This is a genomic window from Arthrobacter sp. Sr24 (assembly GCF_054511175.1).
In genome coordinates this window covers 1-49,968 of the sequence record NZ_JBTNDB010000025.1, presented here as the reverse complement: position 1 = coordinate 49,968, position 49,968 = coordinate 1, and the positions used below count along the sequence as shown (strand labels likewise).

Sequence of the window (49,968 nt, the reverse complement as noted above, 5' to 3'; positions counted from 1 at the left end):
AAACTTGGCACACTATTGAGTTCTCAAACAACAACCACACCCAGCCAACACACCCGAACCAACAAACAATCCGTGACGATCAGTGCCGAGGCAACTTTTCAAGCTTACCCGAACTATTCCAACAACGCAAATCCACTAAACAGTGAACAACACCATCGAAACATGAGAAATAGACCGGCAAAACCGGCCACATAAACTCGGGATTTTCGTTCCCCCATCAACCGGAGCAACTCGAAAAACAATACACCCCGTTTCGCATCTACGCAAATCCGCGGCAGGCCCAGCCACCGGTGAACTATCTGCATACGTATCTACCACCGGAGATCAGGACGACTATGAGCCGGCCGGCTTCCAACCGACTGGGCTCACGAGGTTTTTGCCACTACTTGTTGGCGCTCTTCAATACATACTTGGGAACCAAGATGGCGCAGAGTCCGGTGATGGCCCAGATAAGGAGCGCCGCCATGATCCATGTGAAAAAGCCGTGGATCCTGATGCCCCCGAAGGACATGCTCGCAATGATCAACGCCAACCATGTGGAGACGAGTGATGCAAGGCCAGCAAGAGCGGGGGTGTATTTGGTGGCCAACTTGGCAACGAAACCCTCGAGAAGCGCCTGCGCGATCGTAAAGATAACGACAGCAGACAGTAACCCCCAAATGTGCAGAGAGAAACGAGGCAGAATCAGTGCGGCAAGAATAATCGCTACAGCTGAACTGCCTAATTGGACGCCTACTCGAATCATGAGGTTCTTCATGGTCCGATCCTATGCCCTGAGTCCTTTGATCCCAGGAGCCGAGCCGCGAATGCAGAGGGTTATGAAGTGGTTCAAGCCAAGGACCTAGTGGGCTCAACAACTCAAACGAGCCGGAGTCCGCGCGACACATTGCAACGCTTGGGAAAAGCTATGGATACCCCCGTTGCTTCTCCCTATATATAGGTACCGGAGACTGCGAGATCTGGATCGCAGAGGCGGCGCCAGTTAACTGCCCGCGATGTCTCCTGCAATCGATCGGATTGCTACTCCCGCTTGTGGCAGGCACCTATCCGGGTGTCATCATGAAGCTCTCCGTCGATTCACAGCACAGTTACAGAAGTAGCGATTGATCTAATCCTGACCGTGGGTCACCACAGCATCTATCCGAACCAGTGACTATCCTGAGGATCATTGTTCACCCCCATTGCTCCGCTGTGTTCCCTTATATAGGGGAGACATGCCTGGCAGTCCTGATGGGAGGCGGTTCCATCGAACGTTCCCTGATGGACTGAATGTCTTCAGAAATTTTCGGAGACTGCTCAGACCGGTCCAATGGAGACTTTCAATCGTCAGAGTTCTTGATGGGGGACGAGCTCCAAGGCGTTAGGTGGACGAGCAGCAAGTCGTGTGTATGTTCCGGACGACACGCACGCGGCGATTGGTACAAACAAATGAGTGCCCAGCTAACTCAATAGATGAATCCACGGTGGCACATCCTGCACGTCTGGATTTGGCACGGAATCCGCGGATCTAGGTCATGAAGTGTGTCCGCGAGGAGGAACGGGGGAACCAGGGCCTCTAACCCCTAACCGCTAACTCCACTGACGGGGGACGCTAACCCGGGGAAACAAAAATCCCCGGGGAACCATTGGTTCCACCGGGGATTCTCAAAAACGTGCGCGAGGGGGGATTTGAACCCCCACGCCCTTTCGGACACTGGCACCTGAAGCCAGCGCGTCTGCCGTTCCGCCACTCGCGCGTTTTTCGCTATCCACCGTGTTTGTCTTTCGACTCTCAGTGGAACAGCGAGATCAAGCATATAGGACATCGTGCCAAATCACCTAAACGAGACAAGCTAGGGATCACTTATCACTGCAGAATGGGGCGCCGACGGCGCCAATTTTCGCTGAAACACAGGGAAGTTATGGTGTGCAAAAAGGTTTTGACAACGTCATGCCTAGGTAGGAAATTTGCCACATCGGGACCAAGTAATGGGGATATTCCTAGACTCCGGCAGTAGTATCGACCTTGAACCTGGTTGTCCGCAGTGCGGATGACGTTCAAGTTGCGCTCTCCGTAGCGCAGCACTTCTGAAGAATTTTAGGCATCACCCTTGCCACAGCAACACAGTAAGAGAGGAGAGCATATGGGATTGTTTGACAACGTTGAAAAAGGCATTGAAAAGGCAGTACGTGGCGCCTTCTCCCTGGGCTCCAAATCGTTGCAGCCGGTTGAAGTGGCAAGCGCTCTTCGTCGGGAACTCGACGACAAGGCGATGACATTGGATGCCGGCCGGACGCTGGCACCCAATGTTTTTAATATTGAGCTGGGAGACGCCGACTTCGAACGGGCACGTTCATGGGGTGTAACCCTCGCTGAGGAACTGTGCGATGTGGTTATTAACCACGCGCGTAGCCAGGGCTATGTCCTCCAAGGTCCGGTTCGGGTGGCATTCAACCACCTCGAGGAACTGCGCCCGGGACAGTTTCAGATTGTTTCCTCCACAGAGAAGGAAAATAGTACGGGCGCTCAGATTCTCCAAAGTCCTACTCGCCCTCCCGTGCGGCCAAGTCAGGAGCCCGGCCAAGCACAGCCCCCTGCTAGCCAACCCGCTGTTCCGGCCGCCCCTGTGTATAAACGCCAGGCGGCACCAGCACAGGGCCAACCAGTTGTGGACATCGACGGACAGCGTTACGCCCTGAATGCCAATTCCATTATTTTGGGCCGTTCCTCTGAAGCGGACATTCTGATTGACGATACTGGCGTTTCACGAAAGCACTTAGAGATCCGCTGCGAGGACGGTTCCAACACCGCCGTGGACCTTGGTTCAACCAACGGCAGCTATGTAGATGGTCGCCGCGTGCAGGGCAGCACAGGATTGCACAACGGGTCCGCGATCAAAATGGGTCGAACTGAAATTATTTTCCGTATATTGCCTCGGCGCGGCGGTGGTCAGTGATGAACGATATGACTCTTCTCGTGACCATTTTGCGCTTCGGTTTCCTACTCCTGATGTGGGTCATGGTTTTCAGTGTGGTCGCTGCCATGCGCCGCGACTTGGTCATTGGCCGGAAGGCCAAAGTGGGCGAGCCAACAGCCCGGCAGGCCCGTAAGCACCCGGAACTTGTTGAAGCAGCACCACCTGCAAAGGTTCAGGCCCGCCAGCTTGTTGTCACCGAAGGACCTCTTACAGGTACCACGTTGGACCTCAGTGGCATCCCGATTCTTCTGGGTCGCGCCCAAGAAGCAACTTTGGTACTCGAAGACGACTATGCCTCGGGTCGCCATGCGCGCCTGTTCCCCCAGGGCACGCGGTGGTTCATTGAAGATCTAGGCTCCACCAACGGAACGTTCCTTGGCGGCACTGCGTTGACGCGTGCCCTCCCCGTAGAACTCGGGGTCCCTGTGCGGATCGGCAAAACGGTCATCGAATTGAGGCCATGACATGGCCGAATACCCGCTAATTTTGCGCTATGCAGCCAGGTCTCATGTGGGCTTGGTTCGCGCCAAAAACGACGATTCCGCCTATGCTGGCGAGCATCTGGCAGTAGTTGCCGACGGAATGGGTGGCCATGCTGGCGGTGATGTTGCCAGCGCTTCCACGGTCCTTGATCTGGTGCACCTAGATCACAACCACCACAACGATGAGGCCGGCACTCACCTCGCTGATGAGATCCAAACCGCCAATTCACTGCTGTCGGAGCTAGTTCATGTGAATCCTAAATTGGCCGGCATGGGCACCACAGTGACGGCTCTACTGCTCTCCGGCGAGCGTTTGGCATACGCTCACATTGGCGATTCTCGCGCCTATCGTCTCAAGGATGGTGTCTTTGAACAGCTGAGCACCGACCATACCTTCGTCCAGCGCATGATCGATGAAGGTCGCATGACCGAGGCCGAAGCTGACGTGCACCCCCATAAGAATGTTTTGATGCGCGTGCTCGGGGACGTCGATGCCTCCCCTGAACTTGACCTGAAGTATTTCGATGCCACTGCCGGTGAGCGCTGGTTGCTGTGCTCCGACGGCCTGAACTTTGTCCGTCCAGCCATGATCGAAGAGGTCATCCGCCACACCAAATCACTCGCGAATGCTGCGGATACTCTCATTGAGCTGACTTTAGCGGCCGGCTCACCCGACAACGTCACCGTTGTTGTCTTCGACATTGTCGAATCCAATCCAGAAGAGACACAAACCGCGGCCTTGGAAGCGGTTGAGGCCGCCACTCTGATTTCGGACAATGTCGATCGCCGGCCTTTGGAGCAGAGTACAGAAACGGACGACGCCGGAGACGAGCCGCTTGCGGTAACGGCAGCTCCCGCTGTGCACGTCGAGCATGACGAAGTAACCAGCCCTGTTGATCCTTCCGCAGACCCTGTGCCAGCGCCCGCGGCAGAACGATCAGAAGGTGTCTCCGAACCGGGTCATCGTGTTGGGCCCGAAGAGTCAGATGAAGATGGCGATACGTCCGATTCGCTAGATACACACATTCGCGCTGCCGCCATTCGCAAAGAACTTCAAACACGTAAGCACGAACTCGTTGGTGCCGCCGTGACGGCAGCAGAGGATGGGCGCATACCGCTTCTCACCAAGGCGCCGTCCTCGCATCGCGCCGCGACGGTACTGACCCACAAGCCCACACCAGAGCGCACCATCGTAGAAGATACGGAAGAGTCACTGCCTAGGCTTCGCCAACGCCCACTGGTATTGGCGATCGCAGCGTTCTTGGCAGTCTTGGCCATCGTTGTAGGCTCCTGGGCCGCCTATGCGTGGACCCAGACGCAGTATTTTGTGGGCGTCAACAACGGGAATGTTGCAATTTTTCAGGGTGTCTCGCAATCCCTTGGCCCCATCTCGCTCTCAGAATTGCACCGGGAAACAGAAGTGAAAGTTGAGTCTTTGCCCGCCTATTCACAGCAGTTGGTGGCATCAACCATGCCAGCGCGTACCCTCAGTGATGCTGAGCAGATCATTAGCGATCTTCAGCTGGGTACGGGGACAAGCTTGCCTCCCTGCGAGCTCGTGAACACCCCAACACCTAGCACACCTACCGCGACAAGAACCCCAACGGCCACTGGCAGTCCCAGTGGCACGGCAACTCCGAGCATCTCGGCTAGTGCCACAGCAGCTGCAAAAGCTACGGCCACTCCCAGCGCTAGTGCCACTGCCACTGCCACTGCCACTGGAAGCGTTAGCGCACCTGCCAGCCAGTCAGCCACCGGCGTTGCCACGCCTTCCGCACAGCCCACATGCGTTCCTGGCGGTGGACAATGAGCCAGCTACTGACAGTGTCTAAACCCCGCCGCAATACAGAACTTCTCCTGCTGGTTCTGGCCCTTGGGCTCTCGGCCATGGCAACGGCTCTGGTCAACCTGAATTTGGGCCGGACATTTGACAACGATTTCTACACACAGATCGCGATTCTTTCAGGTCTGTCTATTGCATTCCACATTGTTCTGCGCTTCAAGGCCAAATATGCCGATCCGGTAATATTACCCGTAGTGGTGGCATTGAATGGCTTGGGGCTAGCCGTCATTCACCGCTTGGACATCACCTCCGGCGACACTGCGGCCACCCGCCAATGGATGTGGACCGGCCTTGCTGTGGTGGCAGCGATCGCCGTGATCTGGGTATTACGAGATCACAGGATCCTCCGTCGATACACTTACATCTCCTTGCTGGTCTCCGTTGTACTACTCATACTGCCGCTCGTGCCAGGCATCTCGGCGGGTAGTGTCTTCGGCGCAACGGTGTGGATTTCCATTGGACCGTTCACCTTCCAGCCCGGCGAGATTGCAAAGATCACGCTGGCTATATTCTTTGCTGGGTACCTTTCTTCCAATAGAGATCTGATCCTGCTGGCAGGAAAGAAGATTGGACCATTACAGCTTCCCCGTGTGCAAGACCTTGCGCCCATGATCGTCGCTTGGCTTGCCAGTGTAGGAGTCTTGGTTTTCCAGCGCGACCTTGGTTCTTCAATCCTATTTTTTGGTTTGTTCATGGTCATGATCTATGTGGCTACCAGCCGGGTCAGCTGGATATTTATTGGCATCGCGCTAATAGCTGTTGGAGGCTTTGCTGCCTACCAAATTTTCCCGCACGTTGCTCGTCGCATTGATGTCTGGGTGAACGCCTTTGACCCCGCCTACATTGGCGCTCCCTATGGGAGCTTCCAAGTTGTCGAGGGTTTGTTTGGTCTAGCCAATGGTGGCCTCATCGGCACCGGCTTCGGACAGGGCTCACCCGATGCGTTGCCCGTGGCCAATAGCGACATGATTACTGCAGTCATCGGCGAGGAACTTGGATTGATCGGGCTCTTCGCAATCCTTTGCCTCTATGCACTCTTGATTGCACGGGGCTTCCGGGCAGCGCTGGGCACCCGTGATGCTTTTGGCAAACTGCTGGCCGTGGGACTGTCCTTCGCTGTGGCCTTGCAGTGTTTCGTCATTATCGGTGGCGTCACCCGTCTCATTCCACTGACCGGCCTTACGACACCCTTCTTGTCGGCCGGCGGGTCATCGCTGCTGGCCAACTGGATCATCGTTGCTTTGATCCTGAAGATTTCCGATGCGGCCCGGCGACCCATTGATATCTCTGTAGTGCCTGCGCCCAACGATCCGACACCGGATATCGACAAGACCCTAAAGGAGGTGCCCTCACCATGAACGCTGCGATTCGTAATTCCTGGATAGTGGCCATCGCCTTATTCGCCCTGCTTTTTGGCTCAGTTTCTTATGTGCAGATTTTCGCGGCGGATTCGCTCAACCTCAACCCCAATAACCAGCGACAACTCGTGAAGAGCTTTTGTAGCGCAAGAGGTCCTATCCTTGTTGACGGTCAGGCCATTGCCGAATCTGTCGCCACAAACACCGATTGTAAGTACCAGCGAACGTACAACGATCCCCTGTTATATGCAGGCCTGACCGGCTTCTTCAGCAAGTGGTCCGGACAATACGGTGTTGAGGTGGCCATGAGCGATGAGCTAACAGGAAACTCTGACGATGCCCTTTTCGAGCGCATCTCCCAGATCTTCACCGGCGAACAACCTCAGGGGCGCTCAGTAGAACTCACAATCGATTCAAAGATCCAGCAGATGGCCTTTGACATGATCCCCGATGACATCGGCGGATCAATCGTGGTTCAGAATCCGAAGACCGGCGCCATCATCGCCATGGTTTCCAAGCCCACGTACGACACCAACTTGATGGCCACTCATGACAAGGAAGCCTTTGATGCATCCATGGCGGAACTGGTAAAGGTTCCTCAAATTAACCTGTTTGGCTCATCGGCCTACAAACAGGTTTATGCACCAGGCTCCGTCTTCAAAATCATCGATACTGCGGCGGCCCTGGAATCTGGGAAATATAACAAAGACAGCATACTTCCCAACCCGGCTGAATTGACGTTCCCGGGAATGGACTACGCGCTGCCCAACTACGCCTACGGCCAGTGCTATACCAGGGACAAGGCGTCCTTCGCCTTCGCGTTGGAGAACTCCTGTAATACGCCATTCGCCAGCATTGCGCTGGATCTGGGCCAGGACGCCATGACGGCCCAAGCAGAAAAGTTCGGTTTCAATGACAGCTCACTTTCCTTCCCTTCTTCGGTGGAGACCAGCCGCTTCCCCGGCAGTCAGGGCGAGCTTGATGACGCGGCATTGGCCCAGAGTGCAGTTGGCCAGCTGAATGTGGTTGCAACACCGTTGCAGATCTCGATGATGACTGCAGCCATTGCCAATGACGGTCAGCAGATGGCCCCCAACCTCATCAAGACGGTGCGGACGCCAGATCTTAAAACGGTTTCTAGTCTCACACCGGAGATTCTTCGTCAGTCCACGACGCCGGAGATCGCCTCCCAAATCAAGGATTGGATGGTCAGCGTGGTTGACAACGGTATCGGCACAGCTGCGGGTGTTCCCGGAGTCAAAGTGGCCGGCAAAACAGGAACCGCAGAGCTTGGAGACGGATTGAACAACGCCTGGTTTACCGGGTTCGCACCGGCCGATGATCCCGAAGTGGTGGTCACCATCGTCATGCCCAAGGTGGATGTTCCCACCGGCTCACAACTTACAAGTCCCAATGCAAGCAAACTCTTCAAGGCGGTGTTGAACAAGTGAGGCCTATTTCTGGTATCACCTTAGGCGGCAGGTTCCAACTCACATCACGCATTGCCATTGGCGGCATGGGCGAGGTGTGGAAGGCACAGGATCAGGTCCTGGGTCGTATTGTTGCCATTAAAATCCTCAAGGATGAATACACCGGCGATCCTGGCTTCCGTGCCCGGTTCCGGGCAGAGGCCAAACACACCGCCCTGCTCAACCATGAGGGTATTGCCAACGTCTTTGACTACGGCGAAGAAGATGGCTCCGCCTACCTGGTCATGGAACTGGTTCCTGGCGAGCCTCTTTCCGCCATGATCGAGCGCGAACGTGTGCTCTCGGGCGACTGGACGTTGTCTATGATCGCCCAGACCGCACGCGCTTTGGCAGTGGCCCATGCTCAAGGTCTTGTCCACCGGGATGTGAAGCCCGGGAACTTGCTCATTACTCCTGAGGGCAAGGTGAAGATCACCGACTTCGGCATTGCCCGTCTAGCCGATCAGGTTCCCTTGACCCAGACCGGACAAGTCATGGGCACAGCCCAGTACTTGGCTCCGGAACAGGCAACTGGTCAGATCGCCACCGGGTCCAGCGACATTTATTCCCTGGGCATCATAGGTTATGAGTGCATTACCGGACACCGTCCGTTCTCGGGTGAATCCCAGATTGCTATTGCCCTAGCCCAGGTCAATGACGCGCCGCCGCCGCTGCCCGACACGTTGCCCACACCGGTGCGTGCTCTGCTGATGTCCATGCTGGCTAAGGAACCTGCCAATCGTCCAGCCAATGCCTTGAAACTCAGCGAGGCCGCCGAGGCCATTCGCACTGGCGACATCAAGGCCGCGCATGCCGCGGTGCCGGGAATGTTGCTCTTCGAAGCCACCACAGGTCCTATCACAGCTCCCGTGGACATCAACGCAACGGCCGCTACTTCTGTGGTCAGCAGTGTCCCCGAACCCAGTACGACGGCGCTTCCTACAGTTTCCGAAAATATCGAAGACGCTCCTGCAGCTCCCACCCGCGCTGAGATCCTCGGCGCTGAGCGTGCATGGCAGGCGGAGCAGGAAAACCCTGTTCTCGTGGTCTCGGATGATGAGTATGTGCCGCAAACGGAGCCCGTCAAGAAGGGCCGCAGTCCATGGACTTGGCCCATGGTTGGCTTGATTGCCCTGTTGGTCTTCGCGATCGGTGCATTGTTGCTGCAAAACAGCGACTTCTTTGGGGGGACAACAGTGCCCACGGAGACGAACACGTCCACTCCATCTGTAACCCCGAGTTCCACACCCACCACTCCCTCGCAGACACCTTCGCCAACAGAAGAGTCATTGCCTCCCACCTCGGAAGCTCCTGTAACAGTTGACGTGGTCAACAATGCCTTGGCCGGAAGGCCCTTTGCAGAGGTTGAGCAGGAACTGATAGCTCAGAAGCTTGGAGTTAGTCGCGTTGATGAGTTCAGTGACAGGGATGCTGAAGGTATCGTCATCTCGGTCAGCCCTACAGGACCGCAGCCAATTGGTACCACCATCGTAGTTACTGTTTCCAAGGGCTCCGAGCCTCCCGCGACGCCAGATACCACAGCGGTTCCTTCCTTTGCTGGGCAAACTGGTGACGCCTATGATCAAGCCCTAGTGGCCGCAAATTTGATCCCGAACCGTCTTGAAGAAGCCTCGGACACCGTTCCAGAAGGCAATGTCATCATTGTTGACCCCGCTGCTGGAACCCAGGTGGAGCTGCAATCACCGGTGACTTACTACGTCTCTAGTGGTCCGGCAGTGCAGGAAAACCCGCCGCCCTCGTCCGCCGAGCCAAAGCAAGAGCCAAAGCAAGAGCCAAAGACAGAACCAAAGCCCTGATAGCCATTTGGCTCGTCAGAAGGTCCCGAAATTTGCCGTCCTCTGAAAGGACTAACTGGAACTCATGAGTATTCCGCGCGTCCTCAATGACAGGTATGAGATTGGGGAATTGCTAGGCCGTGGTGGCATGGCTGATGTGTATAAGGCCCAAGATATCCGATTGGGCCGTACTGTGGCGATTAAATTACTGCGGGCTGATGTAGCCCGCGATTCGCAACTGCAGGCCCGCTTCCGTCGGGAGGCTCAGGCTGTGGCGGGGCTAAACCACCCCGCCATCGTCGCCGTGTACGACACAGGCGAGCACGTCTCCGGGGACTATCCAGGAGATGGTGCGCATGTGCCATACATTGTCATGGAATATGTTCACGGCAAGACCCTGCGAGATTTAATCCGCGGCAAGAACATCACCACAGAGCAAGCACTGGAATACTCCATGGGTGTTCTGGCAGCCCTAGATTACAGTCACCGCGCGGGTATAGTCCACCGTGATATCAAGCCTGCCAACGTCATGGTCACCGAAGATGATCAGGGTGTTCTGGGCCAGGTCAAGGTCATGGACTTTGGTATCGCACGGACCATCTCAGACTCTGCTGCGACCATGACGCAGACACAGACCGTCATGGGTACCGCCCAGTATTTATCGCCGGAACAAGCCCGTGGGGAGAGTGTCGATGCTCGCAGCGACCTTTATTCTGCAGGCTGCCTGCTCTACGAAATGCTGGCGGGACGGCCGCCTTTCATAGGTGACTCACCAGTCTCCGTCGCCTACCAGCATGTGCGTGAGCTGCCCCCCGCACCGAGCACCTTCAACACAGCACTGAGCCCTGCCTTGGATGCGTTGCTCATGCGCGCACTCCAAAAGGATAGGCAGCAGCGTTTTCAAGATGCCGCCTCCTTCCGGCGAGCCCTCCGTGCTGCTGGGGCCGGCGTCATGCCACCGTCGGGGCACGAGCAGGCGGGCCATACCGTCAAGGCGAACGAGGGGAACGATACTACAGTGATCGCTACGGTCGCTGACACGATTGCCTCAGCCCCCCTACAAGACACGAACGACGCCGGGCCCTCCACCCGCGCCATGGCCAAGGTCATGGCGGGGGGAGCGTTAACCACTGAGGAAGTGGTTCCCGAAGACCACGGTGAGGTGGCACCTGCCGTCAGGCGCCGCCGTCGAGCATGGATGGTGACGCTCTTTGTACTGTTGGCGATCATGCTCGGCGGTGGGGGAGTGCTGGGCTACAACATGCTTAACCAAGCACCTGCCGCAGTTGCCCAAGAAAGCATTCCGGCCTTGGCCGGGATGGCTAAGGACGACGCGATGTTCCTCTTGAAGAACTTGGGCCTAGACCCTCGCAGCACCGAGGAGTTTTCCTCCGAGGTGGATCAGGGAGATGTGATCCGCACAGATCCCAAAGCCGGTACCCTGACCGAAGTGGGCACCTCAGTGGAGGTGGTTGTCTCCAAGGGGCCCTCCGAAGTACTAATCCCCGCGGAAGTGACCGGCAGAACTGAGGGCGATGTACGTCAGGACCTGATAGATCTTGGTTTACTCATCCGTGCCACCGATCTGGTCAATGACGGCTCAATAGGGGCCAATCTGGTGGTCACCACGGATCCGGCTCCCGGCGAGAAAGTGCCCGTGGGCACCAGCGTTACCATCAAGGTTTCCACAGGCCAGGTAGCAATGCCATCCCTGTTTGACCTAACCAAGGACCCTGAGTTGGTTAGGCAAACCGTGACGGCTGCTTTGAAGAAGGTCTCGGAGCATCTAGAGGTCACGTTTGAGGAATCTGAGAACTCTGTCGTCACCCCAGGTATGGTGACGGGGCAATCTATTCCGGCCGGTTCGGACGTGGCACAACGGACAACCGTTGTGGTTACTTTGGCGAAGGCACCGGAGCCGGCGCCGGCGGAGCCTACGCCAACACCAACCCCGACGTCCACAACATCACCCGAGCAGACGAAATCACCCCCGACAAAACCGGAACCGTCGAAAAAGCCCAAGAAGCCCTAGCCTAATCCTTGCTGAGGTACGTCACTGAGGTTAGATGCTGATGCTAACCGTGACCACGCTTCTCTAGATGACTTCCATCAGGTCTAGCTGTTGATGAGTGGGCTCAGGGTGGCTGCCTTCGCGGCAGCACCTGTCAGTCCCAGTGATTCCAGCCAGTTACCCAACATGGTGTAACCGCCTTCGGTGAGCACTGATTCTGGATGGAACTGGACCCCACACAGTGGTGCGCTCTTGTGCGCCAAACCCATAATCACGCCGTCGGCCGTTTCTGCCGTGACCTCAAGGACCTCAGGAATGCTATCCGGGACAGCAGACAGGGAGTGGTATCGAGTGGCTGTGACAGGGCTGGGCAATCCGGCAAATACGCTGGCTCCGTGGTGATGAACCTCGCTAGTTTTGCCATGCATGAGCTGCTCGGCATGCGTAACCACGCCACCATAGGCTTCTGCCAATGCCTGATGACCCAGGCAGACGCCCAACATGGGCTTGTTGTTACTACCGCACCACTTGATTAATTCGATGCATACCCCAGCCTCTGCGGGGGTGCCGGGACCCGGGGAGACCAGTACGCCGTCGCGCGTGCCTGCCAGTTCCACAGCTTCAGCCAAGGTGACATCGTCATTACGCACAACTGTGGTTTCGGCGCCCAGCTGCTGGAGGTAGCCAACCAGTGTGTAGACGAAGCTGTCGTAGTTATCTATGACAAGAATCCGCACTGCCATTTCAGACTCCACCACCAATCGTTGAATCATTCAGAGGGTTGAATTGGGAGAGCCACGGGAAGACGAACTGCATCAACAACAGAACGGCTGCTGCCAAGAAAAGAATGGTTGTGATGATTCGGAACCACAAGGGCCCCGGGAGGTTTCTAAAGATCCAGCCGTACATACTCAGCCCTTCCCGTTCTGGTTCGCTGCAATTTGGGCGGCAATTTCTGCTGGAGGACCAGCGCTGGCAGGCCGCCACGAATCCAATAGTGAGTAGCTGATAATTCGCTCTTCCGCACCGAAGCGGGGATTACAACTGGTCATGGTCATAAAGCGATCAGTGGGTGTGGCGTCCGGCTGGGTGGGGATGGGAGCGAGAACGTCAGCCCGGTTTGGCATGACAATTTGGTTGTTCCGGAACATATAGGTGTAGTAGCCGTCCTTAGTCTGGACATATATTTTGTCTCCAGGGACCAGTGTGTGGACGGCGTCCAGAACGGCACCGTGAGTCTGTCGGTGACCTGCCACGGCAAAGTTTCCTACATCGCCCGGCATCGCGGTGCTGTCATAACGACCCAAGCCGAGCGAATCGAGCTGCGCAGGGGCGGTCCCTTCCACTAGCGGCCTGCTGTAGGTGGCGCCGAATCGCGGAATGTAGACCACCCCGAACACTGTGCTTCCTTGTTCTGGCGCGACCATCACCTTAGGCGGTCCGTAATCAACGGGAGGTGCGTCCGCAGGCGGAGGCGTCACCGGGCCTTGAAATTCTTGGGCAAACTGGGAGACGGCGGCTTGCTGAGCGGAATTAGCCTCAATATTCGTCCACCACAGCTCCCACACCACGAATAGCAACAAGATAACGCCACAGGTAATAAGCAGTTCACCCATGACCTGGATCAAGGTTCGAAAGAATCCTTGCTTTGGACGCTGAGCCTTCCGGCGTCCGGCAGCACGCTTGTTCCTGGTACGTATCTTCTCGTTATCGGTGATGAGTTCGTCAACACCCACAGCTGATTCGACATGGTCGGGCGATCGAACCACGCGGGTCTCCTGACTGAAGTTGAGCGGTAGTGTCATGCAATCCCCAGCTGCCTTAAATGCGGCTAGAATTACGTCAACAATACCGGCAGTTCAGGGCCTTGGAAAAATTCCCCAGCAACATCACAGGCAATGGACGGCTCACCCCCATCGAGGTGGTCGTTTTCTTGCGATCACAATGTCAAGGAGCTTTTGTGCCTGAGTCAAAATCGCGTCGCCGTCCCACCAAAGGTCCGGCTCAAACGCCTTCTAGTAAGACACAGAAACCCAATGCCGTGTGGTTCCTTCCAGTTATGGTCACCTTGATGCTGGTGGGCCTATTCTGGATCATCACCTACTACATCTCAGATGGTAAGTTACCCATCCCCGATATCCACAACTGGAACATCGCGATTGGTTTTGCCATTGCACTATCCGGGTTCATGATGACCACCCGCTGGCGCAGCTAGTTCTCAGTCTTCTTATCTTCGCCTAGGTCACTTTGAATGTAGTGGCCACGGGGATCTTTTGCGGCACGGCCCGGTACGTCTCCGGCCGTGCCGTAGTTGGCTTCAACGAACCTTCCGCGCTCAGCCTCAAGCTCCGCCTCTTCAGTGCCTGCCTGCCCGTAGTCACCTTCAACGTAGCGGCCTTCAGAGTCCTCTGAGCCGTGCTCTGCCTCTAAACCGGCCTTGCCGTAGGAGCCCTGCTCGTACCGACCGTGATTGTCTTCTTGCTTTGTCATGATTTTTGACCGTCTTTCGTAGCGCCAGCTGCTGAAGCCAGCTGGCATGGGGGTGCCGCTTCTGCCTCAACTTTAGTCTTGTGCCGCAGTTCTGGACAGAGCAGCTGATTCCTTTCGCAGACCTGCTCACAGAGAACACCCAAGACATCTCAACGCTCCTGCACTGACGGCAGGGCCTTGACGCATGTGAATACCGGCTGCCAGCTAGAGGTCGTAGCGGACGACAATGCTCTCTTTCGATGATTGAAAGTCGCTTAGTTGTTGAGGCTCGTCACCATTCATCCGGGAGGCCAGCTGTTCCCTGGATTGGATGTCCAACTTGATGAACGTCCGGTATAGGTGACCTTCAATGGTGCGCAAGGAAACATGGAGGCTGGAGGCTATTGAATTATTAGATTCGCCCTGAGCAACCAAGAGCGCTATTTGGTGCTCCCGACGCGTCAGGGAGGGGGCTTCGAAGGCGTTGAACACCGGGGACACCACCCAAGGCAGTTGTTCACGCATGGCAGCCACCTTGCTCGCTGTCTTACTGCTCTTGTGGACTTTGCCGCTGTTGTGAAATTTGTTCAGAGTATGGGTAGCCAGTTCAACGGCAACCAGATCGAAGCCGTACTTCCTGGCTATAAGGCTGGCTCTGTCAAGATCTGCCGGATTTTGCGACGCCATGGCGTTGGACCACTCAAGGAAAAACTCCTTACTTCCGGAATCCACCCTTGCCGCAATTTCTGACAACCGCGACACCGCAGTGTCGTCACCTACACGCACTAACAGAGAGAGCACCGTCAGCTCGATCCCCGTAAACCCCCGCGTCCGGCATTCGCGCTGCAGACTACGCAACCTGACCAGCCCCATTTCACGTTGGCCAGTCATAACCTGGGCCGCAGCCGCATAAGCGGATGCTTCAAGTTCATGAAATTTTCCACTGCGTCGGTTCAGTAACGCCAATTGCGAAAGTTGTTCTTGAGCTCCCACTAAATCCCCTTGCATCACCAGAGAATAGGCCAACAGACCTAACGCCGTGGGTAGCACAGACAGAGGATCGTAATCAGCCAAGGCCACCGAAGCAGACCGCAGGGCGGGGAGAGCCTCTTCAAAATAGCCGCGTCGACACGCCATGGTAGCGGCTGCAAGATCGCGCAACCCGCCAGATGACAACATCAGATCCGTATTGACGAATATCGCCGGATGCAACGCCGCACGCGCAAGGTCCCACGCGCCGTCGTAGATGAGCGCAGCCGTAGAACGGGTGTAGGCCAACAACGAAACATCAGGACGGGGGAATCCTTCAGGACGCTCCAGCTCCGCGAAAACCTCACCAGCCAGAACGACAGCCTGACTCATCTTTCCCGTGGCACTCAAAATTTCACCCAAAAGCGCCTTCAAAATCACCTTGTCACTGACGTTGTCAGCCAAAGGATGTTTCAGAACCTTTTCAATAATGGTCGTGGCGCCCTCAATATTCCCTATGGTTACATCCCGTTTCGCCATCACCATCAGTACGCTAATCTCGGCCCGGGTTCTGGCTTGGTGCACGGACACCATGCCAAACCGTTGTTGGAATTGCTCCAAAACGTGGTTGAGTTGTGCCTCATAATCGAGCTCAGCAAAGTAACTTATATGAACTGCCCGTATGGCGCTGGCCGCCGCCTCCGGAGTAGCTGCCAACTCAAAGGCCCGCCGGGCTTGGCTGCGGGCTTCAACAACGAGATTCTGGTTAGACAACGCCACGGCCTTCTCTGCCAATAATGCTGCCTGATACTCCGAGCGAACCGGCATACTGCAAAACTGCAACGCTTCCACCGGCCGCATCAGCTGATTGGCGAAAATGGCCGCCTCAAGGAGCTGATCGTCATCAACGTGAAGCCCGCAATCCAGAGTCCACCGCGTGATGTTGGTAATTTCAATGGGCGAGGGTTGATTCGAGGTTGGCAGCACTTTGGTAACTTCGTTCAGAAGTTGCCTGCTGCGTCCAATGGGAATCATGGCGCGAATGGATGCCGCAGTAACGAGGCGGGATAGCTGCATCCTCAATACCGGGCCCGGGGTAATAGCCACCAATTCACGCTGCTGAATGTCATCGACTGCTTCAACACTGGAGAGTTCAAGAATGGCGTCCAGTGGCAATGTACCGGCCAAGGCCAAAATTTCAATGACTCTGCGAGACTCCTCAGGCAGATGTGCCAGATCCATCTGCATGAATTCCCAGGCTTCTGAGCTCAGCTTGTCGCCGGGATGGTCAAGAATCCACACGTCGTTGACTTTGCGGAGCGAGCCTTCTTCTTGGGCGCCTGCTATGAGCCCCTTGAGTACCAAAGGATTTCCAGCAGAGCGGCTGGTTAAATAGTTGATGACGGGGCTGGCAATTTGTCCACCGAGGACTTTCTCCAGCATTTCCTGCACATCATCTGTTTGCAGCGGTCCAAGTTCGAAGCGGGTCAAGTGGCCATCGCGCCACAGTTCCCGGAGCTGGCTGCTGTGGCTGCCATGTTGGTCAACGACGATAAGCTTCGCAACAGATGACATGACCACTTGCATGATGATGGCTGCGCTCTGGTTATCCAGGTTCTCTGAGTTATCGACCATTAAGAAAACGCGCGTGCTCGAAGCAGCCGCTTCATCAATCTGCTCGAGCAAGCCGTTGAGGACCTCGTAGTAGTCACTGGTACGAACCACATTGGCGCCTACCCGGGCATTGACGGCCCCAAAGGGAATGCCGGCTAGGGCTTTGCTGGCGGAAAGCCTGATGGTAGTGGATTCCGGACCGAGCTCATCCAGAATCTGGCTCAACATCCAGGTTTTTCCTGCACCGCGGGCACCAACTATCAGCACGCCTCGTGAACTGTTATTCCTGAGCTGGAGAACGATATCCCTTGCCTTTGCGCGACGGGCCACTCATCCCCATTTCATACAGTGTCAGCCCATCCGGCACTGCCCTTCAGAGGCCTCAAACCAGGCCACGTAGTACAAGCTCCAGCCCTATAGCAGCGACTCTGTGCCCATTCTAAGTAGGCGAGGTCCAATGTGTCGACGCGCCGCCTGTGTTACGGACAGAAACACGAACAATCGAAGCATAAATGTAGGAAACCGAGCTGACTGTCACCAGTAAAACGCGCTGACCTGCGACGATGCTCAAGCCAAAGCCACCGCTATTCTCAATTTCGTCACACTTTCCTACGACCGACCTCAAGGGCTCTAGACCCCGTCCCTTATATGGCACGTCACCGGGCCCTAAATCGGGCGGGGCATACGGGAACAGAGAGGCCGCTGGATCGCGCAGATCGTCAACCCAAGAATTTCAACCACCGTTGGGCCAGTCACCGACCGTCTTGCGGGACGCTTCGGCAACGTCTATACGTGAGAGCACTTTCGGCACAGTCTGGCAGTTCTGGACCGGCACGCTGGCAATGCAAACCGTACAAAGTGTCGTCTGAGGGTCGATTCTTCCTGGAACGTATGCGCTTCCATGCGAGACCAGCAAGAGAGAGGGCGACAAGCACGATGACGACAATAAGGAACCCATCCCAGCTAGTGGAGCTGGTGTCGTTGCAGTTCAAATTGCCCGTCACACACGATGCGACTATACGTAATTGGGTCATGCATCCAGCGAATCCATACGTACCAAGTTCAGCAAGCACTTCACCTACGTTGTTGGCCGATTGTGGCAATCAGGGTGTTACCCACACTGAGACGTTTCTCACCCAACCAGCAGCTTTAGAGACCGATCCCACTTCTGGTTCCGCATAGGGAGATGGAACTGCGGTGCTCTCGACTTCTGAATTTTGTGCTGTCGCTTTCTGAAAGTGACAATTTCACGACCGGCAGTGTCTCAATGCGGAGTTTTCCAATTCGTTGGAACTGGGATGTCCTGCGAGGAACCAGGACCATGGGCGGGATCTAGTGAAATGCAGTCCCCATTCGGCCCGCGTGTTACAACTGCGGGCTCGACGCGTGGCGTGCACCCTCAGCAAAAATGGTGCGGGGCGGGCAAGGGGTGCATACGGATGCACTTTCCTTGCCCGCCCCATAAGGTGCGTTGCTGTGGTCGTCTCAAGCTGTCGAGGACCACGTACTGCTGGTGTTACTAGTGTTGCTGTGATCATCTCAAGCTGTCGAGGACCACGTACTGCAGGTAATGCTGTTGTTCTGATAGTGCTGTTGTTGCTGGTGGTGAGGTGTCCGTCTCCTACTGCTTGACGGTCCGGTACTACGGGTACTGCCATTACTTGTGTTGCTGTGGTCGTCTCAAGCTGTCCGACGACCACGCCTTCCGGGTCCTGCTAGTCCGTCTCCTACTGCTTGACGGTCAGGTACTGCTGGTACTGCTGTGGTCGTTCCAAGTTTTTCCAACGGCCACGTCTTCCGGGTACTGCTGTGGTCGTCTCAAGCTGTCGACAACCACGTACTGCTGATGTTGCTTGTGTCCGTCTCCCACTGCTTGACGGCCAGGTTTACTGCAACGGTTCTTCCCCGTCGACAATCAACTTCAACTACATTTTCAACTACATTTTCAACTACTGCGAACGGGGGAACTTCCGCTCTCATTTTCTTACGAGAAAAAATATAGCCACTTCCTGAAATCTCGTCAAGTCGACCTCGAACAGACTGAGTTTCATAGGGGCACCACCGCCATGGGCCAGACAGGGAGCGCACCAGAAGGCACTCGGGATCTGGTGCAAATTTCCATGTGCGCCTCAAGTCTGCGGTGGTTTAGATGGGGACACACTTGGTTGCTCAGGTATTGAGGCGAGGCGAGGGGTGCTGTCAGGTGGACAGGGAATCGTGCGCCGGGGTTACTGGTTGTCGCTGGCACATGAGGCTGTAAGCCAATTGCCAGTCTGTCCGTTTAGCGTTCTGCTTACGAGACCCACAAACCATTCCAAGCCGGCAAGCCAGAACCTTGCTACCAACAACCATGAGGCCATTGTCTGGTGACACGAAACCCTGAATAGTGACACGCAGCTCCGGATCCTACAAAAGTGTAGGATCCCGAGCTGGCTGTCACCAGCGAAACGCGCTGACCTGCGACAATGCTCAGGCCAAAGTCAACGTGATTCTCAATTTCGTGACACTTTCCTATGACCCACCTCAAACGCTCGAAACCCCGTCCCGTATAAGGCACGCTCACCGGGCATCAGATCGGGGCATACGGGAATAGGGAGGCCGCCGGATCGCGCAGATCGTCAATCCCAAGAACTTCAATCACCTTTGCGCCAGTCACCGACCGGCTTGCGGGACGGATGAAAAGTCCTGAGCCTGGTTGTTCCACGCGGGCGAGTCTGACGCGCCTCAGGCTACTTACTCATCCATTTCAGGATCTCCGGTAACGCTGTCGCGCCCCTCCTCGCGGCCGTGTGCCCATGCGGTCGCGAGGAGTGCGGTACCGCCGAGAAAGCTGAGCATCGCAAGGCCTTGGAAGGCCCAACCGACAAGAGTGCCGCTGCTAGCCCACTCGTTGAGAGGTTCTTCATGCCGCAAGATCAACCATGCGAAGAGCACGGCGATCATGACGATGCCGAGAACAACTTGTGCGACTCGTTTCATTACTTTGTTCCTCTGGACCAATTAGCGGAATGCTCGACTGATGCCGCCGCTCAGTTGCGATAATTGCATCCAGATCCCGAAGCGCACGAGCGGGCGGATAAGCATTCCGCGGATCGGACGAGAAGGGCGATTGGAGTTACGTTCCCACTTCAAAGAGATGCGCAGGTGAGTACCGCCAGTTGCGGGCTCCAGCTCGATCCAAACGCGCTTGGCGTCAGCCTGTGGTGAATCGGGATAGGTGAACTGCCACTCGATCAGTGTTTCGGCTGTGCATGCGAGAAGTTCGACGTCCTGAGTCTGGAATGCAGGCTTGATCCGAATCGGTTTGCCATCAGACCGCCGCGTTCGGGCGTGCGTTGTCCAGCGATCGCCAATCTGAGCTTCTTTTTGTGTTTCTTCGAGCATGACATCACCAATCATCGGTTCCCACTCAGGAATCCGTGTTGGATTGGCGAGCAGTCCCCAGACCTGCTCGACCGGAGCCGGGACGAATGTCTCGCAGGCTCCCGAGCGTCGGCCTGGCTGGATGGCATGTTTTGGCGTGAGCGTAGGGTAGCGCTGAACTTCATCGAGTCGTGCGATCACCAGATCGGGCGCGGAGCCGAGACGCTGTAATACTTGGTCGATCATGCCGCTTGGCTCCGTGACGAGTTCGCGCAGCACGGCGGCGGCGTCGCCACACTTCTCGCCGTCGCTCGCACGCTTGATGACTACTAAGGCCCGGTCACTCCACTCGTAGCCACCAGTTTCATGGAAGACGATCCGGCCCTGCCGCGGAAGTCCAGTGCTGATGCCGAGTGAGGCGAGTTGTGCTGAATGCTGCTCTGCTACTGCTTCCCGTGCAGCTTTAAGCGTGATCCCTGCACTGCGCAATACTTGCCCGGCGACCTGTTCGCTGACCATCAGGGCAAGAAACATGTGATCAATGTCAGTGCTGCGCTGGCCGAAGCGGGAGGCTTCCTCCATGGCGGCGACCGAGAGCGTGTGCGATGTGGTTGCCGCGTTGGTGAACTTACTCACTGGTTCCTCCTTGGAACGGGGATGCTCTGATCTACCTTCTTGGCGTACTTCTTATGCACTGCTTGCCTGGAGACTCCGAGAGCATCGGCGATGTTCTGCCAGCTCATACCCAAAACCAGACCCGCCTCAACTTGCGCGAGTTCGAGTCTCTCGGTGAGTGCACGGAGGGAAGCGATGGCGCGAAGCCCGGCGCGTGGGTCGCTGGTGTCTGAGGCGACTGTTGCGATCTGTCCTGACTTCATGCTGTCAACTTACATTGCTAAGGAATAGCTGTCAACAATGGTTGCTAATCAGTAGTCTCTGGCGCATGCCCATCATTACCGTCTCGCAAGCCGTTCAGCTTACGGGACGGTGTTCGACGATGTTCACATGGGATCATCATCGTCTCCTTCATTATCTCGAATTCTTGATAATTGGGGATAATTCAAGATAAACGCTCCTGCCGTCAATGTACTGGTCGAAGGTCATTCCGCATGATCGCCACTGCGGAAATGTGGGCGCCAGATGACGGGTTCATTCATCCCGCGGTTGTGGAGGATTTCCTTGGCGAGGAGGTTGAAGTGGTAGTGGACGGTGCGCCGGTATTCTTGGTCGTTTCTCCACATCTCGGTCTCCGTCTGGCTCATGGCTACGCGGCTGTAGAGGGCGGGAACGAACCGTATATCGCCGCCTGTGTACAAAGCCCAGAATCTGCAGGTTAGCGCAGGAAAGTCAGCACTGGTTCCAACGTTGTCCTGCCAATACTCGGTGAGGATTTTCAGCAGTGGTTCCGGATTGAGCAATTCCTTGCGGCGCCGGCCGTAGTCAATCAAGAGCTCCTCGTTATTGAGTGCTTCGAGGAATGGCTTGATCCGGTAGACCTGGCGGTTAACTTCACCGACAAGATCGTTCCTTCTGACGTTTCTGGTGATCTTGCTGTGGTCTTTGTATTGGAGTCCCAAGCGGCCAGCCGCTCTGGACCAATCTGTCTGGTGAATGGCTCGGACCAATGCCACTGAAATAGCGATCTTGGTCGTATAGAGATGCTTGCTGTGGATGCCTTCCAAAGCGCTGGGCCAGATCATAGCCGGAAGGTTTCGTTCATGGAAATGAATACGTGGAAGCATCGCTTCTTGGCTCCAGACTTCCCAAGGACTCCGTTCGACGCCACGAGTAGCCTGTCCAGAGAATGTCTTGGCCGGAATGATTGTGTCGGTGTTCAGCTGAAGCCAGTTGCCCGCAAGGGTGGGAACAGTCAGGCTAATGCTTGCCTTTCTGTTAAGAGCGGCTAATTCCAGTTGGGCCTCACGCTGAGTATCCGCGCACAGGATTCGGGATGCCTCCGCCACTGCTTCGGGCGTGCGTGGCGTTGCCTGATATCCAGACTTACTGGCCTTGATCCCCTTGCCGTGAGCAATCAACCCTAAAAAGAGTGTGCAGGCCTCACGAGGTTTCAGGAGGGTTCCGCACATGGGAATTTCCTGGCTGCCGACCAGGACTGAATCAAGGACCCATTTCAAATGATCTTGGGCGAAGAGCCGCTCCGCCGTCGTGTCCCCGCTGGGTTCTGCCTGGCGAAGATCAAAGCCACACACTCGGGTCTTCACAACGTCACCATCAGGGGTGGCTACGTTGGTTTTACAGCATTGCCAGCCATCTCTGTTGTCCCACAGCCAGTCAATGCCATGAAACGGCCGGGATTGGCAGTTCGGACACAGCTTCTCCAGACGAACACCGTGCTCGGGGCAGTACGTGTAGAGCGGATTGAGCCAGTCAGTCACCCACCGCCCATCATTTCCTCTCAAGCACAGCGGACAGTATGAGCTGCCATTCACAGCGGCGACTATTGTTGCCGTGGTTTCTGCGCCGAAGCGTTGCAGTGCCGGCAGTTGCCATCCGGCCGCCATCCGCTGAAACTCCTCGATCCGGCATCCACTGGTATTTGTAACATTCTGAGCGAAGTGTTGGGCAGCGTTATGCATTGTTCGATAGTTTTGGCGCCTGATGGGTAGTCCCAACAGGTGCACCATAGTTTTGGTGTCGATCCGGTAGAGCCTTGCCATGGCCCGCAACCAGCTCGGCAAAGTTTCCCCCGGAACGGCTTTGGGCTGCAGCGGCCACAAGGAATTACCCACCGGATCAGACACAGATCCGGACTGATCCACGATGGTCAGGGAATGGTCATCATCAAGAGGCTGCGTAGGCATTACTTGCCGCACTATCGGTGACAGCCATCGCCAAAATTTTCTCCGAAATACTCTCCTCACCCGTGGCGATGGCCAACTGTGCACACCTCTCCACTAATGAGGCCAGCGAAGCAATATGGCCCTGCGTCCGCTCAAAGATCAGGACCGCCTGATCAACGAGCATCCCCGCCCGCGGTGCACCGAGATTCAGACTGCCCTCCAAAAGCTTCAGCATTGCCGTCCAAGCCTGGGAGCCAGTATCAGTGGTGAGCGAGAAGGGTTGGATCGGGCACACCGTAGTCCTGCGGGCAGTCTGAGCCAGGGCCGCGGACTCACCGTAGAGTCCTTCACTGAAGAAGCTCTTCTCCGCCAAACCCACCCCGGTATAAATAAATGTCACTGGCAGTTCGTTAGCCAACCACTTCAGATGGTTGCTGATCTCGGCCCCCGAGCGGTGGTTGAAGTCCACAAAGTGAAGATCATCAACAATGATCACCGCCGTTTCACAGCGCACCACCATCTCCACCGCCAGAGACGTCAATTTCGTTGCCGTCACCTTATTCAGGGCCGGGTGACCGTAGAACTCAACGATGCGAGAGTTCAACGCCTTCAGCGTGCTGTTAGCCGTCAAAGATACAAAGACGACCGGGATCCGCTGGTTCCCTTCCGTGGTCCGCGGCCCATAACGGCGAATCTGCGCACGATGAAAGCTCTTCCCGTAACTGGCAGCAATCGTTGTCTTACCCAAACCCGGCGGGGAATCAATAGCGACCGCACCCTTAAGCCTGTCTCCATCACGCCGATTCGAGGCCATCACCTGATCAATCAATGTAAACGCGTGTTCAAGTTGCTGAGTCCGCACGGTAGGGATATTGGAATTCCACACCATCCGACACTCGTTGTAATCCTCCAACGCCTCCTCATCCAAGGCCCTCAGCGCCGGCAAGTCCAACCGATCCAAAGGATCACGCTTCACAGCATCAACATAGGCAAACCAACCAGCCTTACTGCCCAGCCGGTACGGGTGTGGGCCATTACGCTGCAACCACGCGATCCACGGATTCTGGCTCATTCAAAGACCTCCAGCTCCCGGCCAGGCTGGTCTTCGTAGTACTCAGCGAAAACGTCAAAGACCCGGCTATTACGCTCCTCAGCTTTCTCATCCCGGACTTTCCGTGCTGTCCGGGTAGCCGGCTTCACCTCGCCACCGGCGGTAGGCTCCGCTGGGGCCGGATCGGCCGCGGGCTTGGACTTGTTCTGCAACCCTTGGTGTTTCCCAGCCGAAAGCCGTTTGGAAAGATTCGTTTCACTGCGAGAAAGGATCTCCTTCGACCGCCACTTCTCCAACAGTTCAAAGACTGCCTGTTCCGGATTCACATGCCTGTTCTCCCGCCTGGCCACCTCGCGCGCGTACTCCGCTGCCTTCTGGGAAAACGGGGCATCCAACATGGGTGCGTGCTCCCAGTCCAAACGGTGCCAACGGCGCTCATCAGGATCCTTGAAATACACGTACCTCACATCATGGGTGTCATAAAAGAACGGCCACTTCCCAGCATTGGCCCCACGCTCCCTCGACTTCAGGTTCCTGTACTTATTGAGCACCACACCGTCGTAGCGTTGACCCCTGATCTCCACCCCGTAATGCTGGATTGAGCGCCAATGAACAGCCAGAAAATCAAAGACAAGATCCTCCGAGGCTGGCAACCGTAAATGCCCGGTCTTAGCCAACCCAGCCTCAAACATCTCCACCGGGGACAGTGAAATACCGGGTACCTCAGGGATACACAGCCCAGCATGAGAACTACGGTGATAAACCGTCGTGACCCACTGGCGGATCATGTCCTCCAACTCGGTCACATAGTAGACGGCCTTGTTCTCCACATTGTCGCCACGAGAGTGAACATCCGGGCCCTTATAGCCCGGCAAATGCTCCAGAAAAGACTGCCTCAACGTCCTGAAGAAACGCTCCACGGCTGGCTTATCGGTTGGCTTATGCGGTGTGGCCGGCTGAATATTGATCCCGATCCGTAAGCACGCACCCCTGACATGATGCGAAAGGTACGCCTTGCCATGATCAACCACGATCGTCCCCGGAACAGCCCCCAACGGGGCATGATCCTCCCCAGTACCAATGACCAAATTGCGTGGGACCCCGTGATACGGGAACCCCTCAGAATCCTCCTCCGGCGGGGCGACAACCTGGTACAACACATCAGCAATATCGCGTGCATCCGTAGAAATCGGGGCCAACCGCAACCCCACAATGCACCGACTAAACAAATCAATCGCGACCGTCAGCTCAACCGGAACCCACCGCCCAGTACCCTCCTCCAAAGCGAAAACATCCAACGGCGTGGAATCCATCAACACATACTCACCCGGATACTGCGCCCTCAACCGCCCATACATTCCCTGCGGCCGCTCAGCAATCGACCGCCGCGCCTTCCCCTGACCAAATGCCTGCCGCCCCTTCGCCAACTCATCGAGGCGCCGATAGGCCACAGCCTGACTGGGGAAGATTACTGATCCTGGCCCGAATTCCTCGTCCAATGCGCGCCGAACACGACCGATAACAGCCTTCTTCGTGGGTGTTGACTCACAGACCAGTTCAGCCAAGACCAGCAAGCAAGCTTTATCCCAGCGCGGATCAATCCGGGATTCGTACTTCCGAGTGGCCAAACTATCAATCAGACCGGACAGCCCTGCGCTACGGTACTCGGCAATCTTGCGCCGCATGGTCCTCACACTGAGCCCCTGCCGCACGGCAGCCTGACGGACGAGCTCACTCTGGGTAGTGCCCTCTGCCCGCTCGGAATCCAAAATTACCAACAGCTCCCGCTCCAGCGACTGCAACTGTTTCAATTTCGCGGGACTCAGCCGGGACAAGGCCAATGAAATCGGCTCTCTGGCGGACACCTCGCGCTCCATGACGGGACTGATGTGGGCCTGTGCGATCATGGCCGCGCCGACTCTTCTCAGTGTCTGTCCATTGGAAATCAGGATCGATGAGCCAGTAATTTCCTGCACAGTCCACATCTCAGCCTCGAGCCATATCGCCGAACCTACAATGACTTCAAACGTTGTGGACATCGAGCTCTCCAGACCCGAGAAAAATAATGGTGTCGTCGTTCAATGGCGACTCCATATCGAAAACCAGCACTCCGCACCACAAAAGATGCAGCAATGCCGTACGCACGAAATACTCACCGCCATGGTGGCTCGCGAGCATAGCAATCGTTTCCCCTAACGAATGATGCTCAATGAAGTCAACCAAGAGTCTTCTCAGCTCATCGTTGTTGGCCAAGGAGCGCCGTCGAGAAGATCCCAAGAACTTTGTATTGCGCAGGAGAACTGCTGAGGCACCGGTCCACACTTCATAGTCCCAGCCCCGGATTGCACAAATTTCACCGGTCCAATCGAAAACGGCGGCAGTGTCTGGATCTTCCAGACGGTGCTCTGGCTTCACATCCACGACCCGAACCCGGCCAGAAGTCATACGGAGCATGATGTCAGGAACATGGCGCCGGCTGCGTCCAGCGCACCACCCGGTCATTTCAAATGGTTGAGTAGCAATCCATTCAACAGCGGGATCAAAATCCTTTAGCCACAAGCAATCCAATTCCAACAGACTCTCGTAAATCAGCAACGCCCCGGTAGTCGATGACCAAAACAACCCGGGATAGTTCCGCTGGTTTCTATACGTTGGAGGCTTCCGCACGGGCAACCCGTGGAGCACAGCGTCCACGTCAACCTCGCTGAAGCGCGTACTAACCTCACCTCGGTCAACACAGAGGTAACGCACAATAACGTTCTGACCCCGGATTTCGGTCATGCCACAAGTATGCGACTGGTGACACGAAACTGAGAACGGTGACACGCTGGTGACACGAAACTGAGAAAAGTGACATCCAAAACGAGAACCTACAAAAAGACTCACTGGGAATGCTCGATTTTCTGATATCCCCACAGTTGTCCACAGTGTGGATAACTGTTTCCCACAACCCACACACTTATCCACCAGCGTGGACAACTTCTTCGAACTATCCACAAGCTGTTTTCGAAATCACTATTATCCAGAGTTGTTCACAAGGTTATCCACAGAAGTGGATAACTTTCTCATGGTTTCGGCCGAATAGGTCCTAGACAGCGTCAGAAAAGTAATCCACAGCTGTGGAATGACATGTGTGTAACTTATACCCAATGTGGATAACCATGGGGATAACCTCTTGTACTAGAGGTTGAAAAGTTCTCGAACTACAGCTCTGTAAGTTATGCCCACGTGTGGACATTCATGTGGATAACTGTGGATACGTGCAACGATGGTGCTATGGAACTACCTGATCCCGCCGATATGCACAGAGTTTTCCCACAGCAGCTCACACAAGAGATGGTCGATGAATATCGCAGGCTCAGTGCCGAGCAAGCCGGCTCGGTGGCAGTCGTTAGCACCCGTATCCGTAACCGTGATCATGCAGCAACAGTGAGCGCCTACCTGTCAGTGTCCTATGACCCTCCGACATTGTTGGTCAGCCTCTACGCAGAATCCCGGATTGCTGCCGCCGTCGCAGAATCTGGATCCTGGGCCTTATCGTTACTCACTGCGGAACAGAAGGCCCAAGCGAATTGGCTAGCCAGTCCGGGCACACCAATAGAGGGACTGTTGAACCAGATTGATTTCAGGCGTGGGCCTGTCACGGGAAACGCCCTTATGGCAGGAGCATTGGCCTGCTTTGAAGTGGAAACCACAGCCATTCACGAGGCTGCCACGCACCTATTGGTAGTGGGAAGCATCGTTTCAATGGGTGAAGATGCCCAATGGACACAGGAATTGTCACCGTTGATCCACTATGGCGGCGACTACCGCCGACTCAAGCCCTAACACGGCCCCGCAGTCGGGTTGCTTAGCTGCCGAGGACTCAAGCAGCCCAGCGCAGAGTGCGCCAGGCGCCGTCGAACGTTCGCTAGAGAATGGTGAAGGCTGGGAACGTGGAGACTTTGTACAGCGCGAGGGCGAGCATGATGACTGCGATGGCGCCAATCCCGCCCCACTGCACCAGATTGCGGTTCTTGGCGGGGGCATAGGCCACTGCGGCTGCACAGAGCACTCCGGCGATGAGACCGCCCAAATGGGCCTCCCACGCTATGTTGGGGACAACGAACCCAATGGCGGCGTTGATCAACAACAGCACCACGATCTGCCGCAGATCTCCACCGCGCTTTTTCTGCACCACGAACAGGGCGCCGAACAGACCGAAGACGGCACCGGAGGCACCCACAACCACGGTGTCAATGGGTGAGATTAAGAGAACGCCCACTGAGCCCGCGAAGGCGCTCACAAGGTAGATGGCGAGGAAACGTGCCCGGCCAAAGGCGGGCTCTAGGGCGTTGCCTAGAATCCAGAGTGCATACATATTGAAAGCGATATGCATAAGGTTCGTTGAGTGCAGGAACGCTGAAGTCACCATCCGCCACGGTTCAGATTCAGTGTAGAACGGGGCGTAAGCGAAGTTCTGGAAAATGAATTGCTTGGGAATCGCTAGGTCCAAAGCGTACATGGCCACACAAATGGCCATCATGGTGATGGTCACGGCAGGCCGCCCAGCACGGGCGGTGCCACCAAAAATAGTTCTGCGGGTGGGAACAGATTTAGCTGCCACCTTCACACAGTCCACGCATTGAATCCCTACAGCAGCACTGCGCTGACAATCCGGGCATGCCGGCCGTCCGCACCGCTGACAGCTCACATAGGAAACCCTGTCGGGGTGCCGTGGGCAGACGGGGGCGCCAGTGGAGGATTCCGGGACCGGATAGGCAGAACTCATGAAGCGGATCCTAGTTAGAGGTATATAAGGAAGGCTTTGGCTGCCGGATTCCCTAACGGGAAGCGGCAGCCAAAGCCAGAAGGGTTATGCGTGTTTTAGAGCTCTACAACGGTGACAGAGTTAATGACTACGTCTTCGCGAGGCTTGTCGCCCGCACCGGTTGCAACGCCTTCAATAGCGTCAACAACAGCCTTTGAGGCCTCGTCCGTGACGTCACCGAAGATGGTGTGCTTGCCCTGGAGCCAGCTGGTGTTCACGGTGGTGATGAAGAACTGTGAACCGTTAGTGCCGCGGCCGCCCTGCGTGCCGGCGTTAGCCATAGCGAACTTGTAGGGGTCGTTGAAGTTCAGGTCGGGGTTGATTTCATCGTCGAACTGGTAGCCGGGGCCGCCGATGCCGCGGCCCAAGGGATCGCCAGCCTGGATCATGAAGTCTTTGATGATGCGGTGGAAGATGGTGCCGTTGTACAACGGAGCGTTGGTCTTCTCGCCGGTGCCCGGGTGTGTCCATTCGATGGAACCCGTAGCCAGGCCAACGAAGTTAGCCACGGTCTTGGGAGCGTGGTTTCCAAAGAGGTTAACCTCAATGTCGCCCAGGCTCGTGCTGATAGTTGCTTTTGCGGTTGGGATAGCAGTCATTGAGCTAGTCTGTCATGCAAAAATGGGAAATTTCTGTCAAGACATACCATTCCGCGCCGGGCGAACTGTTAGGTGATGGCAAGAGAGGCTCTCTAGACGTAGGCTAAAACATGAAACTGCTGACATCTGGAGGAAACGTGAAGAAAGTCGACCGCTTTACCCAAGGATTGGAAGATTCATTGAACACCAGCGTAGATAGTGCTCGCGATTGGGCAGCTCCACATGTAGAAACAGCCAAGGACTGGACAGCCCCTCGCGTTGAGGCGGCTCTTAACTGGGCTGTTCCCCGCATTGAAAAAGGCATTGAGCAGGCGTCCCCCATCGTTCAGGATGGTTTGCGCAAGGCCGCACAGTACACGGCCGACGGCGTTGCATCCGTGACCCCGAAACTGCAGGAGGGCTTGGAGAAGTTGGCACCCCGGATTTCCAATGCTGTTGACGAAGCTACCCCGCATCTTCAGGACGCTCTGGGAAAGGCCACTCCGGCAATCACCAGCGCCAAGGACAGGGTGGTGGACGATTTCTTCCCGCTCGTTTCGGACAAGCTGGGCGGTGCTGCCCACGCCGTCGAAGTTGCTCTTGAGAAGTCCAAAGTTTCTCATCAGCTCGAGATCGCTGCGGCCAAGCTGACGGGTAACAAGAAGGCTCTGGCGCAGGCTGAAAAGGCTGCTGCTGAGGCCGCCAAGAAGTTCGCCGCGCAGATGAATAAGGCCGCTAAGAAGGACAAGCGCAAGGGCCGTGGCTGGATTGTGATGGGCGTATTGGTAGCTGCCACTGCCGCTGGCGTTGCTGCGTGGAAGGCTTCAAAGCCGGTGGCTGATCCCTGGCAGACTCCTGCTCCCGTGGCCCCTTCTCCTGTTGTTACTCCGGCCCCCGTTGCCACACCTGCTCCGGTGCCTGCGGACGACGGCGCAGCCTCCAAGGCTGCTGATGTCACCGACACTGTGGCGGACAAGGCCAAAGACGTGGTTGAGGAGACTTCCGAGAAAGTCGCCGACACTGTGGACGCAGCAAAGGAGAACTTGGGCGATGCCGCAACAGACGCCAAAGAGGCGGCTGCAAAAGCCAAGGACGCTGCCACAGCTGCCGCGGCTGATGCAGCTCCGAAGCCGAAGGACCCCAAGCACTAAGGAATAAGCACTAAGCACCACAGGAAGGCCGGGAGCATCGCTCCCGGCCTTCCTGCATCTATCAGAGCTAATTAATGCCTCTAGTTTTCCCGCTAGAAGGCCCTGTTCCTTGCTCTTTAGCTTCCCTGGAGACTTATTTCTTGAGTCCGCTGCGGCTCTGGCGCAGGATCACCACAGCTAGGCCAGCCAGAATAAGTGCCAAGCCAGCGTAGGTGCCCGGAGGTAATTGCTGCCCGAGGAAAAAGCCTGCCAGTAGAGCAGCTCCCGGAATTTCGACCAGAATCATCATGGAGACCACTAACGGGGAAATCGTGGCTAAGAGGTAGTTGAAGATGGTGTGGCCAAAGAGTTGAGCGGCCACAGTTACGCCAACAATGCCCCACCAAGCTTCCGGTGGAATGTTGAGTAAAGGTTGGCGAAAGATGAGGCACATGGCTAACAGGATCAGCGAACACACACCGTAGCAAAGACTCGTGTAGACGCTGGTGGAAAGAGTCTTGCGCGCTCTGGAACCGGCCAGGGTGTAAATTGCGGCGAGCACTCCACCCACCACTGCCAAGAGATCACCCACCAGGGCCTCGCGGGAAACTCCCATGTCAAAGCCTGTAATGACCACTACGCCTATCAGGGCGGTTCCTAAGCCCAGCAATACAGGTCTGGCTGGCTTCGATCCCCCGAGCCACTGAAACAGGGCGATCCATGCTGCCTGCAGGCAGACAAGAGCAGTTGCAGCCGCAACACTCGTCAGCTTCACTGCGGTCACAAAGCAGGCGAAATGCAAGGCTAGAGCTGTTGCCGCAATGAGGGTGTACTTGATTTCCAATCGGGTTAGGGACGCAAGAAATCGAGGAGTTGTGATCAGTACGGGTGCACCCAGTACCAATGCGCCGAATACATTGCGCCAGAGCGCAATAGTCAGCGCTGGGGCCAAGGTGGCCGCCATGATGGGGCCGGAAGCTGAAACACCCAAGATGCCCACAACGGCCAGTAAAAATATCACTGCCTAAGCCTAGGCTACGAGAGTTGTGGTGGTGTGCAGATAAAAAAACGACCCCGGTCTAATGACCGGGGTCGTTTCTCATGGTGGAGGCACGGGGACTCGAACCCCGAACCCCCTGCTTGCAAAGCAGGTGCGCTACCAATTGCGCCATGCCCCCATGAGGCTGATTCAGTATATATGAAACCTAGCGAAAAGATTCAATCGAGTGAATCAGTTGCCTTGCTCCATGTTGTCTTCACAACGTTGGATTCCCGCCGTTTCTTGTTGAGGAAAACTGCAGCACCCAAAGCCGTGATCAAGATCAGCAACTTCTTCACTACACACCATCCTTGCCAAGAACCGATTGGTTCCGTGGGCGTACCTGGACTTGAACCAGGGACCTCTTCGTTATCAGCGAAGCGCTCTAACCGCCTGAGCTATACGCCCTTCTTAGCCCTCATCGGGCCGAGATAAAACTTTACCCCACACAATCCCAAAGTCCAAAATCGGCGGGTTTACAGGACTCTTTAGACCCGCCGATTTTGGACTATGGAAGAAAATTTCAGCGATTTCCGCCAAAATCCATGATTTTTAGTGATTAGTCATCCGTCAGGGTGACGCCAATGCCGCCCACCAGGGTGGCTGAGATGTTGTACAGCACCGCTGAAAGCACAGAAAGTGTGGTTAACAGCACAACATTTACCACGGCAACAATTGTGGAGAAGGAAGCTACCTGCCCCAACGAAACAATGGTCAGCAGGTCGAAGGGAACCCCGCCTTCCTTGCCCTGGATCTCATTAACGAAAGCATTGACCGTCTCAAAGAGGCCCATGGTATCCAGCAGCGACCACAGCACGATAGCTGCAACCACAGTGACAATGCCCAGGGCTACTGACAGCAAGAACGCCATCTTCAGGACCGACCAGGGATCCACCTTGCTGATGAGCAAGCGGGCACGGCGGGCCTTGGCCTTAGGCGCCGGCTTAACCAGCGCCGGAGGCGTCTTGGGTGCCGGGCGTTTTGCCGCAGCCGATCCTGCCGCCGGGGCGCTCGTAGGGCGCTGCGCTGGACGCTGCGCGGGGCGGGCAGGGGCACCTACCTTCGGGGCGGAGCCGGGCCGCGGAATCGGGTTGTTGGTGCTCAATCGGTACCTCCAGTTGTTCCGTCTTGACCCGTTAACGGTACTTCATCAATCGGTTGGATTCCCTCGGAATCACGCTCAGAAGCGGTGATCGGGCTTTGCGGAGCTTCAATTTCCGACAATTCATCATCCTCATCAAGGCCTCGCTCGCTGTTGCGCGCAACCTCAATGATCTTGTCGTTCTTGTCAGGTTTAGCGAAAATGACGCCCATGGTATCGCGTCCCTTGGCGGGAACTTCCGAGACATTGGAGCGCACTATCTTTCCGCCGCTCATTACCACCAGAACCTCATCATCTTCTTGGACAATCAAGGCACCAACTAGGTCTCCACGATCTTCCACGAGCTTGGCTACCTTGATACCCAACCCCCCTCGTCCCTGCAAGCGGTACTCTCCAACAGCGGTACGCTTAGCGTAACCACCCTCTGTGACAATAAACACAAATGAACCATCGGTAACAACGTTGGCAGCCAACAGCTCATCAAAGTCACGGAACTTCATGCCAGTGACCCCCGAAGTCGCCCGCCCCATGGGACGAAGTGCCTCATTGGTGGCTGTGAACCTGATCGACTGGCCCCTGCGGGAAACCAGCAACAAGTCATCAGAATCAGAAACCAGCTGCGCTGAGACCAGTTCGTCGCCGTCACGCAGATTGATGGCAATGACACCTGCAGAACGGTTGGTGTCGTAGTCCTCGAGCGAGGTCTTCTTGACCAGTCCGTTCTTAGTGGCCAACACCAAGTACGGAGACTGCTGGTAGTCCTTGAGTTCCATAACCTGGGCGATCTTCTCGTCCGGTTGGAACGCCAACAGGTTCGCGACGTGCTGGCCCTTGGCATCACGGCCGGCCTCAGCAAGCTCATACGCCTTAGCCCGGTAAACGCGGCCCAGGTTAGTGAAGAACAGCAGCCAGTGGTGCGTGGTCGTCACAAAGAAATGCTCGACGACGTCGTCCCCTCGCAATTGTGCGCCCTTAACTCCCTTGCCGCCACGGTGCTGTGTGCGGTAATTGTCGCTGCGGGTGCGCTTGACGTAACCACCGCGGGTGATCGTGACAACCATTTCCTCTTCAGGAATGAGGTCTTCCATGCTCATGTTGGGGTCGTAGCCCATCATGATTTCGGTACGACGGTCATCACCAAAGCGGGCTGTGATCTCGGCCAGTTCCTCGCTGACAATCCCGCGCTGAACTTCAGGATCTGCAAGAATCCGGTTGAATTCGGTGATCATTGTTTGGAGGACGTTGTAGCGGTCTGTGATCTTCTGGTGCTCCAAGGCAGCCAAACGTCGCAACTGCATATCCAAGATGGCCTTAGCCTGGATCTCGTCAATGTCCAGCAGCTCGATCAGTCCGTCACGAGCTTCTTCGGTAGTGCTGGATCGGCGGATCAAAGCAATCACCGCATCCAGGGCATCCAGCGCCTTCAGCAGTGCACGCTGAATGTGAGCTTCCTCCTCAGCCTTCCGCAGACGGAAACGGGTACGCCGAACGATGACGTCCATCTGGTGAGTCACCCAGTGACGAATGAAAGCATCAAGCGGCAACGTGCGGGGCACACCGTCCACAATGGCCAACATGTTGGCACTAAAGTTCTCCTGCAGCTGTGTGTGCTTGTACAAGTTGTTCAAGACAACCTTGGCAACCGCGTCGCGCTTGAGAACAATCACCAACCGCTGGCCTGTACGGCCCGAGGTTTCGTCGCGCATATCCGCGATGCCTGAAATCTTGCCGTCTTTGACCAGATCGGCGATCTTAATGGCCAGGTTGTCGGGGTTCGCTTGGAAAGGCAGCTCGGTTACTACCAAGCAGGTACGACCCTGAATTTCTTCGACGTTGACCACGGCACGCATCGTAATGGAACCGCGGCCTGTGCGGTACGCGTCCTCGATGCCCTTGCGTCCCAAAATTTGCGCACCAGTGGGGAAATCAGGCCCCTTCACCCTCTCAATCAGTGCGTCCAAAAGTTCTTCGCGGCCCACTGTGGGGTTCGCCAGATACCACTGGACACCCTCGGCAACTTCACGCAGGTTATGGGGAGGAATGTTGGTGGCCATACCAACGGCGATACCAGAAGATCCATTGACCAGCAGGTTCGGGAATCGAGATGGCAGGATGGTCGGCTCTTGGTTCTTGCCGTCGTAGTTGTCCTGGAAATCGACGGTTTCCTCGTCAATGTCGCGAACCATTTCCATGGCCAGCGGGGACATCTTTGTTTCTGTGTATCGAGGCGCTGCAGCTCCGTCATTACCTGGAGAACCAAAGTTTCCCTGCCCTAATGCGAGAGGATAACGCATGGTCCAGTCCTGGATGAGGCGCACCAAAGCGTCGTAAATAGAACTGTCACCATGAGGGTGATACTGGCCCATGACTTCACCGACAACGCGTGCACACTTGTTAAAGGAGCGCTCCGGGCGGTAGCCGCCGTCGAACATGGCGTACAGCACCCGGCGGTGGACCGGTTTGAGTCCGTCACGAACGTCAGGTAGCGCACGACCCACAATAACGGCCATGGCATAGTCGAGGTAGGAACGCTTCATCTCCGTTTGGAGATCAATTTGTTCAACCTTGTCGTGCAGGACATTCCCTTCAAGAACGTCATTTCCCGTGGTTTCCACGGTCGTCTCTGAAGGATCCTGTGGTGTCTCGTCACTCATAATCTTTTATATTCCATTCCCAATATATGTCTGTTCAGCTCTATGTCGAGGTAGCCATCTATGGCAAGTCCTAGATATCGAGGAACCTGACGTCCTTGGCGTTTTGCTGAATGAAGTTACGTCGTGATTCAACGTCTTCGCCCATTAGGGTGGAGAAAACTTGGTCAACTTCAGCTGCGTCATCCATGGTGACCTGAAGCAGCGTGCGGTGTTCGGGGTCCATAGTGGTGTCCCACAACTCTGTGTAGTCCATTTCACCCAAACCCTTGTAGCGCTGGATGCCATTGTCTTTAGGGATGCGTCGACCCGAGGCAGCTCCGGCAGCTAGGGCCGCGTCGCGCTGCTTGTCGCTGAACACGTAATCGTGGGGCGCATTGGACCATTTGATCCGGTACAGCGGCGGCTGAGCCAGATACACATAGCCGTTTTCAATCAGCGGCCTCATGTATCGGAACAACAGAGTCAGCAACAAGGTGGTGATGTGCTGACCATCAACATCGGCATCGGCCATCAAGACGATCTTATGGTAACGAGCCTTCTCAACATCGAAGTCCTCACCGATGCCGGCCCCGAAAGCAGTGATCATGGCCTGAACTTCGGCGTTGCCCAAGGCCCGGTCCAAGCGGGCACGTTCAACGTTGAGAATCTTGCCGCGCAAGGGCAAAATGGCTTGGGTCGTTGGGTTCCGTCCGCGCACTGCCGAGCCGCCTGCGGAGTCACCCTCCACAATGTAGATTTCCGAGAGTGCGGGATCCTTGGATTGGCAGTCCTTGAGTTTTCCAGGCATACCACCGGATTCCAATAGCCCCTTGCGGCGCGTGCTTTCACGAGCCTTACGGGCCGCAAGCCTGGCCATGGAGGCCTGGATTGATTTACGAATCACGTCGCGGGCCGGGCCCGGGTTACGCTCAAGCCAATCGCCAAGTCCGTCAGTCACAACGCGCTGAACGAAGCCCTTGACTTCTGAATTACCGAGCTTGGTCTTTGTCTGGCCTTCAAATTGGGGCTCTGAAAGCTTCACAGAAATTACCGCTGTGAGTCCTTCGCGGATGTCATCACCGGTGAGGTTGTCGTCTTTCTCCTTGATGATGCTTTTCTCCCGCGCATAGCGGTTGATCAGCGAGGTCATCGCCGCACGGAAGCCCTCTTCGTGCGTTCCACCTTCGTGTGTGTTGATGGTGTTGGCATAAGTGTGGACACTTTCGGAGAAGGATGTGGTCCACTGCATGGCAATTTCCACAGCCATGCTCCGTCCGGAATCCTCGGTTTCGAAGGCGATGACGTCATCATGGACTGGTTCATGCTTCTTAGAGGTATTCAGGTGCTTGACATAATCGAGCAGACCATCCATGTACTCGTAAACCACAACCCGCTTGCCGGTGGCAAGGTCTTTGCCCTCGGGGATTGCGTCAAGGTCTACGTCTTCGTCGTCGGGGGCTTCAACGGCGCGCTCGTCAGCGAGCGTGATCCTCAATCCCTTGTTGAGGAACGCCATCTGCTGGAAGCGGGCACGAAGTGTTTCAAAGTCAAACTCCACCGATTCAAAGATGGTGGGGTCCGGGTAGAACGTCTGGGTTGTGCCTGTCTCGGTGGTGGTTTCACCCTTGACCAGAGTGCCCTGGGTCTTACCCCCGTCGGCAAAACTCATCCGCCACACAAAACCTTGACGTCGAATCTCAGTATCAACTTTGCGGGACAGCGCGTTGACGACAGAAATACCCACGCCGTGCAAACCACCAGAAACCGCGTAGCCGCCGCCACCGAATTTACCGCCAGCGTGCAAGATGGTCATGACCACTTCAACTGTCGGTTTACCCTCAGTGGGGTGAATATCAACGGGAATGCCACGCCCGTTATCAACCACTTTGACACCGCCCTCAGCTGTCAAGGTGATCTCGATGTGGTCGCAGTAGCCGGCAAGGGCCTCATCCACAGAGTTGTCAACAACTTCGTAGACCAGGTGATGCAATCCACGCAGGCCTGTGGAGCCAATGTACATACCGGGACGTTTACGGACGGCTTCCAAGCCCTCCAACACAGTGATGTCGCTGGCATCGTAGTGGCTAGTATCGGCTGGCGCGGACGGTGTTGCGGTGTTCACTTCCGCGCTTGGCTGCGTGCTATCCAGCTCTGGATTCACGGCACTATCCGAATTGTTCGTCGTCACAGGCGCGTTCGACCCCTTTAATTGTTCAGCTCGATTGCCAACCTCGGGGACGGGCTAACAAGCGTTGCCCGTGCTTTGATCTCGTTGAAGGCAGATAAATACCGCTCTCGACGAAACCTGAGACCTTATCACAGCGCCGCGGAGAGACGGTTACGCTTCGATTCTACCTTGTGGCGTGCCCAGAAGGGTCATCAACGTGCCCTGGAACCGGAGAAAACCGGCTTAGAACGCAATTGTTTGTCCATCTTTGAGGGGCTGTACGACTCTTGGGGTTTGAAACGCCCTACAGCGCCTTGGCTACTCTTCCCATTCCAACTACTCCTACCCGTAGGTGTCTCTGGGACCACGTCCCTTGACATGCCGGAATCCCTTGCGCCAACTGGGTGCAGCCGGCCCCAGAACCATGATTTTAGTGACCACCCCATGTCCTAGTTCCTGATCGAATTTTGCTAAGAGTGAGGATGAGAGAAGCCGCAGCTGGGTTGCCCAACTGGTGGAGTCACATCGAACATGCAATGTGGTAGCTTCAAAACTCTCAGGTCTGCAGTGTCCAGAAATCTCCGGACCTACCAGTGCGTCCCATTGAGCCATGACCGAACCGACAGCTAGCGGGGAACTCCACCCTCGATCGGAAACAAGCCTACTGACCACGTTCCCTAAACCTTGGGGATCCCTGCCTCCACCGTATTTGGCATCCATAAATGGCTTGCGTTTATTCTTCGGTGTTGTCTTTTCTCCCAGTCGGTTCCTTGCAATCCGCAGTTCTCCCCGACTTTTAGCGATGGTTCTCATACGGTTCAAGGCTGCTTGGGCCGCATCCACCTCAGTGGCATGATCCTGTGCGGCGGCCTCACGGCTACCTTTCTTACCGGTTGGATCCTTTGAGGAATTCCCTGCAGCGGGTTCACTCATCGAAAACCACGCCACCGGGAATGACCTGAATGGTAGAGCCAGCCAATTCTTCAGGGATGTCTTCCCCCACAGCAGCTGTCACCAATACCTGCTCAGCAGCTCCGACCATGAGGGCTAACTTGCGGCGGCGCTGGGCATCCAACTCCGCGAAAACGTCGTCGAGAATCAAAATCGGCTGGTTACCTGCCACATGTTTGTCTTCATCCAACACATGGAATGAAGCTAACCGCAGTGACAGAGCAATGGACCAAGATTCACCATGTGAGGCATACGCTCTTGCCGGTGCGTTGTCCAACAGCAGATCAAGTTCGTCCCGGTGGGGCCCAACGAGCGACATGCCGCGTTCCAGTTCTCGGGTTCGGCAGGCCACGAGCTCGGCGCGGTACCGTTCAGCTAGTTCTTCCAGACTGCACAGGGAAAGATCCTCCCCATCAGGGACCTCCTGAAGTACCCCACCACTTGGTTCCCCGAAAGGGCCGGAGGAGACGCCGTCGGACATGTCTTGGTATCCCACGGCCTGCTGCATAGAAGGAACTTCTTGGTCTAAATTGCTGCGGTACAGCGCCCTCAAAACCTTGCTACCGTCGGTGAGCTGGGCATAGGCCTCAGCCATATGGGGACGCAACCGGTTGAGCAGTTCAAGCCGTGCAAGGAGCAGCTGCGCAGCGGCCATAGCCATGTGCTGGTCCCAAACATCCAACGTTGCGAGGTGCGAATCGGATACCCCGGAGCGAGAAAAATGCTGTGCCCGGGCTGATTTCAGTAGGGCGTTGCGCTGTTTCAGCACACGGTCATAGTCGCTGCGCGTACCCGCGTGTTTGGGCATAAGCACCACCAAGAGCTCGTCCAAGAAACGGCGGCGGTTACCAGGATCACCCTTGACTAGCGCCAAATCCTCTGGAGCAAAGAGCACCGTCCGGCACAGGCCCAATATGTCTCGAGCCCGCACCGGATTTGCACGGTTGATACGCGCTCGATTGCTCCGAGTCGCGTTGATTTCGACCTCAACCATGACTTTTCGCTCGCCCCTCACCAGCTGGGCCCGAATGAGAGCCAACTCGGTGCCAAATCGCAGCAGCGGCCCGTCCTGGCTGACCCGGTGAGATGAGAGCGTGGCCAAATAGCCAATCGCTTCCACCAGATTGGTTTTACCCAACCCGTTTGAGCCAACCAGGACAGTCACGCCCGGTGCCAGGGTCAGATCAACCTGAGCATAACTACGAAAATCGGTCAGAGAAAGGTGTTCAAGGTACATGGAAAGCAGTTTTAATCAGAGCTGGGACTGGCTGGTTTTGTTGCGTGTCCACCGAACTGGTGGCGTAGAGCAGAGACCATTTTCATGGCAGGGGAGTTGTCTTCACGCGAGGAGAACCTCGCGAATAGAGCCGCAGTGATGGCCGGAGCCGGTACAGCATTGGCGATCGCTTCCTCCACAGTCCAGCGTCCCTCTCCGGAATCTTCAACGTAATCGTCAATGGATTCCAGTCCAGGATCTTCGTCTAGTGCCTTAACCATCAAATCCAAAAGCCAGGAACGTACTACGGTGCCTTTTTGCCATGCACGGAATGTGCCAGGCAAGTCTGCAATGATGTCTTTTTTGGCAAGTAGTTCGTAGCCTTCTGCATATGCCTGCATGAGACCGTACTCGATGCCGTTGTGCACCATTTTGGCGTAATGGCCGGCACCAACTCCACCGACGTGAACAAAGCTATCGGCCCGCTCACCCTCGGGACGCAGTGCATCCAAGACAGGCAGTGCACGTTCCACATCTTCGGCAGCGCCGCCGGCCATGAGCCCGTAACCGTTCTCTAAGCCCCAAACGCCACCAGAAACACCAACATCCATGAAAGATATGCCCTTGGTGGCAAGCATTTCACCGTGTTTTTGATCCTCGGTAAACCGCGAGTTTCCGCCATCAACAAGCAAATCTCCAGGTTCCAACAGTTCTGAAAACTCTGTGATGACTGCTTCGGTGATGGCTCCCGACGGTACCATCACCCACATGAGCCGAGGTGCTGGAACAGCTGCCACGAGCTCCTGCATGGAAGCCACATCAGTCACCTCTGGATTCCGATCAAATCCAGTGACTTCGATTCCTGCTGCCCGCAGGCGGGCCCTCATGTTGAAGCCCATCTTTCCTAGTCCAACAAGTCCAATATGCACGTCTTTTTCTCTTTTCCGTGGTTTTGCAGTTGAAGGGGGAACGGCAGCTAGGTGACTATTGAGAAGGCAACCTCACGGGCATGACTAAGTAGCGGTACTCGTCACGGCGTTCACCATCAATGTCATCCTGGGCATTGATCATGGCGGGTTTGGGAGCAGACGTGAAAGAGAACCGGACGTACTTGCTATCAAAGGCGCTGAGGCCCTCGCTTAGGTAATGCGGGTTGAAAGCAACAGTAATTTCTTCACCAACGAGTGTTGCCTCGAGGTTTTCTGAAGCCTGGGCGTCCTCGCCGGTACCAGCATCAAGGGTGAGTTGACCATCGGTGAAGATCAAACGAACCGGAGTATTGCGCTCGGCGACAAGCGATACGCGGCGAACTGCTTCTGCCAAGGCATGAGTTTCTACAGTTGCGTAAATCGGCGTGGTGTCTGGGAACAGCGATCGAATCTTGGGGTATTCGCCGTCAACCAGCAATGAGGTGGTGCGGCGACCCCCACTTTCGAAACCAATGAGTTCGCTGTTGTCCGAGAGCGCAATGTTGATATTTCCTGAGCTGCCCAGAGTCTTAGCAACCTCGCTGAGAGTTTTTGCCTTGATCAACGCACCGGCTGAAATGTTAGGGCTGGACGGGTTCCAACGAACTTCACGCAGTGCCAGGCGGTACCTATCGGTAGCCAAAAGGGTGATCAGGTCTCCTTCAATCTCCATTTTCACGCCTGTGAGAACTGGCAAGGTGTCGTCCTTGCTTGAGGCAATGATGACCTGGGAAACAGCCTGAGCAAAGGCTTCTCCGTCAACTGTTCCGCTGATATCAGGTAGAGCAGGTAGTTCTGGATAATCGTTCACAGGCATGGTGGCCAGGTGAAAACGACTGCTACGGCAGGTCAAAGTGACTTTAGTGCCATCGGTTTCAATATCAACCGGAGCAGCAGGAAGGCTGCGGCAAATATCTGCAAGCAAACGTCCAGAGACCAAAATGGTCCCCTCTTCGGTGATATCTGCTGGGATTTGCAGACGTGCCGAGATCTCATAATCAAAACTGGCCAGGCTCAAGGTTCCCGCTTCAGCTTTCAGCAACAGTCCTGAGAGAACCGGAACAGGAGGACGTGGAGACAAGGATCGTGCGGCCCAGCTGACTGCTTCGGTCAGAACATCCCGTTCGACTCGGAACTTCACGGAAGGGTGCCGCCTTTCATGGTGCGAAAAATTTTGATGATGCAATGGGTCGTTTCCTTGGGTAGTTGACCCACGGAGGAAATTACATGCTTGGAGATAGCTTAGCGCCTTGACCAACCCATTTGGGCATTGGTCCTAGCTGTCAGCTGGGTGGATTGGAGCAAAAGGTGAATGTTGTTTGAAACGAAAGATTCTTGTAGTTCGTAGTGTTAATAAGTCCTGTGGATACTGTGGATAAGTGGCTCTGTCCACGTGGTCTAGACGAATTTGGCTGTGCACAGGCTGTGGGGCTAGCCCGCTTATGGCTGTGGGGATCGGTGGAGAACTTTTTCGGCGGTTTTAATGATCCACAGGCGGACGGGGAGTTATCCGCAGGTTAAGGATGGTTGTACCCGAGTAATCCACAGGCTTATCCACACCTGTTAATTTCTCAGATTTTTTCCCGCTCCGCGGGTTATCCCTCACGTTGCTGCTGTTTGATCTTGTTAGTGAGTTCGGTTACCTGGTTGTAGATGGCCCGACGTTCAGCCATCAGTTCCCGGATTTTCCGGTCCGCGTGGATCACTGTTGTGTGGTCCCGGCCACCAAATTCCTGTCCAATCTTGGGCAAGGACATGTCAGTAAGCTCACGGCAGAGGTACATGGCAATCTGGCGGGCGGTCACAAGTGTCCGGGTCCGGGACTTGCTACACAGCTCTTCCAAAGAAATATTGAAGTACGCAGCTGTCTGACCGAGGATTGCCGTGGAAGTGATCTCTTGGGCGCCGTCATCAGTGATGAGGTCTTTGAGAACAAGCTCTGCCAGGCCAACATCCACCGGCTGCCGATTCAAGCTAGCAAAGGCCGTGACCCGAATGAGGGCCCCTTCTAGTTCGCGGATGTTCGTAGAGATCTTTGAGGCTATGTATTCCAGAGCGTCGTCGGGAGCAGAGAGTCCCTCGCCAATGGCCTTCTTGCGCAAAATGGCGATGCGCGTTTCCAACTCGGGCGGCTGGACATCGGTGAGCAAACCCCACTCAAATCGCGAACGCATACGTTCCTCAAAGCCTTGAAGACGTTTGGGAGGTAGGTCAGAGGTGATGACTACTTGCTTGTTGTGATTGTGCAGGGCATTGAAGGTGTGGAAGAACTCTTCCTGTGTAGCGTCCTTATTGGCCAAGAACTGAATGTCGTCAATCAGGAGGATGTCCACGTTGCGGTACAGCTGCTTGAAGCTGGCACCTTCATCGTCACGGATGGAGTTGATGAAGTCATTGGTGAACTCCTCAGAGTTCACATAGCGCACCCGGATACCCGTATAGAGACGGCGGGCATAGTGGCCTATGGCATGCAACAGGTGGGTTTTCCCAAGACCAGAATCTCCGTAGATAAACAACGGGTTGTAGGCCTTTGCCGGAGCTTCAGCTACCGCGACGGCGGCTGCGTGAGCAAAACGATTGGAGGCACCAATCACGAAGGAATCAAAAACATACTTCGGGTTTAGACGGCCAAATTCCTGAGAAGTGCTGGGCAGCATCGGTGAAGGCTTTGAAATGTGCTCTGTGGGTTCCGGAACACGGGCCGTGTTTTCGCTACGCACCGGAGTTGAGGCCGGGGCCGGCTCCTCTTCTTTAGCAGGAGGTACTAAGTCTGCATTGACACTGAAAGCGCAGCTGATCTCTTCCGAGAAGACCTGGGCTAAGGCGTTGCTCAGAGCTGTGTGTAGCTGGTTTTGAAGAACCTCGCGGGTGAGCTCGTTGGGAACTGCTACCAACAAGGTGTTGCCAATCAGTCCCTGAGGCTGGGTGAGAACCACAAAACCACGTTGACGGGGTGAAACCCGGTCGTCCTGTTCAAGAATCCGAATGACTCGCCGCCAGGAACTGCCTACGTCGTTGATGTCCTCAGTGCTCATTGACCTTTCCATCCTTACTGCCAGCCGTTGGGCCAGAAATCTCTTAATTCACACACACTTTGAGCGTGACGTCTGTTACACACAAAAAATTACAATTTTGATGTGCGCAGATGCTCCAAAACGAAGTAATCCACAGAGTTATGCACATCAGTGGATAACTTGCCACGGGCTTAGCCTAGAGGATGGATACGCTAGAAGATAGCGGAGGAAAGTGCTTGTGGATAAATATCACAGCGGTGTACTCTTCAGTGCCTCATCCACAGAATTTGTCCACTTAGTTATGCACAGCTGTGGATGACCACTCATCGGGTGCTTGTGGAGGCTTTTGAGGGTCTAAAGATGGACCGCTGGGTAGATTTTGCAGGCTGATGATCTTGCCCCAGCTTGACTGGCGGGTGTTGGGTGACCTAACGTTGTGAAGTCCCATGTGTCTGTTTCGCGCCTCGGCGTGCGCACCTCTTTATCGAGGAGTGAATCGAGCAGGCATCCATTTACTTAGCGTCGACCCCTTTCTTACCTGTTAGCTACGGGCAAGGCGCATCTTTGATTGTCTTGGAGTAACTACCGTGAGCAAGCGGACTTTTCAGCCGAACAACCGCCGTCGTGCCAAGAAGCACGGCTTCCGCCTTCGTATGCGCACCCGCGCCGGCCGCGCCATTCTGGCCGCCCGCCGTGGCAAGGGTCGCGTAGAGCTGTCGGCCTAAACAATAACTGCTTGACGATTCGTCAAGCCTTAGTGAAGTAGTGGTCGATCGCAGGTGCTAGCCACCAAGAATAGAATGCGGACTTCCGCCAACTTCTCACATACTGTACGTTCCGGTGTCCGAAATGGGCGCCGGAACGTAGTGTTGTATATGGTGTCCACTTCGTTTGATGTACCCAGCCAAGTTGGGTTCATCGTCGCGAAGACTGTTGGGAACGCTGTGACCCGTAATCTCGTTAAAAGGAGACTAAGGGAGATTGTTGTTGAGACAATTAGGCAGCATCCATATGGAGTCAATGTAGTTGTTCGGGCCTTGCCCGTTTCTGCTCAGGCTTCCTTCAGTGATCTAGTCATGGACTACCGAAAAGCATTTTCCGTTGCCTCCACGCGCTTGTGGGCGAAGTCAGCGGGCTCTTCGGCATTACTTTCAACACCAACAGTTGACAAGGCACACGAGTCTAAAGGAGAAGATGTTTTGTGACCCGTTCACAAACTCAAAGCCGTGCACCTAGGTGGGCTACCGCCGTCGTGCGTTTCTTGTGGCATCTTCCTCGCAATATTCTTATAATAGTTTTGAAATTATACCGGCGCGCCATCTCACCCATTTATGGGCAGGTGTGCCGGTTTTTTCCGTCATGTTCGGCTTATGCTCTTGAGGCCGTGACTGTTCACGGCGCCGTCAAGGGCACATGGTTTTCACTACTGCGAGTTCTTAGGTGTCATCCTTGGAGTGCCGGCGGTTTGGATCCGGTTCCTTCGCCGGCCGTTGTGGATTGGGATGACCCGTCCACAGTGCCCTTGATTGTCCAGCTGAACCATCCGGATGTATTTCTGGCCAAGCAACAGGAAACGCAAAGTCGCAAAGCGGCTTGAGGAGATAGATAGAGAATTATGGGCTTCTTCGATACAATTCTGTTCCCCTTCAAATGGGTCGTTTCATGGATCATGGTGCAGTTCCATGACGGTTTGACCTTCTTGGGATTGGATGGCGCCTCCGGCGTTACTTGGACCTTGGCCATCATCGGTCTGGTGTTGGTGATCCGTGCAGCTTTGATTCCTGTCTTTGTAAAGCAGATCAAGGCTCAGCGTGGCATGCAGGCATTGCAGCCGGATATGAAGAAGCTGCAGGCCAAGTACAAGGGCAAGACTGACCAGCTATCCCGCCAGGCCATGGGCCAGGAACAGATGGCGCTGTACAAGGAGCATGGGACCAACCCCTTCTCTGCATGCTTGCCCATGCTGATCCAGATGCCGTTCTTCTTCTCGCTGTTCCAGGTGCTTTCCGGCGTGGCCAAGGCCAACTCCGAAAGCAAGGGTATTGGTGCACTGACCCACTCTGAGGTGGTGCAGTTTGACGAGGCCACCATCTTTGGTGCTCGACTTTCTGATGCGCTGCTACCCTCCTTCCAGGGAGGCAACCTGACGCCTGCCATTGCATTGCTCTCGATCGTGATGATTCTGGCCATGATCGCCTCACAGTTCATTACGCAGAAGCAGATCATGTCCAAGAACATGTCTGAAGAAGCTATGCAGGGCCCGTTCATGAAGCAGCAGAAGATGATGCTTTATGTACTACCGCTCGTCTTCGGCATTGGTGGAATTAACTTCCCCATCGGTGTCCTGATCTACTGGACCACTACTAACTTGTGGACCATGGGACAGCAGTTCTTCGTTATTCGCAAGATGCCGACCCCAGGGTCGCCTGCTTACAAGGAATACCAGAAGCGTCGAGAGGCCAAGGGTCTGCCGCTGCTGGGTGCCTCTAAAAAGAAGGTCGAGGAAGAAGTCATTGAAGAGACTCCCGACCTCAAGGGCCAGCGGATCCAGCCACAACGCAAGAACAGGAAGAAGAAATAATGCCTGAGGAATCGCAGCTTGTCCCTGATGAAGTAACCGAAACAGCAGAGGTAATCGCCCCGGCGGAAACCGGTGCCAGCCGGCTGGAAGAGGAAGGCGACATTGCAGCCGACTACCTCGAAGAACTTCTTGACATCGCCGATATCGATGGAGATATTGACATTGAAATCCGCAATGGGCGGACCTATATTTCGATCGTCGCCGATGAAGAAACAGATTCACTCCAGAGTCTTGTTGGTCAGGACGGCGAGGTTCTCGATGCCCTGCAAGAACTGACACGTTTGAGTGTCCTCTCAGCTACGGAAAACCGCTCCAGATTGGTACTGGATATTTCCGGCTACCGTGACCGGCGTAACGTTGAACTGGCCAAGATTGCTCAGACAGCGGCCGATCAGATTAACAATGGTGAGGGATCTGTGGCATTGGAACCAATGGGAGCTTACGAACGCAAGATCGTGCACGACGCGATTGCCGAGTTGGGCCTGGAATCAGAATCTGAGGGCGAAGGCGCCCGCCGCCACATCGTGGTGAGTGCTGCGCACTAAGTCGCAGTTTTTCAAGAGTTAGCAAACGGTCCCGGCCGCTGCCTCAGGGGAGCGACCGGGACCTGAACTTTATAAGGACACAAATAGTGGTGGAACTTACTGCAGAAGAAACGGTTGCAGCCGAACGTATTTTTGGCGATCGACTTGAACTGGCCAAGCGCTATGTTGAGCACTTGGCAACGTCAGGCATCGAACGCGGGCTGATTGGCCCCAGAGAAGTACCACGTTTGTGGAGCCGGCACGTCCTAAACTGTGCCGTCGTAGCTGAACTGATTGACGACGGCGCCAAGGTCGCCGATGTGGGCAGTGGGGCGGGCCTCCCTGGTCTGTGTCTTGCCATTGCCCGCCCTGACCTGTACCTGACGCTGATTGAGCCACTTGAACGCCGTGTTATTTGGCTTGAAGAGGTGGTTATGGATCTCGGGCTGAACAATGTAGAAATTATCCGTTCGCGCGCTGAAGCTGCGATCGGCAAGGTCGAATGTTCAGTGGTCACTGCCCGCGCGGTATCGGCTCTGAATACCTTGGCGCCGCTGACCATCCCGCTACTTGGCGGTGAGGGGGTGCTCCTGGCTATCAAGGGACGCACTGCAGAGGAAGAAATTTCCAAGGCCGGTAAGGTCCTTAAAAAGTTGGGTGGGGTCAAGACTGAGGTGTTGATTGCCGGTCAGGACATCTTGGAGGAGCCCACAACTGTGGTCCGTGTTCAGGTGAAGCGGCGCTGATTCCCACGACTGTGTGAATCAAACGATAGGCTAGAGGTTGGCAACCATCGCCACAGGAAAGTGAGAGTGTCAGCGTGACCAGTAGCGAAGCAGCTTCGCAACGGATCCCTCCGTTCATGACATTGGGGTCGGCACGTTCAAATGCCTCAAATCAACCTTATTCGATTGATAGAAACCAGCGTAGTTCGGTTACCGTTGTTTCACGTGAAACAAAGGTGGACACCTTGAGTTCATTGGATGACGCTTTTGATGACAGCAGCCCCATTGCTAGTCAACTGGTAAGTGAAACGAAGCGGCGTGAACGACTACTGGGGAGGAAGCTTCCCCGCCCTTCCAAGACCCGAATTCTGACTGTTGCCAATCAAAAAGGTGGCGTTGGAAAGACCACAACTACGGTGAATATTGCGGCAGCCTTGGCCTCGGCCGGGTTGCAAGTGCTCGTCATTGACAATGATCCGCAGGGCAATGCCTCCACAGCCTTGGGTGTGCCTCATCATGCAGACGTAGACAGCATCTACGACGTCCTGATCAATGACGTACCCATGGCAGAGGTAATAGCTGAATGCCCTGATATTGCAAATTTGTACTGCGCTCCTGCGACTATACACTTGGCCGGTGCTGAGATTGAGCTGGTCTCATTGGTTGCCCGTGAACAGAGGCTTCGGCGAGCGATTGATGAGTATGTAAAGTTTCGTGAGAAGAACGGGCAAGAGCGCCTTGACTTCATTTTCATTGACTGCCCACCAAGCCTCGGGCTCCTGACGGTTAACGCGTTCTGCGCGGCTAACGAGGTTATGATTCCTATTCAGTGTGAGTACTACGCTCTAGAGGGTTTGAGTCAGCTTCTGAAGAATATTGAGATGATTCAGAAACACTTGAATTCTGATCTGGTGGTATCCACGATCTTGCTGACCATGTATGACGGACGCACTAACTTGGCAGCTCATGTGGCAGCTGACGTGCGGGAGCATTTTCCGCAGCAGGTTTTGAAGGCTATGATTCCACGGTCTGTCCGAATCTCCGAGGCACCCAGCTACCAGCAGACGGTCATGACCTATGATCCTTCCTCAACAGGGGCGCTTTCTTATCTTGAGGCCGCTGCCGAATTGGCTGAGCGGTCTACGAACTAATGCAGTTAGTCAGCTAGAATCGTTGCAAATCACTATGAATTTCATCAGAACCCGCACTATTCGGGATTTATTCAACGGAGGATGTCTCAATGACTGACAAGCGCAGGGGTCTCGGTCGCGGTTTGGGTGCCTTGATCCCGAACTCTTCAGGAGATGAGACAGGCACTTCACAGCCGACACGTCCCGTGGATTTGTTCTTCCCTGAACCAAAGGGACGCAAACCGGCCACAACGCCTACAAGGGCTGCGAGGAAGCCGGCAAGCGCTGAACCTGCTGAACTCGTTGAAGTTCCCGGCGCTACGTTTATGGAATTGCCGGTTGGGGAAATTCATCCCAACCGTAAACAACCACGTACTGTCTTCAATGAAGAAGACATGGCCGAACTGGTTCATTCAGTACGTGAAATTGGCGTTTTACAGCCCATTGTTGTCCGTAAATCATCGGAAAAGGGCGACAAACCATATGAGCTAGTCATGGGTGAGCGCCGTTGGCGTGCTAGCCAGGCCGCAGGATTGGCTACAATTCCCGTCATTGTCCGGGATACCTCCGATGACAATCTCCTGCGTGATGCTCTGCTTGAAAACCTCCACCGCAGCCAACTCAACCCGCTTGAAGAGGCTGCTGCATATCAGCAGTTGCTGGAAGATTTTGGCACCACCCACGAGCAATTAGCAGACCGAATTGGCCGTTCAAGGCCACAAGTGTCCAATACTCTCCGTTTACTGAAGCTTCCGCCTGTTGTCCAGCGGCGCGTTGCGGCAGGAATATTGTCGGCTGGGCACGCGCGTGCGTTGCTGGCATTGCCCGATTCAGAAGCTATGGAGAACCTGGCCCAGAAGATTGTGGCCGAAGGTATGTCGGTCCGGGCTACGGAAGAAGCGGTCCAGTTATACCAGGCACCACTTGATGGAAAGAAGCCTGCGTCAAAGACGCCCAGCCCACGTCACGAACGGCTGGACTTCTTAGCTACTTCGCTGGCTGACAGGCTTGATACCAATGTCAAGATCTCTTTGGGTGCCCGAAAGGGAAAAGTCAGCATCGAATTTGCATCTGTTGCAGACCTCAACCGGATCATGGACGTTTTGAGCCCGGGCGGAAATTAACTCTCCTGGATAGTGGGGGGTAGGTGTTGCTCCGGAACCACACATCCCCCCCCCCCCCACCAATTCCCCCAAAAAAACCCGCCAGAATCGTTT

Annotated in this window: 43 protein-coding genes and 3 tRNA genes; 18 read left to right on the top strand and 28 right to left on the bottom strand. The window is 55.5% G+C overall.

Annotation, left to right across the window (positions count from 1 at the left end):
* Positions 1-382: 382 nt before the first annotated feature.
* Together ACX80D_RS14585 and ACX80D_RS14580 are read right to left on the bottom strand one after the other, a co-directional pair.
* The gene (locus ACX80D_RS14585) at positions 383-757 is read right to left on the bottom strand and encodes a phage holin family protein (RefSeq protein ID WP_459323590.1); all 375 of its coding nucleotides are present in this window, start codon (positions 755-757) and stop codon (positions 383-385) included.
* A gap of 896 nt (positions 758-1,653) precedes the next feature.
* Positions 1,654-1,736, bottom strand: a tRNA-Leu gene (locus ACX80D_RS14580).
* 387 nt (positions 1,737-2,123) lie between these two features.
* Between ACX80D_RS14580 and ACX80D_RS14575 the strand changes: the two genes are divergently transcribed.
* The 7 genes from ACX80D_RS14575 (at position 2,124) to pknB (ending at position 11,937) form a co-directional block, all read left to right on the top strand.
* Positions 2,124-2,936 carry an FhaA domain-containing protein gene (locus ACX80D_RS14575; protein ID WP_459323589.1) on the top strand — a complete coding sequence of 271 codons (813 nt, stop codon included), beginning with the start codon at positions 2,124-2,126 and terminating at the stop codon, positions 2,934-2,936.
* Entirely contained in the window at positions 2,936-3,421 is a 486-nt protein-coding gene (locus ACX80D_RS14570; protein WP_459323588.1) for an FHA domain-containing protein FhaB/FipA, read from the top strand. The genes ACX80D_RS14575 and ACX80D_RS14570 overlap by 1 nt, the downstream gene beginning before the upstream one ends.
* 1 nt (position 3,422) lies before the next feature.
* On the top strand, positions 3,423-5,249 hold the full coding sequence (locus ACX80D_RS14565) for a PP2C family protein-serine/threonine phosphatase (protein WP_459323587.1): 1,827 nt from the start codon (positions 3,423-3,425) through the stop codon (positions 5,247-5,249).
* The gene (locus ACX80D_RS14560; protein WP_459323586.1) at positions 5,246-6,640 is read left to right on the top strand and encodes an FtsW/RodA/SpoVE family cell cycle protein; all 1,395 of its coding nucleotides are present in this window, start codon (positions 5,246-5,248) and stop codon (positions 6,638-6,640) included. Before ACX80D_RS14565 ends, ACX80D_RS14560 begins: the two co-directional genes overlap by 4 nt.
* The gene (locus ACX80D_RS14555; protein WP_459323585.1) at positions 6,637-8,091 is read left to right on the top strand and encodes a penicillin-binding transpeptidase domain-containing protein; all 1,455 of its coding nucleotides are present in this window, start codon (positions 6,637-6,639) and stop codon (positions 8,089-8,091) included. Before ACX80D_RS14560 ends, ACX80D_RS14555 begins: the two co-directional genes overlap by 4 nt.
* Positions 8,088-9,926: a protein kinase domain-containing protein gene (locus ACX80D_RS14550; RefSeq protein ID WP_459323584.1), complete on the top strand. Its 1,839-nt coding sequence runs from the start codon at positions 8,088-8,090 to the stop codon at positions 9,924-9,926. The genes ACX80D_RS14555 and ACX80D_RS14550 overlap by 4 nt, the downstream gene beginning before the upstream one ends.
* Positions 9,927-9,990: 64 nt before the next feature.
* Positions 9,991-11,937 (top strand): Stk1 family PASTA domain-containing Ser/Thr kinase, encoded by a 1,947-nt coding sequence (pknB, locus tag ACX80D_RS14545; RefSeq protein WP_459323583.1) that lies wholly within the window; start codon positions 9,991-9,993, stop codon positions 11,935-11,937.
* 83 nt (positions 11,938-12,020) lie between these two features.
* Here pknB and ACX80D_RS14540 read toward each other — a convergent pair whose 3' ends face one another.
* Together ACX80D_RS14540 and ACX80D_RS14535 are read right to left on the bottom strand one after the other, a co-directional pair.
* Positions 12,021-12,659, bottom strand: coding sequence for an anthranilate synthase component II (locus ACX80D_RS14540; RefSeq protein ID WP_459323593.1), 639 nt, complete (start codon positions 12,657-12,659; stop codon positions 12,021-12,023).
* Between the two features lie 168 nt (positions 12,660-12,827).
* Positions 12,828-13,544, bottom strand: a complete 717-nt coding sequence (locus ACX80D_RS14535) for a class E sortase (RefSeq protein ID WP_459323592.1) — start codon at positions 13,542-13,544, stop codon at positions 12,828-12,830.
* Positions 13,545-13,876: 332 nt separating this feature from the next.
* Between ACX80D_RS14535 and ACX80D_RS14530 the strand changes: the two genes are divergently transcribed.
* Positions 13,877-14,131, top strand: a complete 255-nt coding sequence (locus ACX80D_RS14530; protein WP_459323582.1) for a cell division protein CrgA — start codon at positions 13,877-13,879, stop codon at positions 14,129-14,131.
* On the opposite strand, the gene ACX80D_RS14525 is transcribed toward ACX80D_RS14530, so the two are convergent.
* From ACX80D_RS14525 to ACX80D_RS14480, 10 genes are all read right to left on the bottom strand, one after another.
* Positions 14,128-14,406: a hypothetical protein gene (locus ACX80D_RS14525; protein ID WP_459323581.1), complete on the bottom strand. Its 279-nt coding sequence runs from the start codon at positions 14,404-14,406 to the stop codon at positions 14,128-14,130. The genes ACX80D_RS14530 and ACX80D_RS14525 overlap by 4 nt on opposite strands.
* Positions 14,407-14,610: 204 nt before the next feature.
* Positions 14,611-17,235, bottom strand: a complete 2,625-nt coding sequence (locus tag ACX80D_RS14520; RefSeq protein WP_459323580.1) for a LuxR C-terminal-related transcriptional regulator — start codon at positions 17,233-17,235, stop codon at positions 14,611-14,613.
* A 2,302-nt stretch (positions 17,236-19,537) separates the two neighbouring features.
* On the bottom strand, positions 19,538-19,672 hold the full coding sequence (locus tag ACX80D_RS14515; RefSeq protein WP_459323579.1) for a hypothetical protein: 135 nt from the start codon (positions 19,670-19,672) through the stop codon (positions 19,538-19,540).
* Between the two features lie 29 nt (positions 19,673-19,701).
* A complete protein-coding gene (locus tag ACX80D_RS14510) occupies positions 19,702-19,947 on the bottom strand; it encodes a hypothetical protein (protein ID WP_459323578.1) in 246 nt (81 codons plus the stop codon).
* Between the two features lie 21 nt (positions 19,948-19,968).
* Positions 19,969-20,967: an SRPBCC family protein gene (locus tag ACX80D_RS14505; RefSeq protein WP_459323577.1), complete on the bottom strand. Its 999-nt coding sequence runs from the start codon at positions 20,965-20,967 to the stop codon at positions 19,969-19,971.
* Positions 20,964-21,209: a hypothetical protein gene (locus tag ACX80D_RS14500; protein WP_459323576.1), complete on the bottom strand. Its 246-nt coding sequence runs from the start codon at positions 21,207-21,209 to the stop codon at positions 20,964-20,966. Before ACX80D_RS14500 ends, ACX80D_RS14505 begins: the two co-directional genes overlap by 4 nt.
* A gap of 222 nt (positions 21,210-21,431) precedes the next feature.
* Complete coding sequence (locus ACX80D_RS14495) at positions 21,432-23,153, bottom strand: TniQ family protein (protein ID WP_459323575.1); 1,722 nt, start codon at positions 23,151-23,153, stop codon at positions 21,432-21,434.
* Positions 23,134-24,204: a TniB family NTP-binding protein gene (locus ACX80D_RS14490; protein ID WP_459323574.1), complete on the bottom strand. Its 1,071-nt coding sequence runs from the start codon at positions 24,202-24,204 to the stop codon at positions 23,134-23,136. The genes ACX80D_RS14495 and ACX80D_RS14490 overlap by 20 nt, the downstream gene beginning before the upstream one ends.
* Entirely contained in the window at positions 24,201-26,222 is a 2,022-nt protein-coding gene (locus ACX80D_RS14485; protein ID WP_459323573.1) for a transposase family protein, read from the bottom strand. Before ACX80D_RS14485 ends, ACX80D_RS14490 begins: the two co-directional genes overlap by 4 nt.
* Positions 26,206-26,964 (bottom strand): TnsA-like heteromeric transposase endonuclease subunit, encoded by a 759-nt coding sequence (locus tag ACX80D_RS14480; RefSeq protein ID WP_459323572.1) that lies wholly within the window; start codon positions 26,962-26,964, stop codon positions 26,206-26,208. Before ACX80D_RS14480 ends, ACX80D_RS14485 begins: the two co-directional genes overlap by 17 nt.
* A 495-nt stretch (positions 26,965-27,459) precedes the next feature.
* On the opposite strand from ACX80D_RS14480, the gene ACX80D_RS14475 reads away from it, so the two are divergent.
* Positions 27,460-28,011, top strand: coding sequence for a flavin reductase family protein (locus ACX80D_RS14475; protein ID WP_459323571.1), 552 nt, complete (start codon positions 27,460-27,462; stop codon positions 28,009-28,011).
* A gap of 82 nt (positions 28,012-28,093) precedes the next feature.
* Here the strand turns inward: ACX80D_RS14475 and ACX80D_RS14470 are convergent, their stop codons facing one another.
* Both ACX80D_RS14470 and ACX80D_RS14465 read right to left on the bottom strand, forming a co-directional pair.
* Positions 28,094-28,789: a rhomboid family intramembrane serine protease gene (locus ACX80D_RS14470; RefSeq protein WP_459323570.1), complete on the bottom strand. Its 696-nt coding sequence runs from the start codon at positions 28,787-28,789 to the stop codon at positions 28,094-28,096.
* Positions 28,790-29,049: 260 nt separating this feature from the next.
* Positions 29,050-29,592 carry a peptidylprolyl isomerase gene (locus tag ACX80D_RS14465; RefSeq protein WP_459323569.1) on the bottom strand — a complete coding sequence of 181 codons (543 nt, stop codon included), beginning with the start codon at positions 29,590-29,592 and terminating at the stop codon, positions 29,050-29,052.
* 137 nt (positions 29,593-29,729) lie between these two features.
* Here ACX80D_RS14465 and ACX80D_RS14460 point away from each other — a divergent pair, with 137 nt between their 5' ends.
* Complete coding sequence (locus ACX80D_RS14460; RefSeq protein WP_459323568.1) at positions 29,730-30,722, top strand: hypothetical protein; 993 nt, start codon at positions 29,730-29,732, stop codon at positions 30,720-30,722.
* A 133-nt stretch (positions 30,723-30,855) separates the two neighbouring features.
* On the opposite strand, the gene ACX80D_RS14455 is transcribed toward ACX80D_RS14460, so the two are convergent.
* The 12 genes from ACX80D_RS14455 to dnaA all read right to left on the bottom strand — a co-directional run bounded on the left by ACX80D_RS14455 (position 30,856) and on the right by dnaA (position 43,812).
* Positions 30,856-31,722 carry a DMT family transporter gene (locus ACX80D_RS14455; protein WP_459323567.1) on the bottom strand — a complete coding sequence of 289 codons (867 nt, stop codon included), beginning with the start codon at positions 31,720-31,722 and terminating at the stop codon, positions 30,856-30,858.
* A gap of 81 nt (positions 31,723-31,803) precedes the next feature.
* Positions 31,804-31,879: transfer RNA gene (locus ACX80D_RS14450), tRNA-Ala, on the bottom strand.
* Between the two features lie 40 nt (positions 31,880-31,919).
* A complete protein-coding gene (locus ACX80D_RS14445; RefSeq protein WP_459323566.1) occupies positions 31,920-32,039 on the bottom strand; it encodes a DLW-39 family protein in 120 nt (39 codons plus the stop codon).
* Positions 32,040-32,074: 35 nt separating this feature from the next.
* A tRNA-Ile gene (locus ACX80D_RS14440) sits at positions 32,075-32,148 on the bottom strand.
* A 151-nt stretch (positions 32,149-32,299) separates the two neighbouring features.
* The gene (locus tag ACX80D_RS14435) at positions 32,300-32,845 is read right to left on the bottom strand and encodes a DUF3566 domain-containing protein (RefSeq protein ID WP_459323565.1); all 546 of its coding nucleotides are present in this window, start codon (positions 32,843-32,845) and stop codon (positions 32,300-32,302) included.
* Positions 32,842-35,496 (bottom strand): DNA gyrase subunit A, encoded by a 2,655-nt coding sequence (gyrA, locus tag ACX80D_RS14430; RefSeq protein ID WP_459323564.1) that lies wholly within the window; start codon positions 35,494-35,496, stop codon positions 32,842-32,844. The genes ACX80D_RS14435 and gyrA overlap by 4 nt, the downstream gene beginning before the upstream one ends.
* Positions 35,497-35,566: 70 nt before the next feature.
* Positions 35,567-37,597: a DNA topoisomerase (ATP-hydrolyzing) subunit B gene (gene gyrB / locus ACX80D_RS14425; RefSeq protein WP_459323591.1), complete on the bottom strand. Its 2,031-nt coding sequence runs from the start codon at positions 37,595-37,597 to the stop codon at positions 35,567-35,569.
* Between the two features lie 387 nt (positions 37,598-37,984).
* Positions 37,985-38,575, bottom strand: coding sequence for a DUF721 domain-containing protein (locus ACX80D_RS14420; RefSeq protein WP_459323563.1), 591 nt, complete (start codon positions 38,573-38,575; stop codon positions 37,985-37,987).
* Positions 38,568-39,830 (bottom strand): DNA replication/repair protein RecF, encoded by a 1,263-nt coding sequence (gene recF / locus ACX80D_RS14415; RefSeq protein ID WP_459323562.1) that lies wholly within the window; start codon positions 39,828-39,830, stop codon positions 38,568-38,570. Before recF ends, ACX80D_RS14420 begins: the two co-directional genes overlap by 8 nt.
* Positions 39,831-39,841: 11 nt before the next feature.
* On the bottom strand, positions 39,842-40,738 hold the full coding sequence (gene gnd, locus ACX80D_RS14410) for a phosphogluconate dehydrogenase (NAD(+)-dependent, decarboxylating) (protein WP_459323561.1): 897 nt from the start codon (positions 40,736-40,738) through the stop codon (positions 39,842-39,844).
* A gap of 55 nt (positions 40,739-40,793) precedes the next feature.
* Positions 40,794-41,918, bottom strand: coding sequence for a DNA polymerase III subunit beta (gene dnaN, locus ACX80D_RS14405; RefSeq protein WP_459323560.1), 1,125 nt, complete (start codon positions 41,916-41,918; stop codon positions 40,794-40,796).
* A 454-nt stretch (positions 41,919-42,372) separates the two neighbouring features.
* Entirely contained in the window at positions 42,373-43,812 is a 1,440-nt protein-coding gene (gene dnaA / locus ACX80D_RS14400) for a chromosomal replication initiator protein DnaA (protein ID WP_459323559.1), read from the bottom strand.
* A gap of 566 nt (positions 43,813-44,378) precedes the next feature.
* Between dnaA and rpmH the strand changes: the two genes are divergently transcribed.
* From rpmH to ACX80D_RS14360, 8 genes are all read left to right on the top strand, one after another.
* Positions 44,379-44,516 carry a 50S ribosomal protein L34 gene (gene rpmH / locus ACX80D_RS14395; protein ID WP_011776797.1) on the top strand — a complete coding sequence of 46 codons (138 nt, stop codon included), beginning with the start codon at positions 44,379-44,381 and terminating at the stop codon, positions 44,514-44,516.
* 54 nt (positions 44,517-44,570) lie between these two features.
* The gene (rnpA, locus tag ACX80D_RS14390; protein WP_459323558.1) at positions 44,571-44,996 is read left to right on the top strand and encodes a ribonuclease P protein component; all 426 of its coding nucleotides are present in this window, start codon (positions 44,571-44,573) and stop codon (positions 44,994-44,996) included.
* Entirely contained in the window at positions 44,993-45,388 is a 396-nt protein-coding gene (gene yidD, locus ACX80D_RS14385; protein ID WP_459323557.1) for a membrane protein insertion efficiency factor YidD, read from the top strand. The genes rnpA and yidD overlap by 4 nt, the downstream gene beginning before the upstream one ends.
* Before the next feature lie 18 nt (positions 45,389-45,406).
* Complete coding sequence (gene yidC / locus ACX80D_RS14380) at positions 45,407-46,372, top strand: membrane protein insertase YidC (RefSeq protein ID WP_459323556.1); 966 nt, start codon at positions 45,407-45,409, stop codon at positions 46,370-46,372.
* Positions 46,372-46,917, top strand: coding sequence for a Jag family protein (locus ACX80D_RS14375; RefSeq protein ID WP_459323555.1), 546 nt, complete (start codon positions 46,372-46,374; stop codon positions 46,915-46,917). The genes yidC and ACX80D_RS14375 overlap by 1 nt, the downstream gene beginning before the upstream one ends.
* A gap of 86 nt (positions 46,918-47,003) precedes the next feature.
* Positions 47,004-47,642 carry a 16S rRNA (guanine(527)-N(7))-methyltransferase RsmG gene (rsmG, locus tag ACX80D_RS14370; RefSeq protein ID WP_459323554.1) on the top strand — a complete coding sequence of 213 codons (639 nt, stop codon included), beginning with the start codon at positions 47,004-47,006 and terminating at the stop codon, positions 47,640-47,642.
* A 74-nt stretch (positions 47,643-47,716) separates the two neighbouring features.
* A complete protein-coding gene (locus ACX80D_RS14365; RefSeq protein ID WP_459323553.1) occupies positions 47,717-48,772 on the top strand; it encodes a ParA family protein in 1,056 nt (351 codons plus the stop codon).
* A gap of 89 nt (positions 48,773-48,861) precedes the next feature.
* Positions 48,862-49,875, top strand: coding sequence for a ParB/RepB/Spo0J family partition protein (locus ACX80D_RS14360; protein ID WP_459323552.1), 1,014 nt, complete (start codon positions 48,862-48,864; stop codon positions 49,873-49,875).
* Positions 49,876-49,968: the final 93 nt, after the last annotated feature.

Coding starts and splice junctions, on each gene's coding strand:
- ACX80D_RS14475 (WP_459323571.1), top strand. CDS start 27,460: ATGGAACTACCTGATCCCGCCGATATGCACAGAGTTTTCCCACAGCAG.
- ACX80D_RS14490 (WP_459323574.1), bottom strand. CDS start 24,204: ATGAGCCAGAATCCGTGGATCGCGTGGTTGCAGCGTAATGGCCCACAC.
- ACX80D_RS14555 (WP_459323585.1), top strand. CDS start 6,637: ATGAACGCTGCGATTCGTAATTCCTGGATAGTGGCCATCGCCTTATTC.
- ACX80D_RS14480 (WP_459323572.1), bottom strand. CDS start 26,964: ATGACCGAAATCCGGGGTCAGAACGTTATTGTGCGTTACCTCTGTGTT.
- ACX80D_RS14570 (WP_459323588.1), top strand. CDS start 2,936: ATGAACGATATGACTCTTCTCGTGACCATTTTGCGCTTCGGTTTCCTA.
- recF (WP_459323562.1), bottom strand. CDS start 39,830: ATGTACCTTGAACACCTTTCTCTGACCGATTTTCGTAGTTATGCTCAG.
- ACX80D_RS14485 (WP_459323573.1), bottom strand. CDS start 26,222: ATGTCCACAACGTTTGAAGTCATTGTAGGTTCGGCGATATGGCTCGAG.
- ACX80D_RS14565 (WP_459323587.1), top strand. CDS start 3,423: ATGGCCGAATACCCGCTAATTTTGCGCTATGCAGCCAGGTCTCATGTG.
- ACX80D_RS14420 (WP_459323563.1), bottom strand. CDS start 38,575: ATGAGTGAACCCGCTGCAGGGAATTCCTCAAAGGATCCAACCGGTAAG.
- ACX80D_RS14375 (WP_459323555.1), top strand. CDS start 46,372: ATGCCTGAGGAATCGCAGCTTGTCCCTGATGAAGTAACCGAAACAGCA.
- ACX80D_RS14585 (WP_459323590.1), bottom strand. CDS start 757: ATGAAGAACCTCATGATTCGAGTAGGCGTCCAATTAGGCAGTTCAGCT.
- gyrA (WP_459323564.1), bottom strand. CDS start 35,496: ATGAGTGACGAGACACCACAGGATCCTTCAGAGACGACCGTGGAAACC.
- ACX80D_RS14525 (WP_459323581.1), bottom strand. CDS start 14,406: ATGACAAAGCAAGAAGACAATCACGGTCGGTACGAGCAGGGCTCCTAC.
- ACX80D_RS14575 (WP_459323589.1), top strand. CDS start 2,124: ATGGGATTGTTTGACAACGTTGAAAAAGGCATTGAAAAGGCAGTACGT.
- ACX80D_RS14500 (WP_459323576.1), bottom strand. CDS start 21,209: ATGAAGTCAGGACAGATCGCAACAGTCGCCTCAGACACCAGCGACCCA.
- ACX80D_RS14540 (WP_459323593.1), bottom strand. CDS start 12,659: ATGGCAGTGCGGATTCTTGTCATAGATAACTACGACAGCTTCGTCTAC.
- ACX80D_RS14495 (WP_459323575.1), bottom strand. CDS start 23,153: ATGCCTACGCAGCCTCTTGATGATGACCATTCCCTGACCATCGTGGAT.
- ACX80D_RS14360 (WP_459323552.1), top strand. CDS start 48,862: ATGACTGACAAGCGCAGGGGTCTCGGTCGCGGTTTGGGTGCCTTGATC.
- pknB (WP_459323583.1), top strand. CDS start 9,991: ATGAGTATTCCGCGCGTCCTCAATGACAGGTATGAGATTGGGGAATTG.
- ACX80D_RS14510 (WP_459323578.1), bottom strand. CDS start 19,947: ATGAAACGAGTCGCACAAGTTGTTCTCGGCATCGTCATGATCGCCGTG.
- ACX80D_RS14560 (WP_459323586.1), top strand. CDS start 5,246: ATGAGCCAGCTACTGACAGTGTCTAAACCCCGCCGCAATACAGAACTT.
- dnaA (WP_459323559.1), bottom strand. CDS start 43,812: ATGAGCACTGAGGACATCAACGACGTAGGCAGTTCCTGGCGGCGAGTC.
- ACX80D_RS14465 (WP_459323569.1), bottom strand. CDS start 29,592: ATGACTGCTATCCCAACCGCAAAAGCAACTATCAGCACGAGCCTGGGC.
- yidC (WP_459323556.1), top strand. CDS start 45,407: ATGGGCTTCTTCGATACAATTCTGTTCCCCTTCAAATGGGTCGTTTCA.